Below are 46,750 nucleotides of genomic sequence, written 5' to 3' on the forward strand. Positions count from 1 at the left end.
TCGATGGCGCGTTTGCTGATGCCCACGTAGGAAATCGCCACCGGCAGCAGGATCAGGTTGGTGAACACGATCACCGCCACGCCGATCGAGGCGCCGATGGCCAGCTCGCGGATCACGCCGATGTCGATGATCAGCAGGGTGATGAAGCCCACCGCGTCGGCAAGAATCGCGATCATGCCCGGCAGGAACAACTGGCGGAAGGTGCGCCGCGCCGCCGTCAGGGCGTTGTCGGCGTCGCTGGACTGCAGGGCGATGCCGTTGATTTTCTGCACGCCGTGGGAGATGCCGACGGCGAAGATCAGGAACGGCACCAGCATGGAATACGGGTCCAGGCCGAAGCCGAAGGCGTGCATCAGCCCCAGCTGCCAGACCACCGCCACCAGCGTGGTGCTGAGCACGGCGATGGTGCTGCGCAGGCAGTTGGTGAAGAAATACAGCAGCACCAGGGTGATGACAAAGGCCACGCCGAAGAACATCACCACCATGATCAGCCCGTCGATCAGGTCACCGACCTTCTTGGCGAAACCGACGATGTGCACCTTGACGTTGGGGTTCTGCGCCTGGAACTTGTCGCGGATCTTTTCCTCAAGGCTGTGGGAAAACTTCTGGTAGTCCAGGCTCAGCAGCTTGCCCTGGTCGTTGGGGTCGGGGTAGGACTCCAGCAGCGGGATCTCGACAATGCTCGACTTGAAGTCGTTGGCCACCAGCCGCCCCACCTGGCCGGACTTGAGGATGTTGCTGCGCAGCAATTCGAGGCTGTCGGCCGAGCCGTTGTAGCTCTGCGGGATCACCTCGCCGCCGGCAAAGCCTTCCTCGGTGACCTCGGTCCAGCGCACGCTGGGGCTCCACAGCGACTTCATGCCCGAGCGGTCGACGCCGGGAATGTAGAACGCCTCGTCGTTGATCTGCCGCAGGGTCTCCATGTAGTCCTTGTTGAAGATGTCGCCGTTCACCGCTTCCACCGAGATGCGCACGGTGTTGCCGAGGTTGGCGAGGTCGTTGCGGTGCTCGATCATGCGTTGGATGAACGGGTGCTTGAGCGGAATCATCTTCTCGAAGCTGGTGGAGGGGCGGATCTGCGTGGCTTGCCAGAACAGGAAGAGGCTGGCCAGCAGGCAGAGGATGATCACAGCGGGGCGGTTGTTGAAGATCAGGCGTTCCAGCAGGGTGCCCTGGGGTGCCGGGAAGCGTTGCTGAATGCTCATGGTTGCACGGCCTCGCTGCCGTTGATGTTCGCGCGATGCGCACCGTTTTCGCCTACCAGCAGCAGGCCGTCGCCAACGGCTACCGCAGCCGCCAGGGCCTGGCGATCAGGGCGGGTGACGCGGCTGAAGCTCTGGCCATCGTCGACGCTGCGCAGCACCGTGCCGCCCTCGCCCACCAGCACCAGCGTGCCGTCGTGCAACAGCCGCGCGTTGGCCAGGCCGGCGTCCAGCGGCCCGCGTTCGCCCTGCACGGCGATGGCCTGCCAGCTGTCACCGAAGTCGGTGGAGCGGAACACATGGCCGCGCAGGCCGAACACCAGCAAGGTGCGGGGCTGGACGGTGGCGACGGCGCCGAACAGCGAACCCTCGTAGGGGCCTTGCAGGCGTTGCCAGCTAGTACCGCCATCTGCAGAACGGAACATCAGGCCCTGCTCGCCGACGATCACCAGGCCCGCGTCCGTCACCGCGGCAATGGCGTTGAGGTGCAACTGGTCGGGGTTGTCCAGCCGCGCGCTGGCGTCCTGCCAGTGGTTGCCGCCATCGTCGGTCACCAGCAGCGCCCCGTAGGCGCCCACGGCGAAACCATGGCTGACGTTCTCGAACCACACCCCCAGCAATGGCGCCTGGCGGGCCGGGTCCTGGAACTGCAGGGCCCAGGTGGCGCCGCCGTCGGCCGTGGCCAGAATCTGCGCGTCATGCCCTACCGCCCAGCCGTGCAGCGCATCGACGAAGCACACCGCCGTCAGCAGTTGCTGGCTCGGCACGCTTGCCGGGCGCCAACTGCGGCCCTGGTCATCGGACAGCAGCACATGCCCGCGTTCGCCCACCGCCACTTGCCGGGTGCCGACGCTGGCGATGTCGGTCAACAGCACCGATGCCGCCCGCGGCAGTTCGCCGGCCTGCACGGCCCCCGCCATCACCAGCGCCAGCCACCAGGCGCCCCCCTTGCCCACCCTCAACCGCTGCCTCGCCACCGCACACGCTCCATTGACTATCGCCGCCGCCCCCAGGGCGCGGCCCGTGGCCATTCTAGGGAGCACCGCCAGGCCCACGCACTTCACCTTTGGCTATAGGCATAAGAATTTGCTGGAAGGCAGAACCCGGCGCGCTCCCTACCATGCGGCAGACCTGGAGCACAGGGGATGTCACCAGCAGCCAGCGGGGCAACTGACCCCGCGTCTTAGCCATGCAGGTTTTGGGGGAGAGCACCGTGAACACGATAAAAACCTTGGGGACACTGTATCCCCACACCCTGGCAATGGCCGTGGCCCTTGCCGGCGCCGCGCCGGCCATGGCGGCGGATTTCACCATCGGCGACATCGAAGGCCACCTCGACTCGACGCTGTCCATCGGCGCCAGCTTCGGCACCGCCAACCCGGACAAACAGTTCATCGGCACCGCCAACGGTGGCCATGCCGCCACCCGCACCAGCGACGACGGGCGCTTGAACTTCAAGAAAGGCCAGGCGTTTTCGGAGATCTTCAAGGGCGTGCACGACCTGCAGCTCAAGTACGAAGACAGCGGCGTGTTCATCCGCGCCAAGTACTGGTACGACTACGCCATCGAGCACGGCAACACCCACCTCTACGACATCGACGACAGCGGCCGCGACGAGGCCGCCAAGGGCCAGGGTGCGGAGATACTCGACGCCTTCGTGTACCACAACTACACCATCGCCGACCTGCCGGGCAGCGTGCGCGCCGGCAAGCAGGTGGTCAGCTGGGGCGAGAGCACCTTCATCGGCAACTCCATCAACGCCATCAACCCGGTGGACGTCTCGGCCCTGCGCCGCCCGGGCTCCGAGGTGAAGGAAGGGCTGATCCCGGTGAACATGCTGTACGTCAGCCAGGGCCTGAGCGACAACCTGTCGGTGGAAGCCTTCTACCAACTGACGTGGCAGAAGACCGAGTTGGACAACTGCGGCACCTTCTTCGGCAGCGACGTGGCGGCCAAGGGCTGCACCCAGGGCATGACCATCAACGGCAGCGACTTCGACCGCACAGCCAGCAACTACGGCTACGTGCCGCGCGGCAGCGACGACGATGCGCGCAACAGCGGCCAGTTCGGCGTGTCGCTGCACTGGACCGTGCCGCAGCTCAACGACACCGAGTTCGGCGCCTACGCCCTGAACTATCACGCGCGCAACCCCGAGTTCAACTGGACGGTGGGCCGTGGGGCGCTGGCCGACCCGGTGGGCGGGCTGAGCGGCCAGGGCGGGGTGAGCACCGCCACCTACTACCTGACCTACCCCGAAGACATTCACCTGTACGGCTTGAGCTTCGCCACCAACATCGGTGCCACGGCGGTCTCGGGCGAGATCAGCTACCGGCCGAACATGCCCATGTCGCTGAATGCCAGCGACGTCTCCAACGCCGCCGTACTGGGCTCGGCTGCCACCAGCCCGCTGGTGAACGCCGGCCTGCCGATATTCAGCACCGGCTGGGCCAGCTCGGCGTACGGCTCGACTATCCAGGGCTACAAGCGCATGCCCTATACCCAGGCGCAGACCACCGCGGTACGCACCTTCGACCACGTGCTGGGCGGCGACCGCCTGAACCTGGTGGGCGAGGTGGGCATGGGCTACATCAGCGGCCTGGGCGCCACCGACGGCTCGGACCTGCGCTTTGGCCGCAGCAGCGTGTACGGCAATGGCGCGCTGGCCGACGCCGGCACCGCGCTGCTGCTGGGCGGGCTGTCGGGCAACGCTATCTGCCAGGCGCTGAACAGTTCCAACCCCGGCGAGTGCAACAGCAAGGGCTACTACACGCCGATCTCGTGGGGCTACCGCCTGCGCGCCGTGGAGGAATACAGCGACGTGTTCGCCGGGGTCAACCTCAAGCCCAACATCACCTTCTCCCACGACGTGCGCGGCAACGGCCCGACCTTCACCGAGGGCAGCAAGGCCATCAGCGTGGGCGTGGATGCCGACTACCTGACCAAGTACACCGCCAGCCTCAGTTACACCAATTTCTTCGGCGGCGATTACAACACCAACACTGACCGTGACTTCGTCGCCCTGAGCGTCGGCGTCAGCTTCTGAGCCTTTGAGGTACGTTATGAAACAGCTGAAGAATGCAGTGAAAATGGGCGGCTTTACCCTGTGCCTGCTGGCCAGCCAGGTACACGCCGCCGTGCCCGCCGACCAGGCCGCGCGCCTGGGCGCCGACCTCACCCCGGTGGGCGCGCAGAAGGCCGGCAACGCCGACGGCAGCATCCCGGCCTGGACCGGCGGCCTGCCGGTGAACGCCGGCAGGATTGACGCCGATGGCTTCCTGGCCGACCCGTTCGCCAACGAAAAGCCGCTGTTCGTGATCACCCAGGCCAACGCCGCGCAGTACAAGGACAAGCTCACCCCGGGCCAGCTGGCGCTGTTCGCCCGCTACCCCGACAGCTACCGTATACCCGTGTACCCCAGCCACCGCACCGTCGGCCTGCCGGACAAGACCCTGGCCGCCACCCGCCAGAACGCCACCGACACGCAGCTGGTGGCCGGCGGCAACGGCCTGGAGCACTACCACCCCGGCGCCGTGCCCTTCCCTATTCCCAAGGACGGCCTGGAGGTGATCTGGAACCTGATCGGCCGTTACCGAGGCGACACGCTGAAACGCATCGTGATGCAGGCCTCGCCGCAAACCAACGGCGACTTCACCCCCACCGTGCTCAAGCAGGAACTGGCCTACCCCACCGGCATCAGCGACTACGACCCGCAGGAGCTGGCCAATATCCTCAGCTTCTACCGCGAGGAATTCCTGGCGCCGGCGCGCATGGTCGGTGGCGTGCTGCTGGTGCACGAGACCGTGGACCAGGTGAAGGAGCCGCGCGAGGCCTGGATGTACAACGCCGGCCAGCGCCGGGTGCGCCGCGCGCCGCAGGTGGCCTATGACAGCCCGGCCGCCGAAGGCCTGCGCACCTACGACGACTTCGACCTGTTCAACGGCGCCCCGGACCGTTTCGACTGGAAACTGGTGGGCAAGCAGGAGTTGTACATCCCCTACAACAGCTACCGCCTGGAAGCGCCAACGCTTAAATACACCGATATCGTCAAGCCGGGGCACATCAACCAGGACCTGACCCGCTATGAGCTGCACCGGGTGTGGCACCTGACCGCAACGCTGAAACCAGGCGAACGGCATATCTATTCGCGGCGTGACATCTACATTGACGAAGACAGCTGGCAGGGCGCCGAGACCGAGGCCTACGACGGCCATGGCGCGCTGTGGCGGGTATCGGAGGGCCATGCGAACTTCTTCTACAACGTGAAGGTGCCGTCGTTCGCCGCCGAGGTGCATTACGACCTGTTGTCGGGGCGCTACGCGGTGAACTCGCTGCACAACGAGGAGAAGAACAGCTACACCTTCAACGTGCCCATGAGCCGCAAGGACTTCACCCCGTCGGCGTTGCGGGTGACCGGCATCCGCTAATTCGCGAATCCTGTAGCAGCGGCCGCCAGGCCGCGTCATGGGCCCGAATTTTGCTTTGAATTCATGAACATCCTGAAGTTCGGCGAGTGCTCATGAAGTTGCATCAACTGCGGGCCATGGTCTCCATCTGTGAAAGCGGCAGTATCCAGGAGGCCTCGCGCCTGCTGCATATCTCCCAGCCGGCCCTGTCCAAGGGCATCAAGGAACTGGAAGCGGAGCTGGGCGTGCCGCTGCTGATCCGCTCCAACCGCGGCATCACCGCCACCGAGTACGGTGAGCGGCTGGTGCGGCGGGCGCGCCTGATCCTTGAAGAAGTGCGCCGTGCACGCGAGGAAATCGAGACCCTCAAGGGCGTGATGGACGGCAAGCTGTCCATCGGCGTGTCACCGGTGACGCCGGGGCCGCAGTTCGTCAACAGCCTCAACCGTTACCGCAAACGTTACCCAAAGGTGCACATCCAGATCCACGAGCTGCGCCCTTCCAAGCTGATGGAGGGCCTGCGCGAGGGTTTGCTGGACATGGCCCTGACCTCCCTGCCCGCCGCGCGCTGCACCGATGGCTTCCATTGGGTGGAGCTGTTCGAGCAACCCGCAGTGCTGGCCGTGCGCACCGGCCACCCCAGTGCCGGCGCCACCACCCTGGCCGAACTGCGCGAGCTGGACTGGCTGCTGCAGGATTCCATGGAGCAGTCCAAGGTGAACATGATGTTCGAGAACCATGCCATCGCCTGGCCCGACAACGTCATCGAGTGCGCCTCGGTGGTGCTGTTTTCCGAGATGGCCGCCACCAGCGACGCGGTCAGCTACTGGTCGCAGCGCATTCTCGACCGCACGCAGAACTTCACCAACGGCCTGCAGGTGCTGAACATCGCCGAGCCGGTGCCACCGATGAACATCTCGCTGGTGTGCCGCGACCAGGAGCTGATGACGCGCGAGGCCAAGGCGCTGGCCGATGAGCTGATCTACGTCTACAAAAGCCCCCATGCGGTGAAGGCGCAGGAGCCTGCTTGACTGCGTGGCCAGTGACGCGGCCTGCGGCCGCTGCTACGCCGTCATAACCAACCCTGATACGCATGTACAGAGGTGATTATCCACGCGCAAGGCGCTGGGGCATGCTGTGGCCATCGCAACTCCACCGCACAAGGATTTCCCATGAGAGCGCCCCCGCGCCGCCCCCTGGTGATCGGCCTGCTGATGGCCGTGATGGTCATCAGCGTGCTGGACAAGACCATCTTCGCCTTCGCCGGCCCACAGATCATCGATGAACTGCAGCTGAGCGCCGAGCAGTTCGGCTTTGTTGGCAGCGCGTTCTTCTTCCTGTATTCGCTGTCGGGCATCGCCGTGGGCTTTCTTGCCAACCGCTTTCCCACCCGCTGGATCCTGACCCTGATGGCGCTGGTGTGGACCAGCGCGCAGCTGCTGGTGACCTTCGCCAATGGCCTCGCAGCGCTGACCGCCAGCCGCCTGCTGCTGGGCGCCGGCTGTGGCCCGGGCACGGCGGTTACCCAACACGCCAGCTTCAAGTGGTACGCCGCCGACAAACAGGTGCTGCCGGCGTCGCTGCTGCAGGTGTCGATCATGCTGGGCGGCCTGCTGGGCGCCATCGCCCTGCCCTTCAGCATTGCCCATTTTGGCTGGCGCTCGGCGTATCTGCTGTTGGCAGGCCTGAGCCTTGCGTGGATGCTGGCCTGGTGGCTGTTCGGCGCCGAAGGCAGCCAGGGCACAGCACCCGAAGCGGCGAGCCCAACCGTGCCGTATCGGCACCTGCTGCTCAACCGCACCTTTGTGTGGATCTCGCTGATGTGCTTTTTGGCCTACCTGCCCAACGCCCTGTCGTTCAGCTGGTCGGCGGTGTACCTGCAGAAAGGCCTGGGCCTGGGCAGCATGCAGGCCGGCTACGTGCTGTTTGTCGCCACCTTGAGCATCATCGTCATCAACCTGCTGCTGTCGGCGCTGTCCCAGCGCCTGCTCAGGAACGGCGCCAGCGTGCAGCGCAGCCTGGTGCTGCCGCCCATGGCCTGTTGCATCCTCGGCGGCCTGGCCTTCTGCGCGCTGGGGACGTTGACCGCCAGCCTGGCCATGAAACTTGGCTGCTATGTGCTGGGTGGCGTGCTGCTGAACGGCGTGTTCGCCTTCGGCATGACCATCACCTCGCACATCTCGCCGTTGCGCCAGCGCGGCGCCATGCTGGCGATTCACGTGGGCAGCATGACCCTGTCGGGCATGCTCGCACCCTGGGCCGTAGGGCGGCTGGTGACGCTGTTCGACGGTGACATCGCCCGCGGCTTCGAGACCGCGCTGCACGGCATCGGCGTGGCGGCCATGGTTTGCGCGGCGCTGGGGCTGGTGATCATCGCGCCGGCGCGCACGCGCCAAGCCCTGCAGGCCCGCTGGGCCGGCTGAACCCCCTTCTTTTCCATTGCTTGACCCACGGCGCGCGGGCCTGCCCCGCGCGGCGCCTGCCTGCGCGCGCCGTTCCCGTTAGTTGCCTACCAGGACCCTTGCATGAACCTTTCCGTGTTTGCTTCAAGCTACGCCCAGGCGCGCCAGCAGTTTCTGCTGGCCTGTGCGCGCCGCGGCCTCGCCGTGCAGTCGCACGTGCACCCGCACACCGGCAGTGACGACGAAACCCTGGCGCTGGACGTGTGCCGGGTAGGCGCGCCCGACGCGCGCAACCTGATGGTGATCAGCAGCGGCTGCCACGGCGTCGAGGGCTTCTGCGGCTCGGCGGTGCAGATTGACCTGCTCAATGATGACAGCTGGGCAGCCCTGACCGAGCAGCAGGACCTGGCCGTGTTGTACTTGCACGCGCTCAACCCCTACGGCTTTTCGTGGCTGCGGCGGGTGACCCATGAAAACGTCGACCTGAACCGCAACTTCCTCGACTTCAGCCAGCCCCAGCCGGCCAACCCCGGCTACGCCGCCATCGCCGAACGGCTGCTGCCCGAGCAGTGGCCGCCGTCGCGCATCAACGAACTGAAGTTGATGCTGCAGGTGGTGCGCAAGGGCCGCAAGGCGCTGCAGTCGGCCATTTCCAGCGGCCAGGCGAGCCACCCCGACGGCTTGTTCTTCAGCGGCACCGCGCCTACCTGGAGCAACCAGCGGGTGCGCCAGGTGCTGCGCGAACACGCCCAGGCGTGCCAGCGCATCGGCTGGATCGACCTGCACACGGGGCTGGGCCCCATGGGCGTGGGCGAGCGCATCTACAAAGGCCCGGCCAGCGCCGACGACCTGGCGCGAGCCAAGGCCTGGTGGGGTCCTGCGGTGACCAACAGTTTCGACGGCAGCTCGACCTCGGCGCACCTACGCGGCACGCTGGACCTGGCCGTGATGGAAGAGTGCCCGCAGGCCCAGTACAACGGCCTGACCCTGGAGTACGGCACCCAGCCCGGCCCGCAGGTGCTGCAGGCGCTGCGCGCCGAGCAATGGCTGCAACGCCACCCGCGCACCGGCGCGGCGCAACGCCAGCGCATCAAGCAACAGATACGCGAGGCGTTCTACGTGGAGACCGACGACTGGAAACGCCAGGTGCTGGAGCAGGCCCGCGAGGTATGCCGGCAGACGGTGGACGGCCTGCTCACCCGATAAAATCCCGCAGCAGGAAAGGGGTTACACCGGGGTGATCGGGCGCTTGCCGTTGTAGAACCAACCCTCGATGTTCTGCCACACCAGGTCGCCCATGGCCTGGCGCGTTTCCTGGGTGCCGCTGCCCACGTGGGGCAGCAGCACCACATTCTCCATCGCCAGCAGGCTCTCGGGCACCTGCGGTTCGGCTTCGAACACATCCAGCCCGGCGCCAGCAATGGTGCCCTGCTGCAGCGCCTCAATCAGCGCCGGCTGGTCCACTACCGAGCCACGGGCGATGTTGATCAGGAAGCCCTTGTTGCCCAGCAGCGCCAGGCGCCGTGCATCGATCAGGCGGTCGGTGGCCTTGCCCCCCGGCACTGCCAACACCAGCACGTCGCAGGCGCTGATCATCGCATCAAGGTCGGCGAAGTAGCGGTAGTCGACCCCCGCCTTGGGGCTGCGGTTGTGGTAAAGAATCTCCATGTCGAACGCTGCCGCCCGCCGGGCGATGGCCTGGCCAATATTGCCCAGGCCGACGATGCCGAGCTTCTTGCCGCCGATTTTCACCGCCACCGGGAAGCGCGCCTGGGGCCACTTGCCGGCACGCACATAGCGGTCGGCCTCGGTGAAGCGGCGCAAGGTATCGATGATCAGCCCCATGGCCGTGTCCGCCACGCAATCGTCCAGCACCTGCGGGGTATTGGTGACCACGATGCCGCGGTCGCGCGCCACGTCCACGGCGATGGCGTCATAGCCCACGCCGAAGCTGAAGATAGCCTCCAGGTTGGGCAACTGCCCCAGCAACGCCGCGCTGGCGCCGTACACACCGCTGGTGACCAGGGCCTTGATGCTGGCGCCGTTGACCTGCAGCCAGGCCTGCTGGTCGGCCAGTTCCCAGTAGTGGGTGGCGGCGAAGTGGGTGTCTACCGCTGTTTGCAGGCTGGGCAGCAAGGGGCCTGCGATGAGGACTGGGGTGGGCTGGGTCATGGGAGCTCCTGGAAGTAGTTGTTGTGCGAAGCGGGTGAAGTCATCGTACAACTTAGCAGATGTAGACGCAAAGGACGCAGCCTGCGGCAGCTGCTACGGGGTGCCATTCCCTGTAGCAGCGGCCGCAGGCCGCGTCCTGGCCACACCAGCGAACTTTGCCCGCCCCCCCGAGTCGGTATTGAATACCCCGCCGCGCAAGGACGGTCACGCCATGCTCACGCCCCAACCCCGGCCATTTGCCGAGCCCGCCGCTACGGTGCACACCCTGCGGCTGCTGACGGTCAATACCCACAAGGGCTTCAGCGCGCTGAACCGCAAGTTCGTGCTGCCCGAGCTGCGCGAAGCGGTGCGGGCGGTGTCCGCCGACGTGGTGTTCCTGCAGGAAGTGCTGGGCATGCACCGCCTGCACGGCCAGCGGTTCGACAACTGGTCGGACGTGCCGCAGTATGAATTTCTCGCCGACAGCATGTGGCCGGTGTTCGCTTACGGCCGCAACGCGGTGTACCCCGATGGCGAGCACGGCAATGCACTGCTGTCGAAATTCCCGATTCTGAGCCACGACAACCACGACATCAGCGTCAGTGGCACCGAGCAGCGCGGGTTGCTGCACTCGGTGCTGGCCGTGCCGGGGCACCGCGAAGTGCATACGGTGTGCGTGCACCTGGGCCTGGGTGAAGGCCAGCGCCAGCGCCAGTTGCAGCTGCTGGCGCAGTTGCTGGACGCGCTGCCCATCGACGCGCCGGTGATCGTCGCCGGCGATTTCAACGACTGGCGCAAGCGCGCCGACGCGGTGCTGGCCGAGTGCGGCCTGCACGAGGTGTTCGCCCAGGCCTACGGTGCACCGGCGCGCACCTTCCCTGCCCGCTTGCCATTGCTGTGCCTGGACCGCGTGTACCTGCGCAACGCCACCGCCCTCACCCCCAAGGTGCTGGCGCGCAAGCCCTGGTCGCACCTGTCGGACCATGTGCCGTTGGCCGTGGAGGTGCGCCTGTGAACCGCTTGTGGCGTGACGACAACGCCGTGCAACTGCTGATCAACGGCGAGGCGTTCTTCGACAGTGTGCTGCAGGCCATCGCCGCAGCGCGCGAAGAAGTGCTGATCGAGACCTTCATCCTGTTCGAGGACGAAGTGGGCCGGCCCTTGCAGCTGGCGCTGATCAGCGCCGCGCACCGCGGCGTGCGCGTGGAGGTGCTGGTGGACGGTTACGGCACCGCCGACCTCAGCAGCCGCTTCCTGCGCGAACTGGTGGAGGCCGGCGTGCACCTGCAGGCCTTCGACCCACGGCCCAAGGTGATGGGCATGCGCACCAACCTGTTCCGCCGCCTGCACCGCAAGATCGTGGTGGTGGACGGCGAGACCGCCTTCATCGGCGGCATCAATTACAGCGCCGACCACCTGCTGCAGTCCGGGCCCATGGCCAAGCAGGACTACGCGGTGAAGGTGCAGGGCCCGATCGTCGCCGACCTGCACCAGGCCACCCTCACCCTGCTTGACGACACCAGCCGCGTGCGCCGCCAGGCGCGGCCGTGGTTGACGCCGCGCCAGCGCATCGAGGCCGACAGCGGCACCGCGCGCATGCTGTTGCTGATTCGCGACAACCAGGCCCACCGCGATGACATCGAGCGCCAGTACCTGCTGGGTATCCGCCGCGCGCGGCAGCGCATTATCATCGCCAACGCCTATTTCTTCCCCGGTTACCGCCTGCTGCGCGAGTTGCGCAATGCCGCGCGGCGTGGCGTTGCGGTGACCCTGATTCTGCAGGGCATGCCCGACATGCCGCTGGTGCGCCTGTGTTCGCGGCTGCTGTACAACTACCTGCTGCGCGACGGCGTGCAGATTCGCGAATACACCCAGCGGCCGCTGCACGGCAAGGTCGCGGTGATCGACGAGACCTGGGCCACGGTGGGCTCCAGCAACCTCGACCCGCTGAGCCTGTCGCTGAACCTGGAAGCCAACGTGGTGATCGACGACGCCGCCTTCAACCAGGTGCTGCACGACCACCTGGCCGAGCTGGCCAGCCAGCACTGCAAGACCGTGACCCTGCAGCGGGTGCTGCGTGGCTACTGGTGGCGGGCGCCGTTGATCTTCCTGAGCTTCCACTTCTTGCGGCATTTCCCGGCTATCGTCGGCATGTTCCCCGCACACTCGCCCAAGCTGGCCCCGCTGGGGCCGGTGCTCAAGGAACCGGTGGAAAGCGCCGAGGGGCAAAGCCTATGAGCCGCCACCCGCGTGTGTGGAAATGGCTGCGCCGGGGCGTCAACGTGCTGTTCCTGGTGCTGGTGCCAGTGTTGCTGGTAATGCTGCTGCGCAACATGGACTGGCAGGAGGTGGGCCACGCCCTGCGTGCCTACCCCTGGCCGCTGTTGGCGGGTGGCGCCGGCATCGCGTTGCTCAGCTACGGCGTGTTCGCCAGCTATGATTTGCTGTCGCGGCGCTACACCGGGCACACCCTGCCCGCCCGCCAGGTGCTGCCGCTGGCATTCGTCTGCTACGCGTTCAACCTCAACCTCAGCTCGTGGGTGGGCGGCGTCGCGCTGCGCTACCGCCTGTACGGCAAGCTGGGGCTGGACGTGCCAACCATCACCAAAATCCTCAGCCTGGGGCTGGTCACCAATTGGCTGGGCTACCTGCTGTTGGGCGGGGTGGTGTTCGCCGCCGGCCTGCCGCCGTTGCCCGACAGCGTGAAGATGGGCCAGGGCGGCCTGCAACTGATCGGCGTGGCCATGCTGCTGGCGGGCGCTGCGTACCTGCTGGCCTGCGCCTTCGCCACGCGCCGCACCTGGCACATCCGCCAGCAGGCCATCACCCTGCCCGGCGCGCGCCTGGCGCTGGCGCAGGCGCTGCTGGGGGCGTTGAACTGGTCGTTGATGGCGGCGCTGATCTACCTGCTGCTGCCGGACAAGGTTGGCTACCCCACGGTATTGGCGATTCTGCTGATCAGCAGCATCGCCGGGGTCATCACCCATATTCCCGCCGGCCTTGGGGTGCTGGAAGCGGTGTTCATGAGCCTGCTGCAAGGCCAGTATTCCAAAGGCACGCTGCTGGCGGCGCTGCTGGGCTACCGCGCGCTGTACTTCCTGCTGCCGCTGCTGATTGCCTGCGTTGTCTACCTGTACCTGGAACGCCGCGCCAAGGCCGTCAGCCATCAAGCACCGAACGCACCCGCTCGCTCAAGGCCTGCAAGGTGAACGGCTTGACCAGCAGGTGCATGCGCGGTTCCAGCTGCGCGCGGGTGGTGACCGCCTGTTCGGCGTAGCCGGTGATGAACAACACCTTGAGGCCCGGGCGGATACGCGCCGCGGCATCCGCCACCTGGCGGCCATTGAGGCCGCCGGGCAGGCCGACGTCGGTAATCAACAGGTCGACCTCGCCGGTCATCTGTAACAGCGCCAGCCCGGCCACGCCGTCGGCGGCCTGCAGCACTTGATAACCCATCTCCTCCAGCTGCTCGGCTACCAGGGTGCGCAAGGTGGTTTCGTCGTCGATCAGCACCACGGTTTCGCCCAGCCGCGCCGGGCGCGCCACCGGCCGTGTGCCAGGAGCGCTGGCGTGCTGCGCGGCGCCCAGGTGGCGCGGCAGGTACAGGCGCACCGCCGTGCCCTCGCCCAGGGTGGACTCGATGCGTACCCGCCCGCCCGACTGCCGGGCAAAGCCGTAGACCATCGACAGCCCCAGGCCAGTGCCCTGGCCAATGGGCTTGGTGGTGAAGAACGGGTCGAAGGCCCGGGCGATGACCTCGGGGCGCATGCCGGTGCCGCTGTCGATCACGCTGAGGCACAGGTATTGGCCAGCGGGCAGTTCGTCGTCGCTCACCGCCGGCAGTGCCTGCTGATGATGGTGCACCTGCAACACCAGGTGGCCGCCGTCGGGCATGGCGTCGCGGGCGTTGATGCACAGGTTGAGCACGGTGCTTTCCAGCTGGTTGGGGTCCACCAGCACCGTCCACGGCGCCAGTTGCGGCTGCCAGTCCAGCACCACGGTGGGCCCCAGCGTTTGGCGGATCAGGTCGCGCAGGCCGTCCACCAGCAGCACCACGTCGGTGGGGCGCGGGTCTAGGGTCTGGCGACGGGCGAAGGCCAGCAGCCGGTGGGTCAAGGTGGCCGCGCGGTTGGCCGCGCCATGGGCAGCGTCCAGGTAGCGGTCCAGCTCGCCAAAGCGGCCCTGGTCGATGCGCCGCCGCAGCAGTTCCAGGCTGCCGGTGATGCCGGTCAGCAGGTTGTTGAAGTCGTGGGCCAGGCCACCGGTCAACTGGCCCACGGCCTCCATTTTCTGGCTGTGGCGCAGCAATTCCTCGGCCTGGCGCAGGGCCTCGGTGCGCTCGCGCTCCACGGTGATGTCACGGCCCACCGCGTTGAAGAAACCGTCACCGGGCACCGCCGCCCAGTTGATCCAACGGTAGCCGCCCTGGCTGTGGCGCAGGCGGCAGTCCAGGTCCTGCACCGATTCACCCCGGGCCAGTTGCGCGGCGGCGGCCAGCACGGTGGCACGGTCGTCTTCGTGCACCAGGTCGAGCACGCTGCTGCCGCGCAGCTGGCACTCGTTCCAGCCCAGCACCTGCTCCCAGGCCGGGTTCAGGGCTACCACCTGCAAGTCCTGGCGGGTCACCAGAATGATGTCCGAGGACAACTGCCACAGGCGGTTGCGGTCAGCGGTGCGCTCGGCCACCTGGCGTTCGAAACTGGCGGCCAGCTCGTGGGTGCGGCGCTGGGCCAGGATGGTGTCGGTGGTTTCCATCACCGTGTCGAGGAAACCCACGACCTGGCCGTGTTCGTCGCGCACCGGGCTGTAGGAGAAGGTGAACCAGGCGTGCTCGGGGTAGCCGCGACGGTCGATGACCAGCGGCAGGTCCTGGTTGAAGGTGGGCTCGCCGGCAAGGGCGCGGGCAGCAATGGCGCTGACGTCGGGCCATACCTCGCGCCACACCTCGCTGAACGGCCGGCCCAGCGGTTCGGGTTTTTCGCCCAGGATAGGCACGAAGGCGTCGTTGTGAATGGAGATAAGCTGCGGGCCCCACGCCAGGCAGGCGGGGAAGGCATTCGAAAGCACCAGCTCCACGGCCATACGCAACGCTTGTGGCCAGTCGTCCATAGGCCCAAGCGCCGTGGCGCTCCAGTTGAAACGGCGCACTTTTTCGCTCATCACGCCGGTGGTGGCGGGAAAAGCACCCAGCGATACTTCCTGCATCGGCTGAACCTTCAATGGCTGAGCCCCACAGGATAGCCCCTGGGTGCGGGGGCGGCTACCACTCCAGCTTGTAGCCCACGCCGTAGATCGACTGGATGGGCTCCTGGCCCGGCGCCGCTTGCTCCAGCTTGCGGCGCAGGTTCTTGATGTGGCTGTCCACGGTGCGGTCGGTGACCACACGGTGGTCGCTGTACAGGCGGTCGATCAACTGGTCGCGGGAGTACACCCGGCCCGGGTGCTCGTTAAGCGCCTTGAGCAGGCGGAATTCCACCGGCGTGAGGTCCAGCTCCACCTGGTTGAAGCGCGCCTTCCAGGTGCTTTCGTCCAGTTGCAGGCCGGCGTCGCTGGCTTCGCGCGGGCGGCGACGCAGGATGGCGCGCACCCGCGCCACCACTTCGCGCGGGCTGAAGGGCTTGCAGATGTAGTCGTCGGCACCCACGTCCAGGCCCAGCAGACGGTCGACCTCCTCTACCCGCGCGGTGATCATCACCACCGGCACATCACTGAAGGCGCGCAGCTCGCGGCACACCGCCAGGCCGTCCTGGCCGGGCAGCATCAGGTCCAGCAGGATCAGGTCGGGCATGGCCGCGCGCACGGCCGGCAACACCTGCAGGCCGTCGCCAAGGCACTGCACCTGGTGGCCGGCGGCGCTCAGGTAGTCACGCAGCAAGGCGGCCAGTTTGGGTTCGTCCTCGACCACCAGGACGCGTGCGGGTTTGTCTTCGATGATCATGCCTGCTCCAGTGGCAACACGATGGCCAGCCACAGCCCGCCCATGGGCGAGGCTTGCGCCGTTAGCGTACCACCGTGGGCTTCGACGATGGCGTGACAGATAGCCAGGCCCAGGCCGGCGCCGCCGCTGGCACGGTTGCGCGAGGCTTCGCCACGGTAGAAGCGTTCGAACAGGCGTGGCAGGAATTCGGCGCTGACGCCGGGGGCAGTGTCCATGAAATCGATGTGCACCCGCCCGCCTTCGGCGATGGCGCTGACCCGTAGCTGGCCGCCGGCCTGAGTGTAGCGCAGGCTGTTTTCCAGCAGGTTATTGAACAGCTGCTGCAGCCGGCCCTCGTCGGCCAGCACCTGGATGGGCCCGCGATGGGCCTGCAGATCGAGGCGAATGTCGTGGCTGGCGAAACGCTCGCGGAAGATCGCCGCGCACTGGCCCAGGGTGTCGACCACGTCCATGGAATGCTTGCGGTAGGACAGCGCGCCGACGTCGGCAAGGGACAGTTCGTAGAGGTCGTTGATCAGCTTGCCGAGCATGCCCACTTCCGCCAGCAGCGACTGCAGCGATTCGCCGTCAAGCTTGCGCACGCCGTCTTCCAGTGCTTCCAGCTCGCCGCGCAGCACCGACAGCGGCGTGCGCAGTTCGTGGGAGACGTCGGCCATGAACTCGCGACGCATGCGTTCGTTGCGCTCCAGGGTCAGCGCCAACTGGTTGAAGTCGCGGGCCAGCAGGCCGACTTCGTCGTCGCTGTCCACCGCCACCCGTTCACTGTAGGTGCCTGCGGCGAGCCGGTGGGTGGCCGCCGCCACCTGGCGCACCGGGCCCAGCAGGCGCCGCGATACCCACCAGACAATCAGGGCGGCGAGCAGCAGCGCGACCATGGCGATGATCAGGCTGGAAGCGATTTGCTGGCGCAGGAAGCGCTCGCCGCCGGCTTCGGTGACGCTTTGCAACGGCGTGGTGGCCAGCCAGCCGACGGTCTTGCCGTCGACCACGATGGGCACGCGCAAGGCATCGTCGCTGACGTCGTCGAAGCCCATTACCCGGTGGTTGTCGGTATCGAGCAGGGTGATGCGGAACACGGCGCCGGTGAGGTCGGAGGTAGGGGTAAAGCGCACGATGTCGTCGGCGGTGGGCGCGTCAGGGCGAATCAGCTGGAACCAGGCGTGGGGGTTCTTGCGCACGAACTCCCAGTTGCCGTGGTCACGGTAGGCCTGCACGAAGCGCGGCTGCGCGTCACGGGTGCGCTGTTCGGCCAGTTCGTTGATGTAGCCGAGGAACCCGCGGGTGAAGCTGAAGCCGTTGGCGAACGCCATGGCCAGCACCAGCAGGATCATGGTGGTCATCAGGGCCAGGAACAGCTTGGTGGACAGGCGGGTTTTCATCGGGCGGGCACGCGGGAGTCGCTGAAGCCGTGTATTTAAGGCGCGCCGGGGGGATGGGTGCAAGGGTTGCGGGGGAAAGTTCTCATTTGCTGCACATTTCACGCGCCAGCCCATGGCCGCTGCCTGGCGGCAGCGGCCATGGGGTGCGGGGCATCAGGCCTTGAGGGTGGCCATGTCGATGACGAAACGGTACTTCACATCACCCACGATCATGCGTTCGAACGCTTCGTTGATGTTGCGGATGTCGAGCATCTCGATATCACAGGTGATGCCGTGCTCGGCGCAGAAGTCCAGCACTTCCTGGGTTTCGGCGATGCCGCCGATCAACGAGCCGGCCAGCACGCGGCGTTGCAGCACCAGGTTGGCGGCGTGCAGCGGTGGCGACACCGGCTCGATCAGGCCGACCAGGATGTGCACGCCATCGAAGGTCAGGGTCTGCAGGTAGGGGTTGAGGTCATGCTGCACCGGGATGGTGTCCAGCAGGAAGTCAAAGCGCCCGGCCGCAGCGGCCATCTGTGCGTCGTCGGTGGAGACGATGACGTGGTCGGCGCCCTGTTTGCGCGCTTCGGCGGCCTTGCTGGCCGAACGGGTGAACACGGTCACTTCGGCGCCCAGGGCCTTGGCGAACTTGATGCCCATGTGGCCCAGGCCACCCATGCCCAGGATGCCGACCTTGTGGCCTGCACCCACGCCGTGGTGCTTGAGCGGCGAGTAGGTGGTGATGCCGGCGCACAGGATCGGCGCGGCGGCTGCCGGGTCCATGCCCTCGGGGATGCGCACCACGAACTCTTCGCGCACCACGATGTGGTCGGAGTAGCCGCCCATGGTGTTGGTGCCGTCGATGCGGTCCGGGGTGGCGTAGGTCATGGTCGGGCCGGCCTGGCAGTACTGCTCCAGGTCCTTGCGGCAGGCCGCGCATTGCTGGCACGAGTCGACCATGCAGCCCACGCCCACCAGGTCGCCGACCTTGTAGTTGCGCACGGCCGGGCCCACGGCGGTGACTTTACCGACGATTTCGTGGCCAGGCATCAGCGGGTACACGGCAATGCCCCACTCGTTGCGGGCCTGGTGCAAGTCGGAGTGGCACACGCCGCAGTACAGGATATCGATGCTGACGTCGTTGGCGCGCGGGTCGCGGCGTTCGAAGGCCAGTGGCGCCAGTGGCGTGGTGGGGGTAAGTGCGGCGTAACCCAGAGCTTTGGACATGCGGTACCTCTTTTGCGATAACAGGGCACAAGCCCTTAAAGCGGCGGCATTGTCCGGGTTCGGGCCGCTTGCGGCCATGGGTGATCCTGCGCGATGCATGCCTATTCCTCCGGCAGCCCCCGCAGGCGGGCAAAAATTTGCGATCATGCCACCCTGACTGTCATCACCACTGCGGAACCCTTCATGTCACCCACCTGCCACCTGGACGCCAATGCCCGTCTGGTGTCCCTGCTGCAACCCCTGGCCCACAGCGACGGCTTCCTGCCCACCGCCATCGATGGCCTGCGCGTGGTCAGCTCCCACGGTAACGCTGCGCGTTGCCCGCAGATCTACGACCCCAGCCTGATGATCATTGCCCAGGGCAGCAAGATCGCCTACCTGGGCGAGCGGTCGCTGGAATACGGCGCCGGCCACTACCTGGTGCAGGCGCTGCCGGTGCCGTTCCAGTACGAGACGTTCGCCACCCAGGACCTGCCGCTGCTGGGTGTGAGCATTCCCATCGACCGCCTGGTGCTGGGCGAGCTGGTGCTGGCCATGGGCCCGGCAGACCATCAGGTACAGACGCCCTCCTCCATGGCCAGCGCCGAGCTGGACGAGGACATGCGCTGCGCCGTGGAACGCCTGCTGGAGTGCCTGCATGACCCGCAGACCTGCCGCATCCTGGGCCAGTCGCGCCTGCGCGAAGTATTATTCGCAGCCCTGCGCGGCCCCCAGGGCGGCGTACTGCGCGCGCTGGTGGAGCAACAGGGCCAGTTCGCACGCATTGCCGGTGCCCTGACCTGGCTGCACAGCCACTACGACCAGCCCTTGCAGGTGGATGAGCTGGCACGGCGGGCCAACATGAGCGCCTCGACCTTCCACGAGCATTTCAAGCGCGCCACCATGGCCTCGCCCATCCAGTACCTCAAGCAACTGCGGCTGATCAAGGCGCGCTCGATGCTGGTGGCCGAAGGCATGAGCGTCAGCCAGGTCGCCCACCGCGTGGGCTACCAGAGCAGCTCGCAGTTCAGCCGCGAATACAAGCGCTACTTCGCCCGCAGCCCGGCCCAGGAGCGCCTACCGCGCGCCGACGCGCTGGCCACCTGAACCAGCCCACCATGGTGAACGTGAAGTCCCACGCCACACCGCGATAGCGCCTACAAAAGCGCCGGGCACGCGCCCTTATGCTGGCGGGATGATGACCCCATCCCCCCGACACAAGGACGTGCCCATGAAACGTTTTACCTTCCCCACAGTGCGCGTGCGCGCATTGATCGTCGCCGTGCTCATCGGCGTGTTGCCGGTTGTCAGCGGCATGCTGGTGCTGCGCTGGCAAGTGAACCGCACATTGCAGTTCGAGGCCCAGCACGTGGCGGGCGAAGCCATTCGCCAACTCGACAGCATGATCGACCAGGCCGCCCAAAGCGCCCAGCGCTTGCTGCCCCTGGCGGGCAAGCCGTGCACCCAGGCAGTGATCCAGTCGATACTGCAGGAAGTGACCATCGAGCCCTACGTGCGCTCGGCCAACCTTGTGCGCAACCACGAAGCCTATTGCAGCTCGTTCTACGGCGCCTATAAACGGGCGGTGGAACCGGGTGAGTATTTCAACCGCCAACTGTTGCTGCGCGCCAGCAACCCGGTGACCCCGGACGAAGCGTCGCTGGTGTACCGGCTGTACGAGCACCCGCTGGGCGTGCGCGCGGTGATCGACGGGCGCACGCTGGCCGAGTCGCTGCGGCTGATACAGGGCGACACGGTGTTGATCATGCAGGTGGGCAACGCGTTCCTGTGGGGCGACAGCAGCATCCAGGACGGCGACATACCCGACCACCAGGCCCACCACACGTCGTTGATATCAGAGCGGCATGGCTACCGGGTGCACAGTGGGTTCGAGCCTGCGAAAGCGTCGGAAATAATGCGCATGCAGGGGCTTTCAACCTTGGGTGGGTTGTTGTTGCTGGGGGTGTTGACGGGCGGCGTGTGCCATTGGCTGTTTCGGCGCCAGCAGCGGTAAGCATGCCGCCGTAGCAGCTGCCGAAGGCGGCGTCCCGCGCCCGCCACGGTGAACCTGATTCACCGCAGCGCCCGGGACGCAGCCTACGGCAGCTGCTACGGGGTTATTGGGTGCTCAGCACGCCCCGCTCGATCTGGTCGCGTTCGATGGATTCGAACAGCGCCTTGAAGTTGCCCTCGCCGAAGCCGTCGTCGCCCTTGCGCTGGATGAACTCGAAGAACACCGGCCCCATCAGGGTCTGCGAGAAGATCTGCAGCAGCAGGCGCTGGTCGCCCGGCTGCGACGAGCCGTCCAGCAGGATGCCGCGCGCCTGCAGTTCGCCCACCGGCTCGCCATGGCCAGGCAGGCGGCCTTCAAGCATCTGGTAGTAGGTGTCGGGCGGCGCGGTCATGAAGCGCATGCCGATGGCCTTCAGCGCGTCCCAGGTCTTGACCAGGTCGTCGGTGAGGAACGCCACGTGCTGGATGCCCTCACCGTTGAACTGCATGAGGAATTCCTCGATCTGCCCGGCGCCCTTGGACGATTCCTCGTTCAGCGGGATGCGGATCATGCCGTCGGGGGCGGTCATGGCCTTTGAGGTCAGGCCGGTGTATTCGCCCTTGATGTCGAAGTAGCGGATCTCGCGGAAGTTGAACAGCTTCTCGTAGAAGCCGGCCCAGTAGGCCATGCGCCCGCGGTAGACGTTGTGGGTCAGGTGGTCGATGACCTTGAGGCCCGCGCCCATGGGGTTGCGGTCCACGCCCGGCAGCCAGTTGAAGTCGATGTCGTAGATGGAGCTGCCCTCGCCGAAACGGTCGATCAGGTACAGCGGCGCGCCGCCGATGCCCTTGATGGCCGGCAGGCGCAGTTCCATGGGCCCGGTGGCAATCTCGATGGGCTGCGCGCCCAGCTCCAGCGCGCGGGCGTAGGCCTTGTGGGCGTTGGCCACGCGGAAGGCCATGCCGCACACTGACGGCCCGTGCTCGGCGGCGAAGTATGAAGCCAGGCTATGGGGCTCGTTGTTGAGGATCAGGTTGATGCTGCCCTGGCGGTACAGGTGCACGTCCTTGGAGCGGTGCTCGGCCACCTTGGTGAAGCCCATGATCTGGAAGATCGGCTCAAGGGTGCCAGGGGTGGGCGAGGCGAATTCGATGAACTCGAAGCCCATGAGGCCCATGGGGTTGTCGTAGAGGTCGGCCATGATGTGTTTCCTCGTGCAGGCAATGCGCTAAAACCAAAGAGTGTGTCGTTCGGTCAGGCACGTGCACGGGGTGGCGCGCAGGAGATGCCACGCACGCTGCGGGCGAGAAAATCACCAAAGATCAATTTGAACCCGAGTCGCTTCATGTGGACCCTTTCCCCGCCGGTTTATTCTTATATGCGTAAACTGATTCTACAACGCGTAATTGGTTTTGTCCCCCACTGGTTTCCCCGTCAGCGTAACCGCACATTGCGTCGGGTTTTGCCGGGCAAGCCGGTAAAAATTGCCTATGGTTGAAGCTACCGCGTCCACAACAGGTGTAATGCCATGGAAATCGAAACGCTTTTCGCCGACCTTCACAGCCTGCCCAGCATTCCCAAGGTCGCCCAGGACCTGATCCAGCAGTTCGACAGCCCCTCCACCAGCCTTGAAAGCGTGGCCCGCAACATCGAGAAAGACCCGGTGATTGCCGCGAAGATCCTGCGCCTGGCCAACTCCGCGCGTTTTCGCGGCGCGCGCGAGTCGGCCAGTATCGAGGACGCGGCCCTGCGCCTGGGCTTCAACACCCTGCGTACGCTGGTGCTGGCCTCGGCCGTGACCGGCGCCTTCAAGGCCAGCGCCAATTTCGACCTCAAGGGTTTCTGGCTCAAGAGCTTCCAGGTGGCGGGCATTTGCCGGCTGCTGGCCAAGCAGTCCGGGCTGGATGCCGAGACCGCCTTCACCTGCGGGGTGATGCACAACATCGGCGAGCTGCTGATCCAGACCGGCGCGCCCATGGTGGCGGCGCAGATCAACCACGCGCACAAGGCTGGCAACGCCGGCCGCGCGGCCAGTGAAACCCTGCACCTGGGCTTTGGCTACCCCGAGGTAGGCGCCGAACTGGCGCGGCGCTGGCAGCTGCCGGTGACTATCCAGCACGCCATCGCCTACCAGGCCCGCCCCGTGCAGGCGCCGCCACCGGCAGAGTTGCCGCGCCTGGTGGCCCAGGCCATCGCCATCTCCGACGCATTGCAGGCCAGCGGCGGCGTCACCGATGACGCCCGCGAGGCGGTGGACGGCCCGCTGCTGGAGGGCATTGACCTGGACGCGCTGTTCACCGCACTGCCCGCCGTGCTGGAGGCCGACAAGGCGTTCGCCGAGTTGTTGACCTAGGGGCCCTGGACGCGGCCTGCGGCCGCTGCTACGGCGCAGGCGACGTCCATGGTAAACGGAATGTTTCGGCGCCCCCGGGGTCAGAGGTTGTGACGACCTCAATCACCGGGAGTACAGGATGAAAATCACGACATGGACCGCGATGGCGGTCGTGGTGGCAAGTCTGAGTGGCGTGGCGGGTTTGGCCCAGGCGGCGCAACCTGCCGAGCCTGCCGTGCACATACCAGGCACCGACACCGGGCAGTTCAAGGTGGGTGACAAGATCCCCGACCACTTCCGCCGCGGCTCCGAAGAAGTGAAGGACTGGAAAGCGCGAGGCCTGTCGGCGCCGGACGATGACAAGAGCCACTGGGTGCGGGTGAATGACAAATACGTGCTGGTGCAACTGAGCAACAGCGTCATCGAGAAAATTGTCCCGGTGAAAAAATAAGCCCCTGCAGGGGCTTTTTCGCAGGCAACAAAAAACCCGCCGAGGCGGGTTTTCTTCAAGACCATCCAACTCCTTGTCGGCAGCCCTCCGGGCCAATGGTCGATCTTCCCTGATCCCGCTGCACTCCTGTGCAGCAGTTGATGGATCCAAGTTTACGGAGAGTGCCGGTTTTGCCATAGAGGAGATTTCCGTCAGGCCGTGTAAGCATTCTCCTACACGCTGAAGCCACCTTGCGGGAAGAAAGATTGGACGCTAACGATTCACTTCCTTAACCTTGCCAGCCTGTCCGGCCTACCAGGGTTTCCTGCTGCTCATGTCTTCCGTGTTGAATGTCCTGTTGCCCATCTTCGCGTTGATTCTCGTCGGCTACGTGTGCCGCCGCACCAACCGCCTGGGCCCCACCGCCGCGTCGGAGATCAACCGCATGGTGGTTTGGCTGTGCCTGCCGGCGCTGCTGTTCACCTCCACCGCCACGGCCACCTGGGAGCAGATCTGGCACCCCGGTTTCGTCGCCACCTTCACCCTGGGCACCCTGGCGATGTTCGTGCTGACCCTGGCGCTGCGCTGGAAGAAGGCCGGGCACTTCGCCGACGCCAGCATCGACGCCCTCAGCGCGTCCTACGCCAACACCGGCTACATCGGCATTCCGTTGTGCGTGATGGTGCTGGGCGGCAGCGGCCTGGAGCCGGCGCTGATCGCCTCGCTGCTGGTGGTATGCGTGCTGTTCGGCCTGGCCCTGGTGTGCATCGAGGTCGGCCTGCAGAGCGAAGCCCAGGTGCACCGCATCGTCTTCAAGGTGTTGGGCGCACTGGCCCGGAACCCGCTGGTGGTGTCGCCGATCCTGGGCGCCTGCTGGGCCATGACGGGCGCGCCGCTGCCGGCCCCGGCCAGCAAATTCCTGAGCCTGCTGGGTGCGGCTACAACGCCCTGTGCGCTGATTTCCCTGGGCCTGTTCCTGGCGCAGAAACAGCAAGGCCCCCGCCAGGGGACCTCGCTGCTGGTGCTGATCAAGCTGGTGGCCCACCCGCTGTTGACCTGGTTCCTGGCCTACAAGGTATTCCACCTGCCGCCGTTGTGGGCGCATTCGGCGCTGCTGCTCAGCGCCCTGCCCACCGGCACCGGACCGTTCATGCTGGCCGAGTACTACAAGCGCGAGGCTTCGGTGGTGTCCAGCACCATCCTGATCTCGACCCTCGGTTCGCTGCTGACCCTGTCGATCTGCCTCTACGTCATCAACAACTGACGCCTCAGCCCTTCAGGGCGACCGCCACCGCCTCGGCTACCGGGGTGGTGGGCCGGCCGATCAGGCCGCTAAGCACCTTGCTGTCATCGAACAGCGCCCCCTTGGCCGCCGCCGCATCGGAGTTGGCCAGCAACTCGGCGATCGGCTCGGGCAGGCCCACTTGCACCAGCACCGCCTTGTACTCGGCCTCTGGCAGGTTGTTGTACGGCACGGGCTTACCGGCCTGGCGCGACACTTCGGCGGCAAGCTCAGCCAGGGTGTAGCTGGTGTCACCGGCCAATTCGTAGGTCTTGCCGACGTGGCCTTCACCGGTCAGCACCACGGCAGCGGCTTCGGCGTAGTCGGCGCGGGCGGCGGAGGCAATGCGCCCTGCCCCTGCGGCACCCAGCAAGGCGTCATGGGCCACGGCGGCCGGCACGCCAGCGCTGTAGTTCTCGTTGTACCAGCCATTGCGCAACAGCACATGCGGCACGCCGCTGGCAGCCAGCGCCTGCTCGGTCTGCTGGTGCTCGGCAGCCAGGCCCAGGGCCGAACCGGTGGCGTGCAGCACGCTGGTGTAGGCCACCAGCTTGACGCCGGCCTGCTTGGCGGCGTTGATCACCGCCTGGTGCTGGGCGGCGCGCTGGCCCAATTCATTGGACGAGATCAGCAGCAGCTTGTCGACGCCCTGCAGGCCCACCACCATGGCTTCGGGCTGATCGTAGTTGAATTCACGCACGGCCACACCCAGGTCGCCGGCCTTTTCCGGATGGCGGGCCAGTGCGATGACCTGGTCTGCGGGAACGCGCTCGAGCAGCGCAGCGATTACCAGACGACCCAGCTGCCCGGTGGCACCAGTGATTGCGATCATGAACATTTACCTTGGCAAGTGATGGAAGAGCGACCACCCTATAGCGTAAGCTAACGAAAAGTAAGTACGCACAAAAAGGTAAGTATTCAATGAGCGATTCATTCAGTGCCCAGGCGCGCCGGGGCGAATTGATGGACGCCAACTGCCCCTCGCGCGACGTGCTCAAGCACGTCACCAGTCGATGGGGGGTGTTGGTGCTGGTGATTCTGGCAGGCGGCATGCACCGCTTCAGCGACCTGCGCCGCAAGATCGGTGGCGTCAGCGAGAAGATGCTGGCGCAGACGCTGCAAGGGCTGGAGGGGGACGGGCTGGTGCTGCGCACCTCGCTGCCAGTGGTGCCGCCGCATGTGGAATACCGGCTGACGCCGTGGGGCGAGGAAGCTGCGCAACTGGTGGGCGGGCTGGCGGACTGGATCGAGCGCACGTTGCCGCAGATCATGGCGCACCGCGCCGCCAGCGAAACATTGGAATCATGATCCTGCAACCTGCGGTAGCAGGTTTGCATTGTGGGAGCTGGCTTGCCAGCGAGCTTTAGGCCTCAACATCTCGCTGGCAAGCCAGCTCCCACAGATTACATGCCCGGGCAAGCCCAGCTGTTGGCTGCCTTGGCGATCTGGCCGGCCAGTTGGCCGATGGCTTTCTGATGCGCCAGCACCAGGTCATCCATGCCCACGCCACTGGCCTCGCGAATCACACTGGCGCAGGTCAGGGTGCGGCGCTTCTGGCCTTCGCTGCGCTGGCTGAGGCTCCACACCACGTCGATCAGGGCGTATTGGCCCGGCAGCGAGTCGAAGCGGCGCACGTCGGTCTGCAACGACACCACCGGCTTGTCGGCGGCCTTGGGCAGGCCCGCCAGGTCGCGAGTACCCAGCTTCTGCTCCAGCTGCCCGGCCAGCGCGTCGTGGAATTCGTCGGCCAGGGGCGCGCCCCAGCGTTCGGTTTCAAGGATGGCCAGGGCGCCGGTGCTCTGGCGCACCACCATCTGCGGCTGGTCGACCTGCACCGGCATGCGCACGCTGAGCATCTCGAACTGGAACGCCGGCGCCGGGACGCTGGCGGGGCTGGCAGGCGCAGTGGCCACCAGGGTGTAGTAGTGGGTTGGCGCCGAGGTGCAGGCCGCCAGGCCCAGGGTGGCCAGCAGGGCCAGGGAACGTAGGGTCATGGCGGTCATTCCTGTTCAGTTTCACGTGAGGTCGACGAAGTGGGCTGGTAAGCGTCCGGCTTGCCATCCTTGATGCGGCCACGGATCAGCGCTTCCGGGTGACGGCCGAGGAAGTCGGTGAGCACGCGCACCGAACGCGCGGTGCGCTGCACCTCGTCCAGCGCCTGGCCCAGTTGCTGACGCTGCGGCGAGTCTTCGGCGAAGCTGTCGTTGGCGGTCGCCAGGGTCTTGCGGGTCTGCACCAGGGTGTCGCGCATTTCCGGCAGTACCTGGCCGTTGACGTTCTCCAGGGTCTTGTTCAGCTGGCCGAGGCTGCCGTTGAGGTTGTCGGCGATCTGGTCGATAGGCACCTTGCTCAGCTTGTCGACGAAGGCCTGCAGTTGCTCCTGCAGCTTGTCCAGGCTGCCCGGCACGGTAGGAATGACCATTGGCCGCGCGCGCATGTCGAAGTCGACCGGGCGGGCGTTGGGCACGAAGTTCAGCGACACGTACAGCTGGCCGGTCAGCAGGTTGGCACTGCGGGCCTGGGCGCGCAGGCCGCGCTTGACGAACTGGCTCATCAGCAGCGCGCCCTTGGCGTCATCCTCACCGCCCATCTGCGCCAGCAGTTTCTCGTGGGCCTTGCCCAGGCGGTTGGGGTACATCACCGCGCCGATCACGGTGGGGAACGTTTCAGTCTTGGCGTCGTAGTCGAGGTCCACCGACACCACCTTGCCCACGTTCACGCCAAGGAATTCCACCGGTGCGCCCACCGCCAGGCCACGCAGGGACTGGTCGAAGCGCATTTGCACGTAGCGTGCCTCGCCATCGGGCGGCGCCAGGGCAGACTCCTGGTCATCGAACAGGGTGAACTGCGCGCCTTCGTCAGCCTGGGCCTTGTCGGCGCTGTAGTTGGGTTCGATGAAGGCGATGCCACCCGAGAGGATTGAGGCCACCGACTGGGTGTTCACCTTCAGGCCGTTGGCGCCCAGGCTGACGTCGACGCCGCTGGCGTTCCAGAAGCGGCTGTCCTTGCGCACGTATTGGTCGTTGGGGGCGTTGACGAAGACGTCGACGTCCACGCCCTTGCCGTCGTCGGCCAGGTGGTAGGACACCACCTGCCCCACCTGGATGCGGCGGTAGTAGACCGCCGAACCGATGTCCAGCGAGCCCAGGTCGGCAGTGTGCAGGGTGAAGCGCTTGCCTTTCTGGCCGTAGGTGATGGCCGGCGGGTTTTCCAGGCCGACGAAGTTTTTCTCGGTGTCATCGGAATTGCCTGGGTCGGCGCCGATGAAGGCGCCCGATAGCAGTGTGTCGACGCCTGAAACGCCACCGGCGCCGATGCGCGGGCGCACCACCCAGAAACGTGCGTCACGGGCGGTGAAGGCCTTGGCCGACTGGTCCAGCTCGACGGTGGCGTCGATGTGGCTGCGGTCCTGGCTGAGGGTAATGGCGGTGACCTTGCCGATTACCACGTTCTTGTACTTGACCTGGGTCTTGTTGGCTTCCAGGCCTTCGGCGGTGAGGAAGCTGATCTCGATCTGCGGGCCGGCCGACATGGCCTTGTGCACCACCATCGACAGGCCGATCAAGGCGGCCACGATCGGCACCAGCCAGACCAGCGAGACGTTGAAACGTCGGCGCCGGATCTCGGGGCTCGAAGGCGTGAGGGTGGAACTTGGGTGATCAGACATCTTCAACCTCTGCATCCCAGATAAGCCGGGGATCAAAACTCATGGCCGCCAACATCGTCAGCACCACTACCAAACCAAAGAACAGGATACCCAGGCGCGGCTCGATGCTGCTCAGGGAGTGAAATTGCACCAGCGCCGCCACCAGCGCCACCACCAGCACGTCGAGCATTGACCAGTAGCCGATGATCTCGATCAGCCGGTACAGCTTCGAACGCTCGCGCATGGCCCACTGGCTGCGGCGCTGGCAGGTGATGAGCAAAGTGCCCAGCACCACGAACTTCATGCAGGGCACGGCGATGCTGGCGATGAAAATCAGCAGGGCGATGTCCCAGGAACCGCCGGCCCAGAACTCCATGACGCCGCTCATGATGGTGTTTTCGCTGCCGCTGCCGAACATGTCGGTGTACATCACCGGTAGCAGGTTAGCCGGTATGTAGAACACCAGGCTGGCGATCAGGAACGCCCAGGTACGCGCCAGGCTCTCGGGCTTGCGCCGGTGCACCACCGAGTCGCAGCGCGGGCAGTAGTGGCTGCCTTCGGCGCAGGCCAGGCCACAGGTGTGGCACAGCACCAGCTTGAGTTCGTGGGCATAGGGCGGCTGGCTCATGGAATGACCCCTTCCAGGTCATGCCACAGGCGGCGGATGCTCTTGCCGGAAATCAGGATGATCAGCACGGTGAGCATGGCCAGTGCCCACAGGCCCAGGCCGGGGTGCACGTCGAGCATGCCGCCCAGCTTGACGATGGCCACCAGGATACCCAGCAGGCATACCTCGAGCATGCTCCAGGGGCGCAGGTGTTCCAGCGCGCGCATGCAGGCCTTGAAGCCGGGCGCGGCGACGCCTGCGCAGGCGAAGCTGAGCACCCAGCACAGCAGGATGATCTGCAGCATGGGCGCCAGGATGATGGTCAGCCCGGCCACTGCGGCAATGACGCTGATACGGCCCTGGGCCAGGGCTTCCACCGACTGCCACAGGGTGGCTTCGTTGCTCAGGCCCTGCAGGCTGATGGAGATGACCGGGAACGCATTGGCGAAGCAGAAGACGATGGCGGCGCAGATCGACAGCGCCAGCAGTTGCTGGGTGGTCATCTGCCCGCCCCGCGCCAGCACCGCGCCGCAACGGGTGCAGCAGGACTTTTCCCCGCGCGCCAGGGGGGTGGGCTGGTAGACGGAGTCGCAATGCTCGCAGATGATCCAGTCGGGGTTGTTCATGAGGCTCGTTGGCACGGGTGGGGGCGGCATTTTCCTTTGAATGGCAGCGCCGCGTCTGAAGGTTAGCGCTGTTTCAGGCGGTCGATAATCACCGCGATCAGCAGGATGGTGCCGCGAATCACGTACTGGTAGAAGGTGTCGATGTTCTTCAGGTTCATGGCGTTCTCGATGATCGCCAGTATCAGCACCCCGGCAATCACGTGGCGAATCATGCCGATGCCGCCGCTCAGCGACACCCCGCCCAGCACGCAGGCAGAGATCACCGTCAGTTCGAAGCCCTGCCCCACCATCGGCTGGCCGGAGGTCATGCGCGAGGCTAGCACCACGCCGGCCAGGGCGCCCACCAGGCCGTGCACGGCGAAGATGATGATCTTGGTGCGGTCCACGTGCACGCCGGCCAGGCGCGCGGCTTCCTGATTGCCGCCGATGGCCATGGTGTTGCGGCCGTAGGTGGTGTAGTTGAGCAGCCAGCCGAAGAACACGAAGCAGACGATGGTGATCAGGATGGGCACCGGCACGCCGAACACCTGGCCGTTGCCAAACACGTAGAAGCCTTCGTTCATCACGCCCACGGCCTTGCCGTTGGAGAAAATGTAGGCCAGGCCGCGCACAATCTGCATGGTTGCCAACGTCGCGATCAGCGCGTTGATGCGCAGTTTGGCAATCACGATGCCGTTGATCAGGCCGACAATCAGGCCCATGCCCAGGGCGGCGGACACGCCAAGGAACACGCTGTTGGTATCACGCATCACCACGGCGGCGATCACCCCGGCGCAGGCGATGACCGAACCGACCGACAGGTCGAAATGCCCGGACGCCAGGCAGTACAGCATGGTGCAGGCGGCAATGCCGGTGGTGGAGATCGCCAGGCCCAGGCCGCGCATGTTCATGGGCGACATGAAGTTGTCGATCGCAAGCGTGCACAACAGGAAGATGCCCAGGGCCGCCAGCAGCATGGCCCACTCATCGAGAAACCGGCGCATGTTCAGTCCTTGCCGCGGCGCGTGCAGGGTGGTGGGAGTGGTCATAAGCACCTCGTTTATTATTGTTCAGCCACGGCTGCGTGGCAGTGCCAGTTGCAGCAGACGAGATTCGTCGGCCTGTTCACGGTTCACTTCGCCAGTCAGGGCGCCTTCGCTCATCACCAGGATGCGGTCGCTGATGCCCATTACTTCCATCAGGTCGCTGGACACCACGATCACCGCAATGCCCTGCGCCGCCAGGTTGTGGATGATCTGGTAGATCTCCGACTTGGCGCCGATGTCGATGCCGCGGGTGGGCTCGTCCAGCAGCAGCACCTTCATGGGCATCGACAGCCAGCGGCCGAGAATGGCCTTCTGCTGGTTGCCACCGGACAGGAACATGATCTGCTGGCCGGGGCTGGGGGTTTTGACGTTCATGGCGCTGATCTGCTGGCGCGCGTTGTCGCGTTCCCAACGGCCCTGCAGCAGGCAGCCCAGGTGGGCGTGGCGGCTGCGGGCGCCGATGTTGATGTTCTCGGCGACGCTGGACAGCGGCACGATGCCCTCTTTCTTGCGGTCTTCGGGGCACAGCAGGATGCCGGCGTCGATGGCCTGGCGCGGATTTTTCAAGTGCAGCGGCCGGCCCTCCAGCTCGATGTCGCCGGCGCTGTGACGCGCCAGGCCCGACAGCAGGCGCAGCAGTTCGGTGCGCCCGGCACCCACCAGGCCGAAAAAGCCCAGCACCTCGCCCTTGTGCAGGCTGAAACTCAGCGGTTCCTGCAGCCCCGGGCCCAGCAGCTGTTTTACCTGCAGGGCCACGCCGCCCTGTTCGCGGGGGCGGTAGTCGTAGATGTCCTGGATGTCGCGGCCGACCATGCAGGTCACCAGTTGATCGTGGGTCAGCTGCGCCATGTCGTCGAAGGTGCGGATGAACCGGCCGTCCTTGAACACGGTGACGGCGTCGCAGATGCGGAAGATTTCTTCCATGCGGTGCGACACGTACAGAATCACCCGGCCCTCGTCGCGCAGGCGGGCGATGATGGTCATCAACCGGTCAATCTCGCGGGCCGAGAGGCTGCTGGTGGGCTCATCGAAGGCAATGACGTGGGCGTTGCGCGACATCGCCTTGGCAATTTCCACCAACTGCCGTTGGCCCAGCGACAACTCGCCCAGCCGAGTATTGGGGTCGATCTCGTCGGCCAGGCCCTTGAGCAGTTCACGGGCGCGGCGCAGCATGGCGCCGCGGTTCACCAGGCCAAAGCGCGCGGGCATGTGGCCGAGCAAAAGGTTTTCGGCGACGCTCATTTCCGGCACCAGGTGCAGTTCCTGGTGAATCACCGCCACGCCGCTGCCGATGCTGTCGGCGGCCGACTTGAAGGCCATGGGCTGCTCGCCGATCAGCACCTGGCCGGCGCTGGGCTGGTAGGCACCGCCGAGGATTTTCAACAGCGTGGACTTGCCCGCGCCGTTCTCGCCCATCAGCGCCAGCACCTGGCCGGGGTGGGCGGTGAAGCTGATATCGGACAGCGCACGCACGCCGGGGAAGTTCTTGCCGATGCCGTCGAAGCGCAGGCTGCCGGTGGCGGTGTGTTGTTGTGTTGCCGTGGATGCATGCATGAGAAGTCTCTTCACCTAGCGATGGCAAAACCCCGTAGCAGCTGCCGCAGGCTGCGTCAGCGGTAAGCGCGGTGCGCCGTGACGCGGCCTGCGGCCGCTGCTACGAGATCGGCGTTACTTCCAGAGCCCGATCTTGGTCAGTACGTCCTGGAAATTGGCGCGGGTGATCAGGGTCACGTCGTCCATCGCGGTGTACTTGGGGGGTTCCTTGCCGGTGGTGACCCACTCGAACATCTGCGACGCGGTGTTGTAGCCTTCCTTGTCCGGGCTGGGCAGCATCGAGCCGAAGAAGCCGCTCTTGTCTTTCTTCAGCTCGTCGATGGCGTCGGTGCCATTGATGCCGATGCCGATCACGTGGTCAGGCTCGAAACCGTTGGAGGCCGTGGCCCGCACCCCACCCAGCACGGTGTTGTCGTTCATGCCGCCGATGATCAGGTTCTTGGCGTTCGCCGGCAGCTTGGGCAACGCCGAGTTGACCGCGTCCATGCCACCGGGCACGTCCAGGGTTTTCTGCGGGGCGGTGAGGATGTGGTCGGCTGGCAGGCCGGCTTTTTTCAGCGCGTCGATGGAGCCGTCGGTGCGCTTCTTGCCGGTGTCCAGCTCGTTGTAGGTGTTGATGACGGCGTAGGTTTCCTTCCAGTCCCAGCTGCGCTTCTTGGCCTCGTCGGCCATGGCGGCGCCCTGCTTCTGGCCAACCTCGAAGGCGGCCATGCCCAGGTACGGCACGTCTTCCATGAACTTGCCGCTGGCATCGACGAAGCGGTCGTCCACGGCCATCACCTTGAGGTCGTTGGCCTTGGCCTTGGCGACGATGGCCGGGCCCAGGGACACGTCCGGCGGGCAGATGACGAAGCCCTTGGCGCCGTTGGCGGCCAGGCTGTCGATGGCCGAGAGGGTTTTCTCGCCGTCGGGCACGGCGATCTTGATCAGTTCGAAACCCTTGTCCTTGGCGGCTTTCTCGGCGAACGCCCATTCGGTCTGGAACCAGGGCTCTTCAGCCTGCTTGACCAGGAAACCGATCTTGACCGGGTCGGCGGCAAAGGCGGTGGAGCCCATGCCGAGGATGGCGGTAGACACAGCGGCACAGCACAGGGAACGAATCCCATGACGACTCAACATAGCTAACTCCTTGTTCTTATTTGATATAGCTACAGCGTCCAGCGGTTTGAGTGGCGCACCCGCAAAGGCGCGATTTACAGTCTTAGCATGTAATCGGGTAGTTCTATGTAACGTAGTGTCACCCGCCGAAGCGCTGGCACGGCTGGCCGCGCACGCCGACGTCGGCCCACAGCACGGCGCCGTCCAGGGGGTTCTGGCTGCCGCCCTGGCGTGAGCTGGTGACATACAGCCGTGTCAGGTCCGGGCCGCCGAACACGCAACTGGTGGGGTGTTCCACCGGCAATTCGACGATTCGGTCCAAACTGCCGTCGGGGGCGAACCGCAGCAGGCAATGCCCGCCCCAGCGCGCGTTCCAGACGTAACCTTCAGCGTCCATGGCCGAGCCATCCGGGGCGCCGCGCGGGTGCTCGGCCGCCCACACCTGGCGCGTGCCGGGCAGGCCATGGGCGTTCAACGGGTAGCGGTAGATCACGCCGTCGAGGGTGTCGGCGCTGTACAGCCAAGCGCCGTCGTCGCTCCACAGCAGGGTGTTGACGATGCCCTGCCCGGCCAGCAACGGCTCGACGCGGGCCTGGTGGTCGATGCGGAACAGCCCGCCGCTGCGCCGCTCCAGCGGCAGGTCAGCGCCTTCGGCGTCGAGGTTGTTTTGCATGCTGCCCAGCCACAGGTTGCCCTGGGGGTCGCAGCGGGCCTCGTTGGCGCGGTTGCCGGGCACGGGGTCCGGCTGGCACCACAGGCTCAGCGCCGGGGCATGCTCGGGGGAATCCAGGTGCAGGCGATGCACGCCGCTGGCCAGGGTCACCAGGGCGTCGCCGGTCTGGGCAGGAATGAACGCCGAGACCGGCTCGCGCAATTGCCAATGCCGCTGCTCGCCGCCCTGCAGGCGGCATGCCTTGAAACCGGCTATGTCCACCCAGTACAAGGCCTGGGTGGCGACGTCCCAGCACGCGCCTTCGGCGAGCCGGTAACGCATAGGTGAAAGTGCCTGCCAATTCATGTCACGCCCTTCTGTTCTTATTGTTGTCGCGCGGGCCTCATCGGGCCACGGCACCACTAAATAGTATTACCATTTATTTTTCAAGTGCTGTTTTTTCGACTATATAAGCTTGCCACAGCAAAAATGAAGGTAAATAGTCTTACCAATAGACAGGAAATTTCCGAAAGCATCCGCCACAACAACAAAAAGGAAGGCTTACCATGCAACCACGTCTAACCCTCGCCAGCCTGGGACTCTCGATCATGATGGCCAGCATCACTGCCCACGCCGCAGGGCTTACTGCCGAACGCGGCAGCTTCGGTACCCTGCCCGATGGCACTGCCATCGAAAAATACACCTTGAAGAACAGCCACGGCGTGCAAGCCACCGTGATTACCTACGGCGGCATCCTGCAGTCGCTGCTGGTGCCCGACAAACACGGCAAGGCTGCCGATGTGGTGCTCGGCTTCGATGACGTCAAGGGCTACCAGGCCAACCCCACGGTGTATTTCGGCGCCACTATCGGCCGCTACGGCAACCGCCTGGCAGACGGCAAGTTCAGCCTCGACGGCCAGCAGTACCAGATTCCCACCAACGATGGGCCCAATTCCCTGCACGGTGGCACCCAGGGCTTCGACAAGCATGTATGGAAGGCAGAGCCGAGCAAGGCCAAGGACGGCGTCGGGGTGACCTTGAGCTATGTGTCGGCCGACGGCGAGATGGGCTTCCCCGGCACCCTGACCACCCAGGTAACCTACAGCCTCAACGAGCGCAACGAGCTGCGCATCGAGTACCGCGCCACCACCGACAAGCCAACGGTGCTCAACCTCACCAACCACAGCTACTTCAACCTGGCGGGCGCCGGCAACGGCGACATCCTCAAGCAGGTGGCCACGGTGTACGCGTCCCATTACACACCGGTGACTGCCAAACTGATTCCCACCGGCGAGCTGGCACCGGTGGCCAACACGCCCATGGACTTCCTGCGCCCAACGGCGTTTGGTGCGCACATCAAGGATGACCACCAACAGCTGAAGTTCGCCGAGCCCAAGCAGGGTGGCTTTGACTTCAACTGGGTGCTGGACACCCACGGCGACGTCAAACGCCTGGCCACCGAGGTGCACGACCCGGCGTCGGGCCGCGTGCTGCAGCTGTACACCACAGAGCCGGGGGTGCAGCTGTACACCGCCAACTTCCTGGATGGCAGCATTCATGGCAAGGGTGGCACGGTGTACCCGCACTGGGGTGCGTTCACGCTGGAGACCCAGCACTACCCGGATTCGCCGAACCAGCCGGCGTTCCCGAGCACGCGGCTGGACCCGGGCAAGGCATATACCCAGACGACAGTGTTCAAGTTCAGCGTGAAGTAAGACTACCCCTGTAGCAGCGGCCAAAGGCCGCTGCTACATCCTGTGGGAGCTGGCGTGCCAGCGAGCTGGTGGGGCCCGAAAAGCTCGCTGGCAAGCCCGCGCCCACCAAAACACGTTCAGCTACGGGGTTATGCCGGGGAATGCTTGGGGTGCAGCGGCGCGGCCGCGACCGGGTCAGCCTTGGCCGGCGGCGTGGGGTTGGCGTATTCGGGCTTCAGGTGGCCGTTCTGGTCCAGCAGCCAGGCGTCCATGATCTGCCGCACCACGGGGCCGGCAACCCGGCCACCGGCCTCGCCGTTCTCGATCATCACCGACACCACGATCTTCGGATGTTCCGCCGGCGCAAAGCCGACGAACAAGGCGTTGTCGCGGTTGCGTTCCAGCGTTTTCAGGCGGTTGTAGCGCTCGCCCTGCTTGATCGCCACCACCTGCGCGGTACCGCTCTTGCCGGCGATGCGGTATTGGGCGCCCTGGGCGGCCGCACGGGCAATACCACGCGGGTCATGCATCACCATCTGCATGCCATGGTTCACCTGCTCCCAATACTGCGGGTTGCGCAGCACGATGTTGGGCATCGGGTTCTCGTCCACCGGCGCCACGCCGCCGACGGTCTCGGCCAGGTGCGGCCGGCGCCACACGCCCTTGGCAGCGATCAGGCTGGTGGCCTGGGCCAATTGCAGCGGGGTGACCTGCATGTAGCCCTGGCCAATCCCCAGAATCAGCGTTTCACCCGGGAACCACGCCTGGCGGCGAGTGGCGCGTTTCCACGCCGGCGACGGCATCAGGCCCGGCGCTTCTTCGTACATGTCCATGGACACTTTCTGGCCCAGGCCGAAGCGGGTCATGTAGTCGTGCAGGCGGTCCACGCCCAGCTTGTGCGCCAGGTCGTAGAAGTAGGTGTCGTTGGAGCGCATGATGGCCGCGTCCATGTCCACCCAGCCGTCACCGCTGTGGTTCCAGTTGCGGTATTTGTGGTCGTAGTTGGGCAGCTCGTAGTAGCCGGGGTCGAACACCCGCGACTGCGCGGTGGTGGCGCCGCTGTCGAGGCCGGCGATGGCCACTTCCGGCTTGATGGTCGAACCTGGGGCATACAGGCCACGCAGGGCGCGGTTGAACAGCGGCCGGTCGATGGAGTCACGCAGGGCAGCGTACTGCTTGAAGCTGATGCCGGTGACGAACAGGTTGGGGTCGAACGCCGGCTTGCTGACCATGGCCAGCACCTCGCCGGTGTCGGGGTCGATGCACACCACCGAGCCACGGCGATCGCCCAGGGCGTCCTCGGCGGCCTGCTGCAGGTGCGCGTCCAGGCTCAGCACGATGTTCTTGCCAGCCACCGGGTCGGTGTGCCGGAGCACCCGCATCACCCGGCCCTGGGCGTTGGTTTCTACTTCTTCGTAGCCCACATGGCCGTGCAGCTCGGCCTCGTAGAAGCGCTCGATACCGGTCTTGCCCACCGATTGGGTGCCGCGGTACTCGGTCTGGTCGAGGGTTTTCGCCTCTTTTTCGTTGATACGGCCCACGTAACCCACCGAGTGGGCAAAGTGCGTGCCCAGCGGGTATTCGCGCACGAACTGCGCTTCCACGTCGATGCCCGGCAGCAGGTACTGGTTCACCGCGATCTTGGCGATCTGGTCCTCGGTCAGCTCATACATCAGCGTCACGGGTTCGAAGGGGTGGCGAACGCGCTTGAGTTCCTTGTCGAACTGTTTGCGGTCATCGTCGGTAAGCCCGAGGATCTGCACCACCTCGTCCAGCACATGCCGGTAGTCCCCTGCCCGCTCGCGGGTCAGGGTCATGTTGAAGCTGGGCCGGTTGGTGGCCAGCACCACGCCGTTGCGGTCGTAGATAACCCCGCGTTCCGGCGGGATAGGCAATACGTGGACGCGGTTGTTCTCGGAAATGGTGGAGTGGTAGGCGAACTCGATGACCTGCAGGAAATACAGGCGGCCGACCAGGGCCAGGGCCAGGGCCAACACAAAGACCGCACAGGCGATGAGGCGCCGATTGACCAGGCGCTTCTCTTTTTCGTGGTCTTTCAGGGGAATGGGTTGTGGCATTAAACCGCTCTGACGACAAAAAAATTAAAAAAGCAGCAGTCCCCGAACACCTCGACACGCCTGCCCACTAAGGCAAACGCCGGTTTCAGGGGGTGAAACGCCCTCCGGGCGCGTAGGAATAAGAAACAAATACCGTAGGTAATGAGCACGGCGTGCGCGATGGTAACGAAAGCAGCCGGTCTGCCTCAAGGCTGATGTCCCGCGGCCCGACGTAGCGCCGTTGCGCGGGGCGCGATTATGCCGGGTGTGGTGCGGGCAGGAAAGTGAACAAAGCTTACCTGTCGCACCAACGGTGGACGTGGGAGCGGGCTCTGCCCGCGAAGGGCACGCCGCGGTAATTCTGACAAACCGCGGTGCTCTTTTCGCGGGCAGAGCCCGCTTCCACAAAAAGTCAGTGGCGCGGGGGGATTTCAGCCGCGCAGCACCTTGACGCGCTCGCTGGCCGCCTGGAACACCCTTGCGTAACGCAAGGTGGCGTTGGCGTGCTCGCGCATCAGCGCTTCGGCGCGGCCACCCTGCCCGCTGGCCAACGCATCGACGATGGAGTGGTGCTGCATGTGGGCGTAGTCGAAGCGTCGGAACTCGGCCTTGAGGTCGTCGCAATCCACCGCCAGCGCTGTCACCGACGCAAACGGCATGTGGTCATTGCGCAACAGCGCGCCGGCAATGGCCGGGTTGCCGCTGCCCTGCAGGATGATCTGGTGAAAGCGCATGTTGAGGTCGTGGTAGAGCTGCAGGTCGTCCTCGGTCACGTAGCCCTTGGCGAATATTTCATCACCCTCGGCCAGGCACTGGCCCAGCGCCTCCAACTCCTCGGCGCTGACCCCGCGCTCGGCAAACTGCCGCGCCGCAAGCCCTTCCAGCACCCCGCGCACCTCGATGGCGCCGGCGATGTCCTCTTCGCTGACCTTGCGCACCTGGTAGCCACGGCCGCCGTGCTGCACCAGCAGGCCTTCCTGCTCCAGGGTGCGGAAGGCAATGCGCACGGGCGTACGCGAGACGCCCAGCGCCTCGGCCACCGTAACCTCGAATACCCGCTCCCCCGCCGCGATCTCGCCCGCGGCGATCATCTTGCGCAGTGCGACCAACACCCTCTGTCCGGGTTTACTCATGAACAACCTGCCAAAAATTGGATCCTGCTCATGATAAACCAGATCTTCCTGGATCTTGCGGCAAACGTACCTGTTTTTTGGTGGCGGCAAAAATAGACCAGCTGGACATGAACAGCGCTGCGATCAGCGGGCCGATCACGAACCCGTTCAAGCCGAACACCGCCAGGCCGCCCAGGGTTGACACCAGAATCAGGTAGTCGGGCATGCGCGTGTCCTTGCCCACCACGATGGGCCGCAACACATTGTCGACCATGCCGATCACCAGCAGGCCGTAGCCAGTCAGCAACGCGCCTTGCCAGACCGAACCGTTGAGCAGGAAGAATACTGCCACCGGCCCCCACACCACGCCGGCACCTACCGCGGGCAGCAGCGACATGAACGCCATGACCACGGCCCAGAGCAACGCGCTGGGAATGTCGAGGAACCAGAAAATCAAACCACCCAGCGCGCCCTGCACCACCGCCATCAGCAGGTTGCCCTTGACCGTGGCGCGTACCACGCGGTTGAACTTCAGTTGCAGGCGGCGCTTCTGGTGTTCGGCCAGGGGCACGGCGCTGCGCACCCGGCGCACCAGGTCAGGGCCGTCGCGCAGGAAGAAGAACAGCAGGTACAGCATGATGCCGAAGCTGATGATGAAATCGAAGGTGCCCTGGCCAAAGCTGAATGCCTGGGAAGCCAGGTACTGGCTGCCCTGCATCGCCCATTTGCTGATCTTGTCGCGCAGGCCTTCCAGGTTACCCATGCCCATGCGGTCGGCCAGGTGCTGCAACGAGGCCGGCAAGGCGTGCTTGAACTGGCTGATGTAGCCGGCAATGTCCAGCTCGCCGCTTTCGATGTTCTTGTACAGCGCAGTGCCTTCCTGCACCAGCAGTGCGCTGACGATGATCACCGGCAAGATGGCGATCACCAGGCAGATGAACAAGGTCGCCAGGGCGCCCAGGTTGGGACTGCGGTTGAATTTCAGCTTCAGGCGCCGCTGCAGCGGCGCGAAGACGATGCCGAGGATGACGGCCCAGAATATCGCCCCGTAGAAGGGCAGCATGATCCAGATGAACGCCAGGGTGACCAAGGTCAGCAGCACCATCAGTGCCTTGTGTTGCAGCAGGGTTTCGTTCATGTCCGGTCCATGTCAGTTCGCGCGGTGCGGCAACGGCCGCACAGGCGTTAGGCAACGGAAGCGGGCGAGAATTCAGGCGCTGCGGCGCGGCAGGCCGATACGCACGCGCAGGCCGCCCTGGGGGCTGGCCAGCAACCCCAGGGTGCCGCCCCAGGCATCGACGATGTCGCGCACGATGCCCAGGCCCAGGCCGTGGCCGCTGACCTGCTCGTCCAGGCGTGAACCCCGGTTCAGCACGGCATCGCGCTGGCCGGGGGGAATGCCCGGGCCATCGTCGTCCACCTCCAGCACGTAGCCGTGGGGGTTGCTGGTGAGGGTCAGGCGCACCTCGCTGTCAGCCCATTTGCAGGCGTTGTCCAGCAGGTTGCCCAGCACTTCCAGCAGGTCCTCGCGGTCCCAGGGCAACTTCAGGCCTGGGGGCTGGCTGCAGGTGATGAGCAGTTCCTCGCCGTGGATCATGCGCAAGGTGGCCACCAGGCCGGGCAGCTCGGTGGCGCAGTCGAACAGCTCGCCGGGCAAGGTATCGCCGGCCAGGCGCGCGCGGTTCAGCTCGCGGCCCAGGCGTTGCTCGATCTGCTCAAGCTGCTCGCGCAGCGCCTTGGCGAGCTCGGGGTGGGCGGCCAGGCGCTCGCCCGCCACCAGGCTGAACAGCACCGCCATGGGCGTCTTCAGCGCGTGCCCCAGGTTGCCCAGCGCGTGGCGCGAGCGCAGCAGGCTGTCTTCGGTGTGGGCCAGCAGGTGGTTGATCTGCGCTACCAGCGGTTCCAGTTCCAACGGCACCTGGGTATCCAATTGCGAGCGCTGGCCCTGCTGCAACTGGGCGATCTGCTCGCGGGCACGCTCCAGCGGCCGCAGCGCCCGTTTTACCGTCACCCGTTGCAGCACCAGAATCAACAACAGCGCACCCAGGCCCATGCCCAGGCCAATCTGCTGCATGCGCTGGAAGCTGGCGCGCACCGGCGTGTAGTCCTGGGCCACACTGATGGACAGTGACTGCCCCAAGCGCTTGTAGTCCGAGCGCAGCACCAGCAGCAACTGCCCTTCCGGGCCCAGGGTCAGGTCGGCGTGCAGGCCCGGGGCGTCGGGCTGCGGGAACTCCTGGTCCCACAATGAGCGCGAGCGCCAGTGGCTGTCGGGAAAATCGATACGAAAGTAGTGGCCGGAAAACGGCCGCTCGTAGGCAGGGGAAATACGCCGGTCATCCAGCTGCAGGCCGCTGGGGCCGCGCACCAGCGCCACCAGCAGGCTTTCGCTTTCATTGCGCAGGCCGGCTTCGAGGTAGCGCTGCAAGCCGACCTCGAACAGCCACAGGCTCAGCTGCGCCACCGCCACGCCGACCACCACCAACACGCTGATCAGCCCGACGCTGAGGCGCCCCTGGATCGACTTCACCCGGCGCCCACCCCGAACAGATAGCCCTGGCCACGACGTGTCTCGATCACCGCGCGGCCCAGCTTGCGGCGCAGGTGGTTGACGTGCACTTCCAGCACGTTGGAGTCGCGCTCGGTCTCGCCGTCGTACAGGTGCTCGGCCAGGTGGCCCTTGGACAGAATCTGCCCGGGGTGCAGCATGAAGTAGCGCAACAGGCGGAATTCCGCTGCCGTCAATTGCACCTCCGCCCCCGCCTGGTTCACGCACTGGCGGCCTTCGTCCAGTTGCAGGCCGGCGGCCTGCAAGGTGGGCTGGTTGCTCAGCCCGCGAGCGCGGCGCAGCAGCGCCTGTACACGCAGGTGCAATTCCTCGGGGTGGAACGGTTTGGTCAGGTAGTCGTCGGCGCCGGCCTTCAGGCCTTCGATGCGCTCGGCCCACGAGCCACGAGCGGTGAGAATAAGCACCGGGGTGGCGAGTTGCGCGGCGCGCCATTGGGCCAGCACCTCCAGGCCCGGCAACCCGGGCAGGCCAAGGTCGAGAATGACCAGGTCATACGGCTCTACCGCCCCCTGGTACGCCGCATCGCGGCCGTCGGCCAGCCAGTCGACGGCATAGCCCTGGGCCTTGAGCCCCGCCGTCAGCTCATCGGCCAACGGCACGTTGTCTTCAACCAGCAGCAGGCGCATCAGTCGTCTTCCTTGTCCTTGCGCAGGTGGCCGGTGGCCGCCTCCAGTTCAACCTCGCGCACCACGCCGTCGCGGGTCAGCAGTTCGACTTCATAGGTGTACACGCCGTCGTCCTCCTCAAGCTCTGCCTCCAGCAGCTTGGCGCCGGGGTAGCGCGCCAAGGCCTTTTGCAGCAGTTGCTCCAGCGGCAGGATGACGCCGGCCTGGCGCAGCCGCAAGGCTTCATCCTGGCTGAGGTCGTGGGCGCTGGCGAAGGTACAGCAGGCGGCCAGGGCCAACAGCAGGCCCGGCCGGGTGATTGCGTTCATCAGGTGTCCTGGTGGTCCTTGAGAATTTCGCCGGTGACGGCGTCCAGTTCGACGTCCCATTCGGTGCCCTTGGCGTCGCGCAGCTCAACCTGGTACAGGTATTTGCCATAGGACTCTTCCAGCTCGGTTTCCTTCACCGTGGCCCCCGGATGCTTGGCGATGGCCGCCGCGTTGAGTTTCTCGAACGACTGGATGGTGCCGGCGTCACGCAGGCGCAGCGCCTCGTCGGGCCCCAGATCGCGGGCCTGGACGGCGGTGGCGACGAGGCCCAGGGTGATGGCGGCGGTAAAGGCAGTGAAGGTGTTCATGTGATGCTCCATTATCAATCAAGTGTGTACGGAACCAAGGCTAACCGGAACAACTTAATTGAAACTGAAATTGAAAGGCCATCATGGTAGCGATTGAAGGTCAGCGTGTCGGTAGGTCAAAGGTGACGAGGTATGTAGGACGTATCTCGGGGCACCGGCCCGGCCTACAGTGGTTGCTACGGTTTGCATGCACCCGTCACGCGGGGTAAATTTCCGCGTCTGCCACGAGGTACCCATGAGCGCCATCCACATCAAATCCCCTTCCCTGTGCATCAAGGCCGGTAGCCAGGCCCTGGCGCGCATTCGCCAGCGCGGGCTGCAGCCGGCGGACGTCGGCATCCTGCCGGGCGCCGCTGGCGGGCCGAAGGCACTGGGTATCCAGGGGCTGGACCTGGCGCTGTTTGGTGAGTGGCTGCCACGGGCGGTGCGTGAGCGTTCGCTGATCGGCGCGTCCATCGGTTCCTGGCGCTTCGCCAGCGCCTGCCTGCCCGACCCGGTGCAAGGCCTGCAACTGCTGGGGCGCCTGTACAACGAGCAGTGCTTCGCCAAGGGCGTGACCATGGCCGAGGTCAGCCAGAGTTGCCACCGCATGCTCGATGAATTGCTGGCGGGCCAGGACGCACGCATCCTCGACAATGCCCATTACCGCCTCAATGTGATGGTGGTACGCAGCCACGGCCGCCTGGCCCACGACCACCGTGGCCACCTGGGGGTGGGCCTGGGCTCGGTGATCGCCGACAACCTGATGGGCCGTGCACGCCTGGCCCGGCATTTCGAACGGGTGATCCTGCATGACCAGCGCCTGGCGCCGCCGCTGCAGCCGCTCACCGACTTCCCCTCGCGCTGCCTGCCGCTGAACACCGGCAACCTGCGCCAGGCGTTGCTGGCCTCGGGTTCCATTCCCATGGTGATGGAAGGCGTGCGCGATATTCCCGGCGCCGGTGCCGGCACCTTCCGCGACGGTGGCTTGCTGGACTACCACCTGGACCTGCCCTACAGCGGCGACGACCTGGTGCTGTACCCGCACTTCACCGACAAGGTCATCCCCGGCTGGTTCGACAAGGCGTTGCCGTGGCGGCGTGGCGATGCGCAACGATTGCGTAACGTGGTGTTGCTGGCACCGTCGCCGCACTACCTGGCCAGCCTGCCGTACGGCAAGCTGCCTGACCGCAGTGATTTCAAGCGTTTCATGGGTCAGGACAAGGCACGCCAGGCCTATTGGCGCACCGCCATGGCTGAAAGCCAGCGCTTGGGGGACGAGTTTCTGGAGCTGGTGGAGACCGGTCGTTTGGGGGATGTGCTGCAGGCCCTCTGACGCCCGGGTCAGGTTACTGGTAGACTAGGCGATTGCATTGGCTTTTCGGGTTTTAGACACGTGGAAATCTTTAAAGAGTTTACCTTCGAATCGGCTCACCGCCTGCCACATGTCCCTGAAGGGCATAAATGCGGCCGCCTGCATGGCCACTCGTTCAAGGTTGCGCTGCACCTGACCGGCCCGGTAGACCCGCACACCGGCTGGATTCGCGACTTCTCGGAAATCAAGGCGATCTTCAAGCCGCTGTACGAGCAGTTGGACCACAACTACCTGAACGACATTCCTGGCCTGGAAAACCCGACCAGCGAAGTGTTGGCCAAGTGGATCTGGCAACAGGTGAAACCGTTGCTGCCGGAGCTGTCGAAAGTGCGCATCCACGAGACCTGCACCAGTGGCTGCGAGTACTACGGCGACTGATCGGCGCCGCTTTTGAAAAACCACCTGCGGGTGGTTTTTTTATGCCTGCAGCGCGGCAAACTGTCGCAGTTTTGGCCGGTTATCGCCCACAAAGCAGCGTGCGGGGTTAAAGAGTGGCCAAATGCTAGCGATATAGAGAGCAGCGGATCAATCTGACAAAAACAATCCAGATGCGCTTGTCTCCCCTGCCGGGATGAGTGAAGAGTCCGCGCCCGCTCTCGATCCCTGGAGTTGATCGCATGTTCCGTCACCTCAGTATCCGCACAAGCATGTGCGCCATCCTGGCCCTGTTCGTCACAGCGCTGCTGTTTTCCACTGTAAGCGCCTGGCGCAACGCCGAGCAAAGCGACGCCCAGGTGCAGGAATTGCACCGCACCGCGCTGCAGGCCGACCGGTTGAACAACGCCCTGCTGCTGGCTATTCGTACCAGCGCCAACGTGTCCTCGGCGTTCCTGGAAAACCTCGGCGGCCAACATGAGGCCTCTACCGCACGCCTGGCCCGCTCGGAAGAAATCTGGCAGCAGTCGACGCAGCTAGTGGACCACTTCGGGCAGACGTTGCAGCCACAGAACGCCGCACTGGGCCTGCAACTGGAGCAGTCATTCGTGGCCTACGGCAAGACCATTGATGGCCAGCGCGCCGCCGCTCGCGCCGGTGACCTGGGCGCCTACTTCACCGTGAACCAGCAAGCCGCATCGGCCATGGGCGCGCTGCAGGAACAGCGCAATGCGCTGATGAAGGCACTGAACGACCGTAGCGAGGCGCTGATGGTGCTGACCGATTCCCGCCTGCGGCAGGCCAAGACTGTGGCGGTGTTGCTGCTGGTGATCACGTTGCTGCTGGCTGCTTGCTGCTGGACCTTCATCGTCGCCCGCGTGCTGCGCCCATTGGGCCTGGCGGGGCAACACTTCAAGCGCATCGCCGGCGGCGACCTGCGCGAACCCATCGTGGTGCACAGCCGCAATGAAATTGGCGAACTGTTCGCCGAGCTCAGCCGCATGCAGGACAGCCAACGGCAGACCATTGCCCACATCAGCGCCTCGGCGCAGCAGCTGGCCGGTGCCGCGCAACAGCTGACCACAGTGACCGAGGAATCGAACCGCGGCGTGCAGCAGCAGGACCAGGAACTGGAGCAAGCCGCTACCGCCGTCACTGAAATGACCACGGCAGTCGAAGAAGTGGCGCGCAATGCAGTGTCTACCTCCCAGGCGGCAGAAGCTTCCAATGCCCTGTCGCACCAGAGCCGTCAGCAGGTGCAGGACACCATCGACGGCACGCACGCCATGGCGGCCGACATCCAGGGCAGCGCAGAGCTGATCCAGCAACTGGCGGGCGAGACCCGGGAAATCGGCAAGGTGCTGGACGTGATTCGTGCAGTGTCGGAACAGACCAACCTGCTGGCGTTGAACGCCGCCATCGAGGCTGCCCGTGCCGGTGAAGCAGGCCGCGGTTTCGCGGTAGTAGCGGATGAGGTACGCACCCTCGCCCACCGCACCCAGGAGTCGACCCGTGAAATCGAACAGATGATAGTGCGCCTGCAGACCGGCACCGAGGCAGCGGTGAATTCCATGCGTTCGAGCACCGAGAAAGCCCAGGTCAACCTCACCCTGACCCAGGCATGCGGGGACGTGCTGGAGCAGATCTACAGCGCCATCAGCGAGATCAACGAGCGCAACCTGGTGATCGCCAGCGCGGCGCAGGAACAGTCCCATGTGGCCCGGGAGGTGGACAGCAACCTGATCAACATCCGCAACCTGTCGTTGCAGTCTTCCGAAGGTGCTACGCGTACCAGCGCGGCAAGCCGGCAGATGACTACGCTGGCGGAGGAGTTGATGGGGCTGGTGGCACGGTTCAAGGCGTAAGCCAAAGGAGTCAATTGAGCCACCCTGCGGGGTGGCTTTTTTGTGCCTTTGCGGCGTACCCGATCCTCATGCGCTGCCGCCATCCCGTAGCAGCTGCCGCAGGCTGCGTCCCTGGCTTGCAGGGTGCCCGGTTCGTGTGCGGGGGCTTCGGACGCGGCCTGTGGCCGCTGCTACGGGGTTTTGCGTAGCGTCCAGGACTCTTTGCGCACGCCGGAAAGACAAAACCCCCACCTGCTTTCGCAGATGGGGGTTTCGGAATTTAATCTTGACGATGACCTACTCTCACATGGGGAAACCCCACACTACCATCGGCGATGCATCGTTTCACTACTGAGTTCGGGATGGGATCAGGTGGTTCCAATGCTCTATGGTCGTCAAGAAATTCTGTAGCCAGGATGCCCTTTGGGAAGCATTCCAGCGAATCGGGTATGTGATGGTATTTGTGAATCTGCAAACTTTCGGTTCGTATCATCTTCACAACACCGCAATCTGGTCTGTTCGACGCAAATTGCTTGGGTGTTATATGGTCAAGCCTCACGGGCAATTAGTATTGGTTAGCTCAACGCCTCACAGCGCT

Annotated in this window: 42 protein-coding genes and 1 rRNA gene; 18 read left to right on the forward strand and 25 right to left on the reverse strand. The window is 65.3% G+C overall.

Annotated features, from left to right (window positions below; genetic code table 11):
* Window positions 1–1,205: efflux RND transporter permease subunit (locus AC0SZ7_RS30440; protein ID WP_475507806.1), on the reverse strand; the 1,205-nt coding region annotated here is incomplete at its 3' end.
* Complete coding sequence (locus AC0SZ7_RS30445; RefSeq protein WP_475507845.1) at window positions 1,202–2,122, reverse strand: WD40/YVTN/BNR-like repeat-containing protein; 921 nt, start codon at window positions 2,120–2,122, stop codon at window positions 1,202–1,204. The genes AC0SZ7_RS30440 and AC0SZ7_RS30445, both read right to left, overlap by 4 nt.
* 293 nt (window positions 2,123–2,415) lie before the next feature.
* Here AC0SZ7_RS30445 and AC0SZ7_RS30450 point away from each other — a divergent pair, with 293 nt between their 5' ends.
* The 5 genes from AC0SZ7_RS30450 (at window position 2,416) to AC0SZ7_RS30470 (ending at window position 9,213) form a co-directional block, all read left to right on the forward strand.
* Window positions 2,416–4,245 carry a DUF1302 domain-containing protein gene (locus AC0SZ7_RS30450; RefSeq protein ID WP_475507807.1) on the forward strand — a complete coding sequence of 610 codons (1,830 nt, stop codon included), beginning with the start codon at window positions 2,416–2,418 and terminating at the stop codon, window positions 4,243–4,245.
* 16 nt (window positions 4,246–4,261) lie between these two features.
* Complete coding sequence (locus tag AC0SZ7_RS30455; RefSeq protein WP_475507808.1) at window positions 4,262–5,626, forward strand: DUF1329 domain-containing protein; 1,365 nt, start codon at window positions 4,262–4,264, stop codon at window positions 5,624–5,626.
* A 92-nt stretch (window positions 5,627–5,718) separates the two neighbouring features.
* Window positions 5,719–6,636 carry a LysR family transcriptional regulator gene (locus AC0SZ7_RS30460; RefSeq protein WP_475507809.1) on the forward strand — a complete coding sequence of 306 codons (918 nt, stop codon included), beginning with the start codon at window positions 5,719–5,721 and terminating at the stop codon, window positions 6,634–6,636.
* 141 nt (window positions 6,637–6,777) lie between these two features.
* Window positions 6,778–8,028 carry an MFS transporter gene (locus AC0SZ7_RS30465; RefSeq protein ID WP_475507810.1) on the forward strand — a complete coding sequence of 417 codons (1,251 nt, stop codon included), beginning with the start codon at window positions 6,778–6,780 and terminating at the stop codon, window positions 8,026–8,028.
* A gap of 102 nt (window positions 8,029–8,130) precedes the next feature.
* Complete coding sequence (locus AC0SZ7_RS30470) at window positions 8,131–9,213, forward strand: M14 family metallopeptidase (RefSeq protein WP_475507811.1); 1,083 nt, start codon at window positions 8,131–8,133, stop codon at window positions 9,211–9,213.
* A 21-nt stretch (window positions 9,214–9,234) separates the two neighbouring features.
* Here AC0SZ7_RS30470 and AC0SZ7_RS30475 read toward each other — a convergent pair whose 3' ends face one another.
* On the reverse strand, window positions 9,235–10,179 hold the full coding sequence (locus AC0SZ7_RS30475) for a 2-hydroxyacid dehydrogenase (protein WP_475507812.1): 945 nt from the start codon (window positions 10,177–10,179) through the stop codon (window positions 9,235–9,237).
* A 211-nt stretch (window positions 10,180–10,390) separates the two neighbouring features.
* Between AC0SZ7_RS30475 and AC0SZ7_RS30480 the strand changes: the two genes are divergently transcribed.
* The 3 genes from AC0SZ7_RS30480 to AC0SZ7_RS30490 are packed head-to-tail and all read left to right on the forward strand — an operon-like array spanning window position 10,391 to window position 13,367.
* Window positions 10,391–11,173 carry an endonuclease/exonuclease/phosphatase family protein gene (locus tag AC0SZ7_RS30480; protein WP_475507813.1) on the forward strand — a complete coding sequence of 261 codons (783 nt, stop codon included), beginning with the start codon at window positions 10,391–10,393 and terminating at the stop codon, window positions 11,171–11,173.
* On the forward strand, window positions 11,170–12,396 hold the full coding sequence (gene clsB, locus AC0SZ7_RS30485; RefSeq protein ID WP_475507814.1) for a cardiolipin synthase ClsB: 1,227 nt from the start codon (window positions 11,170–11,172) through the stop codon (window positions 12,394–12,396). The genes AC0SZ7_RS30480 and clsB overlap by 4 nt, the downstream gene beginning before the upstream one ends.
* Window positions 12,393–13,367 (forward strand): lysylphosphatidylglycerol synthase domain-containing protein, encoded by a 975-nt coding sequence (locus AC0SZ7_RS30490; protein WP_475507815.1) that lies wholly within the window; start codon window positions 12,393–12,395, stop codon window positions 13,365–13,367. The genes clsB and AC0SZ7_RS30490 overlap by 4 nt, the downstream gene beginning before the upstream one ends.
* On the opposite strand, the gene AC0SZ7_RS30495 is transcribed toward AC0SZ7_RS30490, so the two are convergent.
* The 4 genes from AC0SZ7_RS30495 to AC0SZ7_RS30510 form a co-directional block, all read right to left on the reverse strand.
* Window positions 13,318–15,363, reverse strand: a complete 2,046-nt coding sequence (locus AC0SZ7_RS30495) for an ATP-binding protein (RefSeq protein ID WP_475507816.1) — start codon at window positions 15,361–15,363, stop codon at window positions 13,318–13,320. The two genes, AC0SZ7_RS30490 and AC0SZ7_RS30495, sit on opposite strands and share 50 nt — an antisense overlap.
* Before the next feature lie 55 nt (window positions 15,364–15,418).
* On the reverse strand, window positions 15,419–16,096 hold the full coding sequence (locus AC0SZ7_RS30500; protein ID WP_475507817.1) for a response regulator: 678 nt from the start codon (window positions 16,094–16,096) through the stop codon (window positions 15,419–15,421).
* Window positions 16,093–17,475 carry an ATP-binding protein gene (locus AC0SZ7_RS30505; RefSeq protein WP_475507818.1) on the reverse strand — a complete coding sequence of 461 codons (1,383 nt, stop codon included), beginning with the start codon at window positions 17,473–17,475 and terminating at the stop codon, window positions 16,093–16,095. Before AC0SZ7_RS30505 ends, AC0SZ7_RS30500 begins: the two co-directional genes overlap by 4 nt.
* 153 nt (window positions 17,476–17,628) lie before the next feature.
* Window positions 17,629–18,681: an NAD(P)-dependent alcohol dehydrogenase gene (locus AC0SZ7_RS30510; protein ID WP_475507819.1), complete on the reverse strand. Its 1,053-nt coding sequence runs from the start codon at window positions 18,679–18,681 to the stop codon at window positions 17,629–17,631.
* 183 nt (window positions 18,682–18,864) lie between these two features.
* Between AC0SZ7_RS30510 and AC0SZ7_RS30515 the strand changes: the two genes are divergently transcribed.
* Together AC0SZ7_RS30515 and AC0SZ7_RS30520 are read left to right on the forward strand one after the other, a co-directional pair.
* Complete coding sequence (locus AC0SZ7_RS30515; RefSeq protein WP_475507820.1) at window positions 18,865–19,767, forward strand: AraC family transcriptional regulator; 903 nt, start codon at window positions 18,865–18,867, stop codon at window positions 19,765–19,767.
* A gap of 124 nt (window positions 19,768–19,891) precedes the next feature.
* Window positions 19,892–20,674, forward strand: a complete 783-nt coding sequence (locus AC0SZ7_RS30520; protein ID WP_475507821.1) for a CSS-motif domain-containing protein — start codon at window positions 19,892–19,894, stop codon at window positions 20,672–20,674.
* Window positions 20,675–20,777: 103 nt separating this feature from the next.
* Here the strand turns inward: AC0SZ7_RS30520 and hppD are convergent, their stop codons facing one another.
* Window positions 20,778–21,854 (reverse strand): 4-hydroxyphenylpyruvate dioxygenase, encoded by a 1,077-nt coding sequence (gene hppD / locus AC0SZ7_RS30525; RefSeq protein ID WP_475507822.1) that lies wholly within the window; start codon window positions 21,852–21,854, stop codon window positions 20,778–20,780.
* A 327-nt stretch (window positions 21,855–22,181) separates the two neighbouring features.
* Between hppD and AC0SZ7_RS30530 the strand changes: the two genes are divergently transcribed.
* The 3 genes from AC0SZ7_RS30530 to AC0SZ7_RS30540 all read left to right on the forward strand — a co-directional run bounded on the left by AC0SZ7_RS30530 (window position 22,182) and on the right by AC0SZ7_RS30540 (window position 24,679).
* Window positions 22,182–23,006, forward strand: coding sequence for an HDOD domain-containing protein (locus tag AC0SZ7_RS30530; RefSeq protein ID WP_475507823.1), 825 nt, complete (start codon window positions 22,182–22,184; stop codon window positions 23,004–23,006).
* 118 nt (window positions 23,007–23,124) lie between these two features.
* Window positions 23,125–23,436 carry an RcnB family protein gene (locus AC0SZ7_RS30535; protein ID WP_475507824.1) on the forward strand — a complete coding sequence of 104 codons (312 nt, stop codon included), beginning with the start codon at window positions 23,125–23,127 and terminating at the stop codon, window positions 23,434–23,436.
* A 313-nt stretch (window positions 23,437–23,749) separates the two neighbouring features.
* Complete coding sequence (locus tag AC0SZ7_RS30540) at window positions 23,750–24,679, forward strand: AEC family transporter (RefSeq protein WP_475507825.1); 930 nt, start codon at window positions 23,750–23,752, stop codon at window positions 24,677–24,679.
* A gap of 4 nt (window positions 24,680–24,683) precedes the next feature.
* Here the strand turns inward: AC0SZ7_RS30540 and AC0SZ7_RS30545 are convergent, their stop codons facing one another.
* Window positions 24,684–25,529 (reverse strand): SDR family oxidoreductase, encoded by an 846-nt coding sequence (locus tag AC0SZ7_RS30545; protein WP_475507826.1) that lies wholly within the window; start codon window positions 25,527–25,529, stop codon window positions 24,684–24,686.
* Between the two features lie 89 nt (window positions 25,530–25,618).
* On the opposite strand from AC0SZ7_RS30545, the gene AC0SZ7_RS30550 reads away from it, so the two are divergent.
* A complete protein-coding gene (locus AC0SZ7_RS30550; RefSeq protein WP_475507827.1) occupies window positions 25,619–26,005 on the forward strand; it encodes a winged helix-turn-helix transcriptional regulator in 387 nt (128 codons plus the stop codon).
* Window positions 26,006–26,100: 95 nt separating this feature from the next.
* Here the strand turns inward: AC0SZ7_RS30550 and AC0SZ7_RS30555 are convergent, their stop codons facing one another.
* From AC0SZ7_RS30555 to AC0SZ7_RS30590, 8 genes are all read right to left on the reverse strand, one after another.
* Complete coding sequence (locus tag AC0SZ7_RS30555) at window positions 26,101–26,691, reverse strand: PqiC family protein (RefSeq protein WP_475507828.1); 591 nt, start codon at window positions 26,689–26,691, stop codon at window positions 26,101–26,103.
* A 5-nt stretch (window positions 26,692–26,696) separates the two neighbouring features.
* Window positions 26,697–28,364 carry a PqiB family protein gene (locus AC0SZ7_RS30560; protein ID WP_475507829.1) on the reverse strand — a complete coding sequence of 556 codons (1,668 nt, stop codon included), beginning with the start codon at window positions 28,362–28,364 and terminating at the stop codon, window positions 26,697–26,699.
* Window positions 28,357–28,971 (reverse strand): paraquat-inducible protein A, encoded by a 615-nt coding sequence (locus AC0SZ7_RS30565; RefSeq protein WP_416423671.1) that lies wholly within the window; start codon window positions 28,969–28,971, stop codon window positions 28,357–28,359. Before AC0SZ7_RS30565 ends, AC0SZ7_RS30560 begins: the two co-directional genes overlap by 8 nt.
* Complete coding sequence (locus tag AC0SZ7_RS30570) at window positions 28,968–29,576, reverse strand: paraquat-inducible protein A (RefSeq protein ID WP_475507830.1); 609 nt, start codon at window positions 29,574–29,576, stop codon at window positions 28,968–28,970. Before AC0SZ7_RS30570 ends, AC0SZ7_RS30565 begins: the two co-directional genes overlap by 4 nt.
* A gap of 62 nt (window positions 29,577–29,638) precedes the next feature.
* Window positions 29,639–30,604 carry an L-arabinose ABC transporter permease AraH gene (araH, locus tag AC0SZ7_RS30575; protein WP_475507831.1) on the reverse strand — a complete coding sequence of 322 codons (966 nt, stop codon included), beginning with the start codon at window positions 30,602–30,604 and terminating at the stop codon, window positions 29,639–29,641.
* 21 nt (window positions 30,605–30,625) lie between these two features.
* Window positions 30,626–32,155 (reverse strand): L-arabinose ABC transporter ATP-binding protein AraG, encoded by a 1,530-nt coding sequence (araG, locus tag AC0SZ7_RS30580; RefSeq protein ID WP_475507832.1) that lies wholly within the window; start codon window positions 32,153–32,155, stop codon window positions 30,626–30,628.
* 114 nt (window positions 32,156–32,269) lie between these two features.
* Window positions 32,270–33,274, reverse strand: a complete 1,005-nt coding sequence (locus tag AC0SZ7_RS30585; RefSeq protein WP_475507833.1) for a substrate-binding domain-containing protein — start codon at window positions 33,272–33,274, stop codon at window positions 32,270–32,272.
* A 118-nt stretch (window positions 33,275–33,392) separates the two neighbouring features.
* On the reverse strand, window positions 33,393–34,271 hold the full coding sequence (locus AC0SZ7_RS30590; RefSeq protein ID WP_475507834.1) for an SMP-30/gluconolactonase/LRE family protein: 879 nt from the start codon (window positions 34,269–34,271) through the stop codon (window positions 33,393–33,395).
* Window positions 34,272–34,471: 200 nt separating this feature from the next.
* On the opposite strand from AC0SZ7_RS30590, the gene AC0SZ7_RS30595 reads away from it, so the two are divergent.
* Entirely contained in the window at window positions 34,472–35,620 is a 1,149-nt protein-coding gene (locus tag AC0SZ7_RS30595) for an aldose epimerase family protein (RefSeq protein WP_475507835.1), read from the forward strand.
* 128 nt (window positions 35,621–35,748) lie between these two features.
* On the opposite strand, the gene mrdA is transcribed toward AC0SZ7_RS30595, so the two are convergent.
* The 7 genes from mrdA to AC0SZ7_RS30630 form a co-directional block, all read right to left on the reverse strand.
* Window positions 35,749–37,677, reverse strand: coding sequence for a penicillin-binding protein 2 (gene mrdA / locus AC0SZ7_RS30600; protein WP_475507836.1), 1,929 nt, complete (start codon window positions 37,675–37,677; stop codon window positions 35,749–35,751).
* Window positions 37,678–38,087: 410 nt separating this feature from the next.
* Window positions 38,088–38,789 (reverse strand): GntR family transcriptional regulator, encoded by a 702-nt coding sequence (locus AC0SZ7_RS30605; RefSeq protein WP_475507837.1) that lies wholly within the window; start codon window positions 38,787–38,789, stop codon window positions 38,088–38,090.
* Between the two features lie 28 nt (window positions 38,790–38,817).
* Window positions 38,818–39,906, reverse strand: coding sequence for an AI-2E family transporter (locus tag AC0SZ7_RS30610; protein WP_475507838.1), 1,089 nt, complete (start codon window positions 39,904–39,906; stop codon window positions 38,818–38,820).
* 72 nt (window positions 39,907–39,978) lie between these two features.
* A complete protein-coding gene (locus tag AC0SZ7_RS30615; protein ID WP_475507839.1) occupies window positions 39,979–41,298 on the reverse strand; it encodes an ATP-binding protein in 1,320 nt (439 codons plus the stop codon).
* Window positions 41,295–41,963 carry a response regulator transcription factor gene (locus tag AC0SZ7_RS30620; protein WP_475507840.1) on the reverse strand — a complete coding sequence of 223 codons (669 nt, stop codon included), beginning with the start codon at window positions 41,961–41,963 and terminating at the stop codon, window positions 41,295–41,297. The genes AC0SZ7_RS30615 and AC0SZ7_RS30620 overlap by 4 nt, the downstream gene beginning before the upstream one ends.
* Window positions 41,963–42,271 carry a PepSY domain-containing protein gene (locus AC0SZ7_RS30625; RefSeq protein WP_475507841.1) on the reverse strand — a complete coding sequence of 103 codons (309 nt, stop codon included), beginning with the start codon at window positions 42,269–42,271 and terminating at the stop codon, window positions 41,963–41,965. The genes AC0SZ7_RS30620 and AC0SZ7_RS30625 overlap by 1 nt, the downstream gene beginning before the upstream one ends.
* A complete protein-coding gene (locus AC0SZ7_RS30630; RefSeq protein WP_475507842.1) occupies window positions 42,271–42,579 on the reverse strand; it encodes a PepSY domain-containing protein in 309 nt (102 codons plus the stop codon). Before AC0SZ7_RS30630 ends, AC0SZ7_RS30625 begins: the two co-directional genes overlap by 1 nt.
* Window positions 42,580–42,814: 235 nt before the next feature.
* On the opposite strand from AC0SZ7_RS30630, the gene AC0SZ7_RS30635 reads away from it, so the two are divergent.
* From AC0SZ7_RS30635 to AC0SZ7_RS30645, 3 genes are all read left to right on the forward strand, one after another.
* The gene (locus tag AC0SZ7_RS30635) at window positions 42,815–43,894 is read left to right on the forward strand and encodes a patatin-like phospholipase domain-containing protein (RefSeq protein ID WP_475507843.1); all 1,080 of its coding nucleotides are present in this window, start codon (window positions 42,815–42,817) and stop codon (window positions 43,892–43,894) included.
* Between the two features lie 60 nt (window positions 43,895–43,954).
* On the forward strand, window positions 43,955–44,311 hold the full coding sequence (gene queD, locus AC0SZ7_RS30640) for a 6-carboxytetrahydropterin synthase QueD (RefSeq protein ID WP_416423656.1): 357 nt from the start codon (window positions 43,955–43,957) through the stop codon (window positions 44,309–44,311).
* A 239-nt stretch (window positions 44,312–44,550) separates the two neighbouring features.
* On the forward strand, window positions 44,551–46,173 hold the full coding sequence (locus AC0SZ7_RS30645; RefSeq protein WP_475507844.1) for a methyl-accepting chemotaxis protein: 1,623 nt from the start codon (window positions 44,551–44,553) through the stop codon (window positions 46,171–46,173).
* A 263-nt stretch (window positions 46,174–46,436) separates the two neighbouring features.
* On the opposite strand, the gene rrf is transcribed toward AC0SZ7_RS30645, so the two are convergent.
* A 5S ribosomal RNA gene (gene rrf, locus AC0SZ7_RS30650) occupies window positions 46,437–46,552 on the reverse strand.
* Window positions 46,553–46,750: the final 198 nt, after the last annotated feature.

The sequence above is a fragment of the Pseudomonas sp. JC1203 genome, assembly GCF_056175065.1.

What these genes read in the sequence shown, in the direction of transcription:
- AC0SZ7_RS30445 (WP_475507845.1), bottom strand. Translation starts at nt 2,122, where the DNA reads ATGGCGGGGGCCGTGCAGGCCGGCGAACTGCCGCGGGCGGCATCGGTG.
- AC0SZ7_RS30455 (WP_475507808.1), top strand. Translation starts at nt 4,262, where the DNA reads ATGAAACAGCTGAAGAATGCAGTGAAAATGGGCGGCTTTACCCTGTGC.
- AC0SZ7_RS30460 (WP_475507809.1), top strand. Translation starts at nt 5,719, where the DNA reads ATGAAGTTGCATCAACTGCGGGCCATGGTCTCCATCTGTGAAAGCGGC.
- AC0SZ7_RS30465 (WP_475507810.1), top strand. Translation starts at nt 6,778, where the DNA reads ATGAGAGCGCCCCCGCGCCGCCCCCTGGTGATCGGCCTGCTGATGGCC.
- AC0SZ7_RS30470 (WP_475507811.1), top strand. Translation starts at nt 8,131, where the DNA reads ATGAACCTTTCCGTGTTTGCTTCAAGCTACGCCCAGGCGCGCCAGCAG.
- AC0SZ7_RS30475 (WP_475507812.1), bottom strand. Translation starts at nt 10,179, where the DNA reads ATGACCCAGCCCACCCCAGTCCTCATCGCAGGCCCCTTGCTGCCCAGC.
- AC0SZ7_RS30480 (WP_475507813.1), top strand. Translation starts at nt 10,391, where the DNA reads ATGCTCACGCCCCAACCCCGGCCATTTGCCGAGCCCGCCGCTACGGTG.
- AC0SZ7_RS30490 (WP_475507815.1), top strand. Translation starts at nt 12,393, where the DNA reads ATGAGCCGCCACCCGCGTGTGTGGAAATGGCTGCGCCGGGGCGTCAAC.
- AC0SZ7_RS30495 (WP_475507816.1), bottom strand. Translation starts at nt 15,363, where the DNA reads ATGCAGGAAGTATCGCTGGGTGCTTTTCCCGCCACCACCGGCGTGATG.
- AC0SZ7_RS30500 (WP_475507817.1), bottom strand. Translation starts at nt 16,096, where the DNA reads ATGATCATCGAAGACAAACCCGCACGCGTCCTGGTGGTCGAGGACGAA.
- AC0SZ7_RS30505 (WP_475507818.1), bottom strand. Translation starts at nt 17,475, where the DNA reads ATGAAAACCCGCCTGTCCACCAAGCTGTTCCTGGCCCTGATGACCACC.
- AC0SZ7_RS30510 (WP_475507819.1), bottom strand. Translation starts at nt 18,681, where the DNA reads ATGTCCAAAGCTCTGGGTTACGCCGCACTTACCCCCACCACGCCACTG.
- AC0SZ7_RS30515 (WP_475507820.1), top strand. Translation starts at nt 18,865, where the DNA reads ATGTCACCCACCTGCCACCTGGACGCCAATGCCCGTCTGGTGTCCCTG.
- AC0SZ7_RS30520 (WP_475507821.1), top strand. Translation starts at nt 19,892, where the DNA reads ATGAAACGTTTTACCTTCCCCACAGTGCGCGTGCGCGCATTGATCGTC.
- hppD (WP_475507822.1), bottom strand. Translation starts at nt 21,854, where the DNA reads ATGGCCGACCTCTACGACAACCCCATGGGCCTCATGGGCTTCGAGTTC.
- AC0SZ7_RS30530 (WP_475507823.1), top strand. Translation starts at nt 22,182, where the DNA reads ATGGAAATCGAAACGCTTTTCGCCGACCTTCACAGCCTGCCCAGCATT.
- AC0SZ7_RS30535 (WP_475507824.1), top strand. Translation starts at nt 23,125, where the DNA reads ATGAAAATCACGACATGGACCGCGATGGCGGTCGTGGTGGCAAGTCTG.
- AC0SZ7_RS30540 (WP_475507825.1), top strand. Translation starts at nt 23,750, where the DNA reads ATGTCTTCCGTGTTGAATGTCCTGTTGCCCATCTTCGCGTTGATTCTC.
- AC0SZ7_RS30545 (WP_475507826.1), bottom strand. Translation starts at nt 25,529, where the DNA reads ATGATCGCAATCACTGGTGCCACCGGGCAGCTGGGTCGTCTGGTAATC.
- AC0SZ7_RS30550 (WP_475507827.1), top strand. Translation starts at nt 25,619, where the DNA reads ATGAGCGATTCATTCAGTGCCCAGGCGCGCCGGGGCGAATTGATGGAC.
- AC0SZ7_RS30555 (WP_475507828.1), bottom strand. Translation starts at nt 26,691, where the DNA reads ATGACCCTACGTTCCCTGGCCCTGCTGGCCACCCTGGGCCTGGCGGCC.
- AC0SZ7_RS30560 (WP_475507829.1), bottom strand. Translation starts at nt 28,364, where the DNA reads ATGTCTGATCACCCAAGTTCCACCCTCACGCCTTCGAGCCCCGAGATC.
- AC0SZ7_RS30565 (WP_416423671.1), bottom strand. Translation starts at nt 28,971, where the DNA reads ATGAGCCAGCCGCCCTATGCCCACGAACTCAAGCTGGTGCTGTGCCAC.
- AC0SZ7_RS30570 (WP_475507830.1), bottom strand. Translation starts at nt 29,576, where the DNA reads ATGAACAACCCCGACTGGATCATCTGCGAGCATTGCGACTCCGTCTAC.
- araH (WP_475507831.1), bottom strand. Translation starts at nt 30,604, where the DNA reads ATGACCACTCCCACCACCCTGCACGCGCCGCGGCAAGGACTGAACATG.
- araG (WP_475507832.1), bottom strand. Translation starts at nt 32,155, where the DNA reads ATGCATGCATCCACGGCAACACAACAACACACCGCCACCGGCAGCCTG.
- AC0SZ7_RS30585 (WP_475507833.1), bottom strand. Translation starts at nt 33,274, where the DNA reads ATGTTGAGTCGTCATGGGATTCGTTCCCTGTGCTGTGCCGCTGTGTCT.
- AC0SZ7_RS30590 (WP_475507834.1), bottom strand. Translation starts at nt 34,271, where the DNA reads ATGAATTGGCAGGCACTTTCACCTATGCGTTACCGGCTCGCCGAAGGC.
- AC0SZ7_RS30595 (WP_475507835.1), top strand. Translation starts at nt 34,472, where the DNA reads ATGCAACCACGTCTAACCCTCGCCAGCCTGGGACTCTCGATCATGATG.
- mrdA (WP_475507836.1), bottom strand. Translation starts at nt 37,677, where the DNA reads ATGCCACAACCCATTCCCCTGAAAGACCACGAAAAAGAGAAGCGCCTG.
- AC0SZ7_RS30605 (WP_475507837.1), bottom strand. Translation starts at nt 38,789, where the DNA reads ATGAGTAAACCCGGACAGAGGGTGTTGGTCGCACTGCGCAAGATGATC.
- AC0SZ7_RS30610 (WP_475507838.1), bottom strand. Translation starts at nt 39,906, where the DNA reads ATGAACGAAACCCTGCTGCAACACAAGGCACTGATGGTGCTGCTGACC.
- AC0SZ7_RS30620 (WP_475507840.1), bottom strand. Translation starts at nt 41,963, where the DNA reads ATGCGCCTGCTGCTGGTTGAAGACAACGTGCCGTTGGCCGATGAGCTG.
- AC0SZ7_RS30625 (WP_475507841.1), bottom strand. Translation starts at nt 42,271, where the DNA reads ATGAACGCAATCACCCGGCCGGGCCTGCTGTTGGCCCTGGCCGCCTGC.
- AC0SZ7_RS30630 (WP_475507842.1), bottom strand. Translation starts at nt 42,579, where the DNA reads ATGAACACCTTCACTGCCTTTACCGCCGCCATCACCCTGGGCCTCGTC.
- AC0SZ7_RS30635 (WP_475507843.1), top strand. Translation starts at nt 42,815, where the DNA reads ATGAGCGCCATCCACATCAAATCCCCTTCCCTGTGCATCAAGGCCGGT.
- AC0SZ7_RS30645 (WP_475507844.1), top strand. Translation starts at nt 44,551, where the DNA reads ATGTTCCGTCACCTCAGTATCCGCACAAGCATGTGCGCCATCCTGGCC.